This is a genomic window from Labrenzia sp. VG12, from assembly GCF_002237595.1.
Lineage (GTDB): Bacteria > Pseudomonadota > Alphaproteobacteria > Rhizobiales > Stappiaceae > Roseibium.
This window is the reverse complement of the sequence record NZ_CP022529.1, coordinates 5459782-5517012: the sequence shown is the minus strand read 5'-3', so window position 1 is coordinate 5517012 and position 57231 is coordinate 5459782. Positions and strand designations below refer to the sequence as shown.

Sequence of the window (57231 nt, the reverse complement as noted above, 5' to 3'; positions counted from 1 at the left end):
GGGTCTATGGCACGATCAGCACCACGACGCCCTATGACGGTCTTGACGAAAACGAAAAATCTTTGCTCCAGGACGCTGTCTCGGAGTTCTCTTCCCTGAAGAACATTCTCTGGAAGCTGCCGTATAACCTGGCCATCATGCCGGCAGAGGTGCTTGTGCTGTTTCTGGTTCTCGCCATGGGGGTTCTTGGCAGCACGATCTTCATCACCCAGCTCTATTTCCGCAGAGACAAGTACCAGGGGAAATACGACGAACACCTGAATGCGGCCTTCTTCTTTTCTCGCCCCTGGTTCGGTGCAATCACGGCCTTGTCCATCTATGTGCTGGCCAAGGCCGGGGTTCTTTTTCTGACCGATCCCTCCACCCAGTCCGGCAGCGCGACACTCAGTCCCTTCTTCATTTCGTTCATCGCCATCATTTCTGGGCTCTTTTCCGAACAGGCGATCCAGGCCATCAAGACGGCTGCCGACAACTGGTTCAAGAACCAGGACCCGGACGCTGACCGCTGGGGTGTCGGTTTGGCCACGGTCATTGGCGAAAAACAGCGCGATACGGCCCAGTTCGCCGAGGCAAGCGGTGTGCCCCTTTCAACCGTGGAAGGCTGGATCTCGGAGAACAAGCCGGTCCCGCCGAGGATGCAGGACATCTTGAGCGTCTGGCTCGAAACGCCCTCCCGAAAGCTGTTCACGGACATTCCTCCACCGGCAACTGCGAAAGACGACGCATGACCAAGCGTCAGAGGGCTTGTCCTGCCCGTCCCCGAATTCCATCACAAATAACTTAGATTTCAGCTGGTCTTGACCTTTGACCGTCTTGGCGGCAGGTTCCTCGCCAGCTTTGGCGGGGCTGCAGATTGCCGCGCTTCGGTTCCCCCACCCGGTGGACTGGCCACGAATGCCGTCCCGGTCGATACATGGCGCAAGGGTTTGCTGCATGAGCCTCTCTGACACTTCCAGGTTCCTGGTTGCCGATAGCCTGGACAGCTTTCCAGCGGCGCTGAGGGGCGGAATCGTGGCGATCGGGAATTTCGACGGTGTTCACCGGGGGCATCGGGCCGTGCTGGACGCCGCCATGGGTCTTGGCCACGGCACGCACCACCCTGTTTTCGCGATGAGTTTCGAGCCGCACCCGCGCACGGTGTTCAATCCGGCCAGGCCGGTGTTCCGCCTGACGCCGCCGGACCAGAAAATCGGCATGCTGCGGGTCTGCGGCCTTGATGGCGCCTTGATCCTGCCTTTCACCAAAGACTTTGCCGGCATGGAAGCCAATGCCTTCGTTCAGAACATCCTGATCGACACGCTCGGCATTTCCCATGCGGTCACCGGATACGACTTCCATTTCGGCAAGGCCCGTCAGGGCACGCCGGACTACTTGCGGGCCGCCGGCGCCAATCACGGCTTTGGTGTCACTATCGTCCAGCGCGAAGAAGATGAAGGGGCGGAAGTGATCTCGTCCTCGCGCATACGGGACTGCCTTGCAGAAGGCGACATAGCGCAAGCCAACGGACTGCTTGGCTATCGCTGGTTTTTTGACGCGGACGTCCGTCATGGCGACAAGCGCGGCCGGGACCTCGGCTATCCGACGGCCAATCTGTCGCTTTCCGAGGACTGCCCGCTGAAACAGGGCATATACGCGGTCAAGGTCAAGGTCGGTGAGACCTGGCACGACGGTGTTGCCAGCTACGGCCGACGGCCGACCTTCGACAATGGCGCGGCGACGTTTGAAGTTCATCTCTTCGACTTTGCCGGTGATCTTTATGGTCGGACGCTGCGTGTGCACCTGATTGCGTATCTGCGCGGCGAGGAAAAATTCGACAGCGTTGACGCGCTTGTCGCGCAAATGGACCAGGACAGCGCCGAGGCCCGTGCTGCGCTTGCGGCCCTGCAGCCGATCTCCGAGATCGACACGCAGCTGCTGGACCTTGCTCCGTGACCACGGCCGGCACGTCCAGGACCATCGAACAGAATTCGCTCCTGGCGATCCTGCTGATGAGCTCTGCGATGCTCATCGTTCCGGTGATGGACATCATCGCCAAATACCTGTCGGCCGATCTTCCACCGCTTGAAGTGACGTTCGGCCGGTTCTTCTTCCAGTTCCTGATCTGTCTGGTCCTGGCGCTTGTCACGGGACAGATCACCCGCCTGCGCGGAACGCAGCCGCTGATCAACTACATGCGCGGCATCCTGCTGGCCGCCGCATCGCTCTGTTTCTTCACGGCGGTGAAGTTCATGTCGGTCGCCACCGCAATCTCGATCTTTTTCATCGAGCCGATGGTACTGACCATTCTGGCAGCGTTGATCCTGAAGGAACAGGTCGGCATTCGCCGGATCGGTGCCATTCTGGTCGGGCTTCTGGGGGCGATCGTTATCCTGCGGCCCAGTCTTGCCGAAATCGGCCTGGTCAGCCTGCTGCCCGTGGCGACTGCGTTCCTGTTTTCCTTCTACCTGCTGCTCAACAGACTTTATCCGGTCACCGACGGCCTGCTGACCATCCAGTTCAGCGCCGGACTGTCCGGCTCGCTGATGTTGGGCGCAGCCTTGCTGATCGGCAATGTCACGGGTCTCGACGGCCTTGCCTTTGTCATGCCGGATGCCACGCAACTCGGCCTTCTGGCGCTTATCGGACTGATTTCCTTTGCCGCCCACGGCCTTGTTGTTGCGGCCTTTCAGCGAGGAACCGCTAGCCTGCTGGCCCCTCTGCAATATATCGAGATCGTCAGTGCAACCTTGTTCGGTTATCTGGTGTTTGCCGATTTTCCGGACGGCCCGACCTGGTTCGGCATCGCGCTCATCATTGGCAGCGGTCTTTATATCGCCCACCGGGAACGCAAGCTGAAAAAGACGGTTCAGACGGCGGTGGCGGAGGTCTGACCTTCTGCGGCCACCGGTTTCATCCGCCGCAGTCCCATCCAGACGATCAACAGCGGCAGGAGCGGTGCGATCGGCAGGCCGAGCCAGACCGCAAACGGGCTGGTGGAGGCAGACAGAACGATCACCAGAGCCAATGCTGCCTTTTCATACGGCAGGAAGCCGGATTTCAGTCCTTCTCTGATCAGGAACGCACAGGGCACCACAAGAAGCGTCAGGTCGTATGACAGCGCGAACGGGGTTACCAGCAAGGCGCCTCCGACCAGCACCGGCGCCCGCACCGCCATCCGGTCGGAACGGCGCCAGGCGACCCAGACACAGACAAGGGCGGCAAGGCCAACGAGCACCTGGAGTGCCATCGCTGCCATATGAGACAGTCCGACAAGGCGCAAGCCCCCATAGACGGAGATCATCTTGCCCCATTCGACGCCGCCCAGTTCCATCATGGCCGAGGCAACCGGCGCCTGAAGCCAGAAGGCCTGCCAGACACCCAGCCCCAGAACCGCCGCGCTCAGTCCGGCAAATACCAGGGTGGTCACGGAAGCGCTGAGGAAGGTGCGCCAGTTCCAGCTGGCGATCAGGGCAATGGGCGCCAGGATGCCGAGCTGGGGCTTGATGGTCAGCAGCCCGAGTGCAATGCCAGCCAGGATCATCTTCTGGCGTTCAACACCGACCAGGAAAAAGCCGTAAAGCGCTGCCGTCAGCGCCGCGTTCTGGCCGTGAAAGGCGTTGTTGGCGCAAGCCGGGATGAGAATGAGACAGGCGGCCAGCAGCCATTTGCCGGTAATCATCCTGCAGGAGAGGCACAACAAGCCGGTTGTCAGCGCAACAAAGCCTGCGAAGGCAGCCTTGTAGGGCAGCAGTGCGAAGGCGCTTTGCAGCATCTGGAAAGTCGGCGGATAGAAAAAGCCGAAGACCGTATCCGAGCCGGTATAGGCGTTTTGAAGCGCAGCGAAATCCTTGGGACTGTAGGCCAGTTCCGGCGTGCCGTTCAGCACCAGTCCTCCGGCAAGCCAGAAGCTCAGATAATCCATCAACAACGTGCCGTTCGGTGCCCCATAGGTGTTTGGAATCACCAGCATCCAGGCAAGCCCGGCGGCGAAACCAATGGCCGAACACAAACACGCAAACCCGATCCGGTCCCAGGTAAACCATTCACCGTCCCGTGCCGCCCGGTGCCAGAGCCCGGGTGCCTGATGATGCCCGGTGGCAAGTTTTGAGGAAGTGGCCATGATCGTTTGCGTGTCCCGAGATCTCTGTTCGCCTTCTGAATGCCGCACAGACATTCATATTCGGTTACTCCTCCGCATTTTTCTGGAAGGGAAGAACAGGCGGTCACCAGGTCCCTGGCGCGCAAACCCGGATCGATTGCGCAAGAGATCTTTATTCAGCGGCAAAGTGCTGCTATGTCCCTTGCCATGCAACATCGGGACCTCATAGTCGCCACCAAGCCGGCGACCGCGATATCGCGAATTACTAGCCCGGCCTTCGGCTGACGCGACCAGCGCGGCGCCAGGGACCGGGATCTTCCTGCTTTCCGATTGCAGCCTTCCCTGAGGCCGGCAATCCCTTCCCTTTGAATGACGGGCCAGACGCCCGAACGGATCGACCTGACGATGACCGATACAGATAAACGCGACTATTCCGAAACGCTCAACCTGCCGCAGACGGATTTCCCGATGCGTGCGGGCCTGCCCAAGAAGGAGCCGGAAATCCTGGCCCGCTGGGAGCAGCTCGAGGTTTACAAGAAACTGCGCGAGCAGGGCAAAACCCGCGACAAATATGTCCTGCATGACGGCCCTCCCTATGCCAACGGCAACATCCATATCGGCCATGCGCTCAACAAGACGCTGAAGGACATCGTCACCCGCTCCATGCAGATGCTGGGGTATGAGAGCAACTATGTTCCCGGCTGGGACTGTCATGGTCTGCCGATCGAGTGGAAGATCGAGGAACAGTACCGCGCCAAGGGCAAGAACAAGGACGAAGTGCCGATCAACGAATTCCGCAAGGAATGCCGCGACTTCGCCGAACACTGGATCGACGTCCAGCGCAAGGAGTTCAAGCGCCTCGGCATCGAAGGCGACTGGGACAACCCGTATCTGACCATGCGCTTTGAAAGCGAAGCCGTCATCGCCAACGAGCTGATGAAGTTTGCCATGTCCGGGCAGCTCTACCGCGGCTCCAAGCCGGTGATGTGGTCGGTGGTCGAAAAGACCGCGCTGGCGGAAGCCGAGATCGAGTATCACGACCACAAGTCCGACATGATCTGGGTGAAGTTTCCGATCGAGAGCGCCGGCGGCAGCGACGAGGCGGCGGTCGAGGAACTTCTTGATTCCGCTGTTGTCATCTGGACAACCACCCCCTGGACAATCCCGGGCAACCGTGCCGTCTGTTTCTCCTCGAAGATCGCCTACTCGATCTATGAGGTTACCCAGGATGGCCTGCCGGACGACAACTGGGTGCAGAAGGGCGACAAGCTGATCCTGGCGGACGCGCTGGCCGACGACGTTTTCAAGAATGCCCGCATCACCGACTTCAACCGCCTGCGCGGTGTGACAGCGGACGAACTGGGCACCATGACCCTGGCGCATCCGCTGGCCGAACTTGATCTCGGCGGCTATGAGTTCGACGTTCCGCTCCTGGATGGCGACCACGTGACCGACGATGCAGGTACCGGCTTCGTGCACACGGCGCCTGGCCACGGCGCGGACGACTTTGAGATCTGGATGGCCAAACGGACCGATCTGGAAGCGCGCGGCATCAGCACTGCGATCCCGTTCACGGTCGCCGATGACGGCTTTTACACCAAGGACGCACCGGGCTTTGACGGCTTCGAGGTGATCACCCACAAGGGGGAAAAGGGCAAGGCCAACAAGGCGGTCATCGAACGGCTGAAAGAAGCCGGCAACCTGATCGGCCTTGGCCGCCTGACCCACTCCTATCCGCATTCCTGGCGGTCCAAGAAACCGGTGATCTTCCGCAACACGCCCCAGTGGTTCGTCTATATGGACAAGACCCTTGGCGGCGAAGGCGACACCTTGCGCACCCGCGCGCTGACCGCCATCGACGAAACCCGCTTCGTGCCGGGCAGCGGTCAGAACCGGTTGCGTTCCATGATCGAGAACCGCCCGGACTGGGTCCTGTCGCGCCAGCGCGCCTGGGGCGTGCCGATCACCGTCTTCATCCACAAGGAAACCGCCGAGATCCTGAAGGACGAAGCGGTCAACAAGCGCATCTTTGAAGCCTTCTCTGCCGAAGGCGCGGATGCCTGGTTCGAGGGTGGTGCCAAGGAACGGTTCCTTGGCAACGACTACAAGGCCGATGAGTGGGACATGGTCATGGACATCCTCGATGTCTGGTTCGACAGTGGCTCAACCCACGCTTTCGTGATGGAAGAACGCGAAGACCTGGCGCCGAAACGCAAGGTCGATGGCGGCAATGACTATGTGCTTTACCTGGAAGGTTCAGACCAGCATCGCGGCTGGTTCCATTCCTCGCTTCTGGAAAGCTGCGGCACGCGCGGTCGCGCGCCATATGATGCCGTGCTGACCCATGGTTTCACCATGGCCGAGGACGGACGCAAGATGTCCAAGTCCCTCGGAAACCAGGTGTTCCCGCAGGATATCATCAAGCAGTATGGCGCCGATATCCTGCGTCTCTGGGTGGCCTCGACGGACTATTGGGAAGACCAGCGCCTCGGCCAGGAAATCATCAAGACCAATGTTGATGCCTACCGGAAACTGCGCAACACCTTGCGCTGGATGCTCGGCTCCCTGGCCCATGCCAAAGGCGAGGACGTCGCCTATTCCGACATGCCGGAGCTGGAGCGCCTGATGCTTCACCGCCTGGCGGAGCTCGATACGCTCGTGCGGGAAGCCTACTGGGAGTTCGACTACAAGAAGATCACCCACCAGCTGTTCACCTTCATGACGGTGGAGCTGTCGGCCTTCTATTTCGACATCCGCAAGGACGCGCTCTACTGCGATGCCGCCTCATCCACACGCCGCAAGGCGTCGCTCTACGTGATCGACAAACTGTTCAATTGTCTCGTCACCTGGATGGCGCCGATGCTGCCCTTCACCATGGATGAGACCTGGACCTCCCGCTATGGCGACGCGGCCTGCGTCCACCTGGAACAGTTCCCGGCGGTCCCGGCTGAGTGGCGCGACGATGCGCTTGCGGCCAAGTGGGCAAAGATCAAGACGGTCCGCCGTGTGATCACAGGTGCCCTTGAAATCGAACGTCGCGAAAAGCGCATCGGATCGTCCCTGGAAGCCCATCCGGTGGTTCATGTCACCGATCCGGACCTGATGGCCGCGCTTGAAGGCAAGGACATGGCAGACATCGCCATCACCAGCCAGTTGACGCTGTCCGCGGATCCGGCCCCGGCCGGCGCCTTCACGCTGGAAGACACCAAGGGCGTGGCCGTCGTTCCGGCTCTGGCGGAAGGAACCAAGTGCGCCCGCTCCTGGAAAATCCTTCCAGACGTGGGCTCCGATCCGGACTATCCGGACGTAACCCCGCGTGATGCGGCTGCCCTCCGGGAGTGGGATGCAGCCCACGCAGCGGCATAAGACAAGGTGTGGCCAGCAGAATGACCGATGCGGATCAAGCCGGGCCTGCCGGAGCGAAACAGCCCCTTCTTTGGGGCCGTTTCAGCGGCTTAGTTCTGATCATTGCCCTGATCGGCCTTGTTCTGGACCAGGGCACGAAACTCTGGCTGGTTCAGGGTTTTGACCTGCAACGCAACGGCCCGGTCGAACTGTTGCCTGTTCTCGATATCGTTCTTGTCTGGAACAGGGGCATTTCTTACGGACTTTTTCAGCAGAACAGCGATCTCGGTCGCTGGCTGCTGGCCGGACTGACGGTTGTCGTGACGATCGGCCTTTGGGTCTGGTCCAGCCGCTGCACGTCGCGACTGGTCGCGCTGTCGCTCGCCCTGGTTATCGGTGGCGCGCTCGGCAACGGGGTCGACAGGCTGTTTCACGGGGCCGTGGTGGACTTCGTCCATTTTCATGTCGGCACATTCTCGTGGTATGTCTTCAACCTAGCGGATGTGTGGATCGTTGCGGGCGTGATCGGTCTCCTGTATGACAGTTTCACAAATGGTCCTAATTCAGCCGCAAAATAGCGGTTTAATGCTGGACTGACGGATTGCGGGCAGCAGGTTGCCGGCAAAAACATGTATTTTCGGGGAGTCTGCTGTGGCGCGGACGATGTTTGGTTTTGTGAAAAACGGTTTGGTTCTGGTCCTTCTGGCCGGGCTGGCTGCCTGTCAGGCCGCCGACGGCACAAGCCAGGCGCCGGATGTGGCGCTTGTCGACAGCGTCATGAAGGGCCTTGGCGCCGTTGATCCGAACGAGAAGCCGATCGACTACAAGCCACGCGCCCCACTCGCCATGCCGGCAGAGCCGGGCAAGTTGCCGGAGCCGGAAACAAATGTTGCCGGCGTGAATTCCGAAAACTGGCCCAAGCAGCGCGAGAACCAGGATCTCACCGAAATCCAGCAGCTTTATGCCAGCTCGGGTAAGGCAGGCAGCATGAACGCCGAGCCGTTGACCCCTGAACAGATGCGCGGTTTCAAGATCACCGGCGTTACCGGCACCGGTCGAGATCTTGAGGCAGAACGTCGTCAAGACGAGATCGACGAAGGCAGCAGACTGACACGCGCCGAGCAGCAGGCCGAGTGGGAACGATTGCAGAAGCTGAAGAGCCAGCAGGCCGGTGTCACGCAAAGCGGCCTTGCCAAACGACGCTTCCTGACGGAACCACCCTCCGACTACAGCACACCCTCACCGGATGCTCCCATGCCCGAGGTGGTCCAGAAGAAGGACCGGAAGCCGAGCAACTATGATGAATATGATTCCAAGCCGCTCGATCCGCGTTGCCTGGAAGGCGAGAAGGAATTCTGCCGCTAACCGGCACACCCTCTCTGTCGCGCATAGATGACGAAAAAGTAACGAGACCTCCGGTCCTGATTCCCTATATGGAAGAAGGTCCGGAGGTTTTTTGTTTCGTGCATTGTAATAGCCGTCAGGCAGCAGCGGACAAACGGCCTTAACCTTTCCGGCCGGCCAGTTGGTCCGGACCCAGGCCAGCGAACCGGCCGTGACCGGTCCACAGAACTCGGGAGTTGCATGTGAACCCATCTTGCAAACGGCGATCACCATTTTCCGCGCGCTGTCTCAGGCGGACACTCGGTCCCATTCTGCTGCCGGTGCTTCTGCTCACTGGCCCTGCGACAAGCCTGCCCGCAGTTGCCACGGAAAACTTGGTCAAGGCCGCCAACATTCTGATCGCGCCAAATCTGGAAAGCTTCACTCTTGAAAACGGCCTGCAAGTGGTGGTCATACCCGACCGCCGGGCTCCCGTTGCAACCCACATGATCTGGTACAAGGTCGGCGCTGCGGACGAACCCGACGGGCAATCAGGTGTCGCACATTTCCTGGAACACCTGATGTTCAAGGGAACGACCAACAACCCGGATGGTGCCTTTTCCAGGATGGTTGCCGAGCGCGGCGGTCAGGAGAACGCGTTCACCAGTGCGGACTACACGGCCTATTTTCAGCGGGTCGCCAAGGAACATCTGCCGCTTATGATGGAACTTGAAGCCGACCGGATGGAGAACCTGATCCTCTCGGATGCGGTTGTCGATCCCGAACGCGACGTCGTCCTCGAAGAGCGCCGTTCACGCGTCGACAGCGAACCGGGTTCGCGCCTGCGGGAAGCGCTTAATGCGATCACCTTTGTCAATCACCCCTATGGCTCGCCCGTGATCGGATGGGAGAGCGAGATCAGGGCCCTCAACAAGGAAGCCGCCCTCGCCTTCTACGACCGGTTCTACACGCCAAACAACGCGGTCGTGGTTGTCGCCGGTGACGTCGACGTGGAAGACGTCCGCAAGATTGCCGAGAACACCTACGGCAAGGTCGCCCGTCGGGCAGAACCACCGCCCCGTGTCCGTCCGGCAGAGCCGCCTCTTTCCGGAGAGCGGCGGATTGCGGTCAGCGATCCGCGCGTTCGCCAGGAATCCCTGTCACAGACCTGGATCGTGCCCAGCCAGTCAACCGGCGATGGACGCCAGCCCGAGGCACTCGATGTCTTGGCCTATATCCTTGGCGAAGGTCCGTCGAGCCGGCTGCACAAGGCCCTGGTCCTGGACCAAGAAGCCGCCCTCGGCGCCGGAGCCTATTATCAGGGAGGAGCCCTCGATGACGGGCGCTTCGGCGTTTACGCCTCGCCGCGCCCCGGCTTTACCCTTGAGGACATGGAGCGCCTGATGGCAGCAGAAATTGCAAGGCTGCTGGAAACCGGCGTCACCGAGGCAGAAGTCGAACGCGCCAAGAACAGCATGATTGCAGGTGCGATCTACGCCCAGGACAGCCAGTCGCGTCTGGCGCGTCTCTTCGGCAGCGCACTGACAACCGGACTGACCATAGAAGAGGTACAGACCTGGCCGGCACAGGTCAGCGCGGTTACGCCGGAAGATGTGCTTGAAGCAGCCCGTACCTACCTGTCTGGTCTGCCGGTCAGCGGCGAATTGCGCATTGAGGCGCCTGATGTTCCGGACGCTGCCCAGACCGAGGCCCCGAAAGTGAAGGACAAGTCCTGATATGGCTCACCGCAAGTACTCGCACGACTGGTTCGCGTTTGCCTGTCTGACACTGATCGTCCTCCTTGTGGCGCCAGGACCGGCTCAGGCCGTTGAGATTCAGAAAGTCACCAGCCCGGGTGGGATCGAAGCCTGGCTGGTTGAAGATCATACCGTTCCGATCGTTGCCCTGAATTTCTCCTTTACCGGTGGGTCGGCGCAGGACCCGCATGGCAAGGAAGGGGTGACCCGACTGCTTGCTGCCACGCTTGACGAAGGTGCCGGCGAACTGGACAGCGAGGCCTTTCAGGGCCGAATGGAAGAGCTTGCGATCAGCATCGGGTTCAGCACCGGCAAGGACCGGTTCTACGGCAGCTTGCGCAGCCTTACGCCCAGTCTCGACGAAGGGGTCGACCTGCTTGCCTTGGCGGTCAACCGCCCCCGCTTTGATGAAACGCCGCTGGAACGCATGAAAACCCAGCTGGTGACCCGGGCAAAGCGGAATGAAAGCGATCCTGATGCGATTGCCGGCAGATCGCTCGCTAAGGCCATGTTCGGCGACCATCCCTATTCACGGCCAACCCTGGGCACCGTCGAAAGCCTTGAAACGCTCACCGCAGATGATCTGGCGGAACAGCACAAGCGGCTTCTGACCCGGAGCGGCCTGACCGTCGGTGTGGTCGGCGCGATAGACGCGGAAGCCCTGGCCAAGATTCTGGACAAGATGTTCCTGACACTGCCGGCAGAAGGTGATCTGGTTTCCGTTGCCGATCTCGACCCTGCCTACGGTGACCGGATCAGCGATGAACTTGCAGTCCCGCAATCGACGATCCTTGTCGGCCTGCCGGGGCTGAAACGAAACGACCCGGATTATCAGGCCGCATTCGTGATGAACCACATCCTGGGTGGCGGCACCTTCACGTCCTGGCTTTATCAGGAGGTCCGTGAAAAACGCGGCCTTTCCTACAGCACCGGAACATCACTTTCACCCTACGCCCATACCGGCCTGCTGATCGGCTCGGCAGCCACCAAGGCGGATCGGGCCAACGAGACGGTTTCCATCATCCTGGAACAGCTGCAAAGAATGGCTGAGCAAGGCCCGTCGGAAGAGGAGCTACGCGCTGCCAAGCAGTTTCTGACCGGCTCCTACGCGCTCAGGTTCGACAGTTCCGGGAAGATTGCCCGTCAGCTGGTCGGTCTGCAGAATGCCGACCTCGGGATCGACTATTTCGATCGTCGAAACAGCGAAATCGAGGCGGTCACGCTCGAAGACGTTCAACGCGTTGCCAAGCGTCTGCTTGAAGACAAAACCCCGACGATCGTTACCGTCGGACCAAAACAGGGCTGAGGTCCGGATCAGGCGGCGGCGGGTTATCCCGCCGCTGACCGCCTGGGCCCGGGAGCTGGTGCACCCTGGAGCACTTCGGCCCGAACCGGGCGCGGCGGCGAGAACAAAGTGCCCTGGGCCAGGGTCACGTCATAGTCGAGAAGTTCCAGCACCTGAGATTCGGTTTCGACATGATCGGTTATGAGCTGCATGCCGTAGCGCTGCAGGAGATCGCCGAAATCCGATGGGTGAATATGCCCGTGTTTGGCTTCGCGCCGGCCGATCAGGTAATCGGCATTGAGCTTGCCGAACTTGAAGCCGCGGCCAGCCAGTGAGTTGAAATCCATCTTCATGTCGGAAATCCGGTCGACGGAGAACCGGAACCCGAGGTCGTAGAGGGCGCTCAGGCTTTCCAGCTCCAGCGCACCCATTGCCGCGACATCGTCCTGCGCAAACTCGAATACCAGCACGTCGGCAAAATTCTGGTTGTCCTTGACGAACTCCAGGAAGCCCGGGAAGAAGGTCTCGTCAGCGAGCGATACGGTCGAGATGTTGCAGAACAGGATGGCATTGCGGTTGCGCGAGGTCAGCCGGCGCACGACCTGTATCGAACGGAACAGCAGCAGATTGTCGATGCGCGCGACCTGGCCGGACATAACGGCCTCCGGCAGGAAAGCGGCGGCATCGATCAGGTTGCCTTCGACATCGCGCAAACGGGTGAAGGCCTCATAATATTTCACCTGGCGCTGCGGCAGCGTCACGATCGGCTGCAGATGCAACTCAACCCGATTGGCATTCAGCGCCGAGGTTATCAGCTCGCGCATGGCCATGTTCGGCCTGTTGGCCTGCGGCGCAGGCGCCAGGGCCGGATCTTCGTGAGCAGGTGCTGCCAGCTCGCGCGCGACCTCCTGGTGCGAGGCCCGGTTGGCATAATCCTGGCGGGGAGCAGCGTTCAGATGCGCAGGTTCATCGCCTTCACGCGGCGCATGAACACCGTAGCGACGGTCAAGCTCGGCCATGTCACGGTGGGACTGCACCGGTGCTGACGGGTACATGTCCTGCTGCCCGCGCGGCGCTTCGGCAGGTGCATACTGTGCATGCTGCTCAGGTTGTTGCACGGGCGGCCAGTCCCGGGGAGCCCGGTACGCCTGCTCCTGCTCCGCCGGATAAGGAGGTTGCTGAGCGGGCTGCTGGTAACGCGGCAGGCTCGGCGCCCGCGGAGGTGGCGCGATTGCCTGCTGGTCTTCGACCTTGGTCTCGAGGTCCGACATGGCTTCCGCCATCTGCTTGACCAGCGTTCCCAGAACCTCAACTTCTGCAAACAGCGGATCGATCTCCGCACGGGTCCGGCGCGGCACCGCGTGTTCCATGCCGGTCAGGCGCCCTTCCAGATTGCCGACGTCTTCGTCCAGGTCCGTCATGCGTTCTTCAAGTCGCTCAACGGCTTCGTTGACTGCCCCCCGATCGCGCGCCCGTCCGATCAGGAGATGGAACAGGATCATGGTGCACATGAGCGCAAGCGACAGCGACACCGCTTCACCGAGCGGACGACCGAACTGGAACACAAGGACGGTTGCCGAAGACAGGGCAATCACGGCCATACAAACTGCTACGAAGATGGTCCCAGTACGACCCATGGCGTTTGAAAGTTCCGATCCGAATCAAAAGTTACTGCTTAATCATGCCTTAAGAACAAGGCGCAACCGAATCCGCAAACCGCTTTCGAACGTGGAATCCGTGACTTGTCCCCGATTATGGCTTTTCGCTGTGCAAATTGGAGCAGCGTGTCCCTTCCTCGACGAGCAGAATGTCGCAAACCGGATTTTTGTACAACAGCAAGATGCCCTGGCGTGAACCGGCAATTGTACTTTGCATTCCCCCAGGGCTTCCGCTAAGCTTACGTTAGGGAATTTGTGTCGTGGCGGCGTTAATTTACAAGTTTTCCAGGGGGCTGGTATGCAGGCAGCCGGACAGTCATCCCGTCGCATTTCGCGCGGATCCGAAGAGAACGCAAGAAGAAGTGAACCAGATCGAGATCACCGAGGACCCGGCCCCACCCAAGGCCGGGCCACGTTCCCGTCCGCGCAGCCGACGGAAGCAGTTTGCAACTCCCTCGACGAGCAGAGCATCACCGACGAACTTGTTCAGGCGGCCCTTGTGTCTGCGCTTCAAAGTCGCGAATTCCAGTCTGCCCCGCAACTGCGCGCCTTTCTCGGTTTCGTCGTACGCGCCACCCTCGACCGGGAACAGGAAAAGGTGAAGGGCTACACCATTGCCGTGGAAGCACTGGGGCGGCCGGAAGACTTCAATCCCGTCACCGATCCGATCGTCCGAGTGGAAGCAGCCCGTCTCAGGAGAAGACTGGAAAAATACTACGCCGGCTCGGGTGCGGATGACCCGGTCCGCATTCTCATTCCCAAGGGAAGCTATGCACCGGAATTCTCTTCGGTCGCGCAGCTGGAGAAAACGGGAAAACCTGGCGCGGGCGTCCTTGCGTTTCAGGAAACCGGAAAGGCGTATGACCCGGACGCAGGGCACCACATGGAAGACGCGCCCTCCGTTTCCGAAACCTTGCCTTTGGAAACTCTCGAAGCGGACGCAAATGCTGCGTCGACCTCCGGTCTGGCCGGCCGGCTCCCATCGCCGACCCGCGACGCGGAGAATGTCTCCATCGATGCTAAAGGGTCGCGACAACCTGCCTGGCTCAACAGGCACTCTGTTCCGCTTGCACTCACGCTGCTATTCGGCGGGACCTGTTTCATGGCCGGGTACCTTCTCGCGCTTCTTCTGGGGTCCTGAACGCAAGAGCTTTTCCGGCTAAATCGCGCTTATCCTCGTCTACTTGTGCAATTTGCACTGGCTGACAACGCTTTGTTTACCCTGTTCGGCGAATTATCAAACTGACGAATCTTTCGGTATTCGAAAGACCCAGATCGCAGAATGGGAGTTGCCCAGCAATGGGGAGTAACGAAGGCAAAGAGTTGCCTGCAATTGTACGCGTGTTGGACGCATCGGCTTCCGAAGCCGCCCGGACATCCGCGGTTTGTGCCAAACTGTCAGCCGCCTGCACGGATCCAATTCTCTATACGGACTCTTCTTCCTGCCTTCAGGATCTGGCCGACAAGTCAACCGACATTCTCATCATCGATCTGGAAACAATCGGCGGCGAAGAGGCCCTCGAGGCCTATGCAGTCCGTTGCCCGAAATCCGTCATCATCGCCGTCTCGGCAAAGGGCTCTGTCTCCCGCGCGGTCAGCGCCATGCGCTCCGGCGCACATGACTTTCTGACCAAACCGTTTTCCCTGGACGCGCTCGCATCCAAAATCATGTTCCAGCTGGAACAAAGACGTCCCTCGTCGAGCACTCCGCAACCGGCGGCCGTCACCGTGCCAGCTTCGAGTGCGCAAAGGCCCATTGAGGCAGCCGCACCGCAGCGACTTCACGCAGACGAGACACCCGAAAAAGAGAACCGGCTGATCGGGGTCTCCGTCCAAATGCGCGACGTCCATGATCAGATTGCGCGCATGGCTCCGTCCCAGGCGCCCGTCTTCATTACCGGCGAATCCGGGACTGGCAAGGAACTATGCGCCAACGCAGTTCACAGCCTGTCGGACCGGAGCGACAACCGTTTCGTCACGCTGAACTGTGCAGCGATACCGCGGGATCTCATCGAAAGCGAGATTTTCGGCTACGTGCGCGGCGCTTTCACCGGCGCGACCGACAACCGTGCCGGCGCGGCCGAGCAGGCCGATGGCGGCACGCTGTTTCTCGATGAAATCGGCGAAATGGACCTGTTGCTACAGAGCAAGCTGCTGCGTTTTCTGCAGACGGGCACGTTCCAGCGACTTGGCGACACAAGCAGCCGCAAGGTCGATGCGCGCATCATCTGCGCCACCAACCGGAACCCGGTCGCGGAAATCTCAGCCGGACGGTTCCGCGAAGATCTTTATTACCGCCTCCACGTACTGCCAATTCATCTGCCGCCTTTGCGTGAGCGCCGCGACGATATTCTTCCGCTCGCCGAAGCTTTCCTGCTGCGCTATTCCAGCGAAGAACGGCGCGGGTTCAAAGGCTTTGACGCGGATGCCGAGGCGCGGATTGTCGCCTATACCTGGCCCGGAAACGTGCGTCAGCTGGAGAACACGATCCGGCAGATCGTGGTCATGAATGACGGTGCCGCCGTCACTTATGACATGCTGCCGATGGTGATCCGGGACCAGAGCGCACGCCCGAATGCCATCATCGACCTTTCCCGGGAACGTACGCGCTCGGCGCCACCGAGCCGTCCCTTCGGTGCGATCGAGCCGCTCTGGGCCCAGGAACGACGGATTATCGAGGACGCGCTGGACGCTTTTGACGGCAACATCGCCATGGCGGCCGCCGCATTGGAGATCAGTCCTTCGACGATCTACCGCAAGCGTCAGGCCTGGTCCGAGCGGCTGATGCAAGGCGCGTAAGCTGCACTTGCGGCGTGTGAATAGACAGACCATTAACCCCAAACTGGTTTTCCCTTTTCCCGGATAAGCAAACGACACTTGTCTGCGCCGATGTTTACCGCATCGCACACATTGTCTTGTTTATTGGGAAAAGTCGGTCTATATCGGCAAAATCGCTGAAAACGACAAGATTTAAAGGCGTGCGGGGAAAAGAAAATGGTGGCTGTTAGACGTGCTTCGAAGCAGATCGTATCTGCTGTTCTGGTTGCAGGTGGATTGATCGCGGGTTCGGCTAGTGTGTTTGCCCAATCGGATGCTGATCAACCTTCCCAAGCCTTCCAGGAAGCCCTGGCTGCCTTTGATCAGGTCTGGGCGGCATCGGACCTGGCATTTACCGAAGTGACGTTCACGGATGGTGCCGCGACCGGCTATGGCCAGTATACCCCGCGTGAGAACACTGTCTTCAACGACCAGGAAGCGCTCACTGTCTATGCCGAACCGGTCGGCTACGCTTTCAGACAGGATGGAAGCTCCTATTCCTACGAACTCACCGCCAGTTTCAAGTTGCTGAACCTGTCTGGCCAGGTTCTGGCCGAGCAGGAAAACTTCGCGACATTTGCCGGATCCGGCAGAACCAAAAAACGCGAACTGTCCGCGGCACTGACTTTCCAGTTCAGCGGACTTCCCGTCGGTGACTACAAGCTTGAAACCCGGTTTGAAGATGAAATCGGTGACAGTCAGTCGAGCTTCACCTTGCCATTTTCGGTGACCGGCACCAACTGAGACAACGGCAACATGCCGCTGCGGCCCGCTTCTCTTGATCGGGCGGCCACCTGGCGCCTCCGCATAAAGGCGGAGCGGGATTAAATTCTCGTCACAAAGCATTGACAAGACGGGCTCGGCTCCATAAATCCAGAGCGCTGTTAGCACTCGCCTCAAGGGAGTGCTAATATGCTGCGGGAGGGCCATCCCTTTCGTACCCAATCAACCTCGTAATCATGTCTCGCGCGCTGCCCATTGCGTGGGGCGCGCTCATGAAGGGAAACAGTCTTATGGCATTTCGTCCACTGCACGACCGTGTCGTAGTTCGCCGCGTAGACTCTGAAGAGAAAACCGCTGGCGGCATCATCATTCCGGACACCGCTAAGGAAAAGCCGCAGGAAGGCGAGATCATCGCTGTCGGCACCGGTGCCCGCAAGGACAACGGCGAAATCGTTGCTCTCGATGTCAAGGCAGGCGACCGCGTCCTGTTCGGCAAATGGTCCGGCACCGAAGTCAAGATCGACGGTGAAGACCTCCTGATCATGAAGGAATCCGACATCATGGGCGTGATCGCTTAATCAGCGAACCGCTTCTGATCTCAACTCCATTCCAAATTTAGGTGAGACGATCTCATGTCTGCTAAAGAAGTAAAATTCTCCTCCGACGCCCGTGAGCGTATGCTCAAAGGTGTCGACACCCTGGCAAACGCCGTCAAAGTGACCCTCGGCCCGAAAGGCCGTAACGTTGTCCTCGACAAGGCCTTCGGCGCACCGCGCATCACCAAGGACGGTGTCTCCGTTGCCAAGGAAATCGAACTGGAAGACAAGTTCGAAAACATGGGCGCCCAGATGGTGCGCGAAGTGGCTTCCAAGACCAACGACATCGCTGGTGACGGCACCACCACCGCAACCGTTCTGGCCCAGGCCATCGTCAAGGAAGGCGCCAAGGCTGTTGCTGCCGGCATGAACCCGATGGACCTGAAGCGCGGCGTTGACCTCGCTGCTGCTGAAGCCGTCAAGGCCCTGACCGCTGCTTCCAAGACCATCACAACGTCTGAAGAAGTTGCCCAGGTCGGCACCATCTCCGCAAACGGCGACACGCAGGTTGGCCAGGACATTGCCGAAGCCATGCAGAAGGTCGGCAACGAAGGTGTCATCACCGTCGAGGAAGCCAAGTCCCTGGAAACCGAGCTGGAAGTCGTTGAAGGCATGCAGTTCGACCGCGGCTACCTGTCTCCGTACTTCGTCACCAACGCTGACAAGATGCTGGCTGACCTGGAAAAGCCGTACATCCTGCTGCACGAGAAGAAACTCTCCAACCTGCAGGCCATGCTGCCGATCCTGGAAGCTGTCGTTCAGTCTTCCCGTCCGCTGCTCATCATCGCTGAAGATGTTGAAGGCGAAGCTCTGGCAACCCTCGTTGTCAACAAGCTGCGTGGCGGCCTGAAAATCGCTGCTGTGAAGGCTCCGGGCTTCGGCGACCGCCGCAAGGCCATGCTGGAAGACATCGCCATTCTGACCGGCGGCACCGTCATTTCCGAAGACCTCGGCATCAAGCTCGAAAACGTGACCCTCGACATGCTCGGCACTGCCGAGAAAGTCGCGATCACCAAGGAAACCACCACCATCGTTGATGGCGCTGGCTCCAAGGAAGACATCGACGGCCGCGTTGGTCAGATCAAGGCCCAGATCGAAGAAACCACTTCCGATTACGACCGTGAGAAGCTCCAGGAGCGTCTCGCCAAGCTCGCAGGCGGCGTTGCCGTGATCCGCGTTGGCGGTGCGACCGAAATCGAAGTGAAAGAGAAAAAAGACCGCGTTGACGATGCTCTGAACGCAACCCGCGCTGCCGTTGAAGAAGGCATCGTCCCGGGTGGCGGCACCGCTCTGCTGCGTGCGAAGAAGGCTGTCGAGGCTCTGGCCAACGACAACGCCGACATCGCTGCCGGCATCAAGATCGTCCTGCGCGCTCTGGAAGCTCCGATCCGTCAGATCGCTGAAAACGCTGGTGTCGAAGGCTCCATCGTTGTTGGCAAGATCCAGGAAAACGGCGACGACACCTTCGGTTTCAACGCTCAGACCGAAGAATTCGTCAACATGATCGAAGCCGGCATCATCGACCCGACCAAGGTTGTGCGCACGGCTCTGCAGGACGCAGCTTCCGTTGCCGGCCTCTTGATCACCACCGAAGCCATGGTTGCCGAGCTGCCGAAGAAAGACGCTGCTCCGGCCATGCCGGGTGGCGACATGGGCGGCATGGGCGGCATGGGCTTCTAAGAAGCCTGACGCTTGTGAATTACGGAAAGGGCGGCTCTCGGGCCGCCCTTTTTGCGTGATGCGCCGCCCATGCATTTCAGATTTGCGCCACGAGGCAGTACCGTGGACGGCATCGGCTTCCACGAAGTCCGATCCCTTGGGACTTGCGGCAAGAGCAGTTTTCGAGCCGTTTGTCTTGATTTCCAGGAAAACCTGCTCGGGCATGAACCGCGCCTATTGCGCTGAAACCGACCGGAGCACCTGCTGGATATCTGCCTTGAGGTTCTCTGCCCTCAGGATCAGCGTTTCCAGTTTCTGCACCGTCTCCCTCGCACCGACTTCGCCGTACCAGAAGAAGTGATTGCCCGGAACGCGCGCGTTGAGCACACCGGAGGTCGCGGCGTTCATGCTGTCCATCAGCTTCTGCCACGCCAGCGGCCCGATTTCTTCGGACTTCGCGAGGACCGGCAGCACCAGGTTCCGGTAAAGATGCTGGACCTGATAAAGGCCCCAGTTTCCACGGTCGGTCAGGGCATGGTCGTTGTCCAATACCTTGTCTCCGGAAATCGTCACCACGAAGGGAAAGTCCGTGACCTTCAAGGCCCCGGTATCGGCCATGGCCCACTGAAGATCCTCAACGAATTTTCCGTCCTGATAGCGTGAAGCGATCATGATGGCGTTGAGCGCCACTGGAATATGGCCCAGAACATCGCTTTCAAATCGCGCCCAGGGCATGATTTCGTGACCGTTCAACTTGTCCTGCGCAACAACATATTTCCTGAAAAGGTCGTAGAACTGAGGCGCTGCCGACAGGCCGTTGTCAGCCCTAGAGATCGCACCGGGTGCAGCCAGGAGCAGAGGAACCGGCGGTGTCGACGCCAGAGACACATAGAGGCGCATATCAAGTCCAGCCGCCTGTGAAGCTTCATGGACCGATTGTGCGATCTGGCCACCCGCGCTCCATCCCAGCACGATCACTTCACCGGACAGGCCATGTTGATCAATGTAGTGTCTTGCCGTGGCGGCGACCTGTTTGCCCCAGTCCCGGATCGAATAGGCCGGATAGACTTTCGAGTAGACCTTGTTGTCCGTCGGATAGGAGGCACCGAGGAACGAATATCCTGCCTCTCCCAGCCAATGTGCCAGGAAATCAGCCTCGTTGCCTCCCGGATATCCATAGGCAACACGCGCCAGATGAAACCCGCCGGGCACGAAGATGACGAGCGGCTTCTTGGGATCTCCGGCCTTGAAATGAGTCAGCGTCTCAATGCCGTTGGTCAACAGCATTTCTTCGCCAGGATAAAGGCCGGAATTTGTGCCGGCTTTCTCGACCTTCCAGACTTCGCCGGCCTGTGCGGCAATCGCGGGAAGTGCCGCCAGCGCAATCAGGAAGAGCCCAAACATCCTAGTCATCGTTTCCTCCCGGTTCCGGTGATTGCGCCTGCCCTAAAGCCACCAGGGACGATCGCAGAAGATACTCAGAAAACCAAAACCAGCGGAGATAGACAACAAGCCTGCGGTCAAGGCCGGCCACCATTCCTGTCCACCGGCTCTCCCTTCCGAAGAACCTGCGTCGGGAGAAACCAACAGATCGAGTGGCAAGGGAGGAGCCTGCCAATCGGCAATCCAGAGACTTGTCTTCTCTGGGCCCTTTGCAGAATCTTCCATGCGCGGCACTTGTGCGGTCATCGGGTGAAGGTAACCTGATACGTTTTCATAGTAGAAATCCGCGCTGACATGCGGATAGGCATCTCTTTGGCCCGAGAAGAAAAGCGCAAATCCGCACAGCACAATCAAGCAGGCAAACACTCTGAACCCCACCAGCCCTGCCCTTTGAATGGACGGGAGCCGGATTGTCCGTCTGCGTTCAAACTCACACAACATTCGCCCTCGCCGCACTTTTGTCGCGCCCCACCCCTGACCAGTTTTCGAAACAATGAGCATCGCTGTCCACGGACAGGTAAGCTGCGCAGTCGTGGTTGCAACATGGCGGCAAACTTCCGTGCGGCGGGGAACGACGGACGGGGATCGCACGGCGCTGGCGGCTTCCGCAAACCGTAAGGACACACTCAACCGGTTCCGATAGATTGCTGGCGCACAAGCTTTTCACCCCAATGCAAGCCAGGCAAATCCAAGGCCCAGTGAGAGGCAAAGGGGGCGTAATAGCGCCTGTCCAGGGTCACAAACGGTTCTTCGGCTTCCATCTTCTGAAAATAGCCGGTGTAGCTGAGCATGCCCCGCGCCAGAAAAATGAAAGCCAGTCCGCCGAGCGCGATTGGAGACAGCACGCGCAACACCGAAGTTGACAGGGGAATCGGGATCGGAAACTCCAAAAGTCCTGTTAGATAGAGCGGGAGGACGCCCGCCAGAGCGATCAATGCCGACACGACTAGCGTCAACGCGGTGCCTGGCATCTTGCGCAGGTCTTTCACCCCAACCACTGTTTGCGCAAGCGTTGCTTCATCCCGCGCCGGCCATAGCCCTCCAAGGGCCCAATAGGCGTGAACAGCTGCCACACAGAACAGAACGGCAAACAGCGCCACGGCAATGACTTCCGACATGGGATCTACTCCTTGCAAAACATACGGCAGCGTATGGCGACATCGTTGCGCAGGTCAATACGCTACCGTATGGTTGCGGCATTATGCGCAAACCCAGATCCACATTGACATCGACAGACTGGATACAGGCAGCGTTCCGCGCCCTTGCCGCAGATGGTCCCAACGCCATTCGGGCTGAGGCAATTGCCAGAGATCTCAAGGTGAGCAAGGGCTCGTTCTACTGGCATTTCAAGGATGTAGCGGCCCTGAAACAGCAGATGCTGAGCCATTGGAAGGACAAGGCGACTGAGGCCATCATTTCCTATGTCGAGGCGGCAAGCGGACCGCCCCGGGAGAAGCTGAAACGCCTGATCGAGGTCTCCACCGGCACCGACACGTCTGCCTATGGCGGCGTCCAGGTCGAAGCCGCCATTCGCGACTGGGCCAGATATGACGACATCGCGCGCGCGGTGCTGAAATCGGTCGATCAGCGGCGGATCGCCTATGTTGAGGGCCTCTTTTCGGACTGCGGATATGAACCGCCCGATTGCCGGTCAAACGCGCTTGCCCTTTATGGCGGCCTGATCGGACTGGAAGCATTGAGTGTCCATTCACCGATAGACCGCCATGCCGAACTGGCCAAACTGTTAAAGGCACTGCTGGCGCCCGAGTGAACAACGGTTGAGGCCCTGGATCAGCGGTCCCACCGGCTTTGTTTCGCGAAGGGCCAGACAGCCATGCCCCCAGCCTTGCAGCCCTTGGCCGCTTGCGGTTTAGTTCCCCCATGGGATCGATCACCTCACTTTTTGTGCGCAAGGTTGTTGCAGCGGCCGGAGCGCATGTCGATGGCAAGGCCCTGCTTGCCTCTGTGGGCCTTGATGCAGAGGCTGGCGCCGACCCCAGGCAGATGGTTACCGATACCTCCTATTATGATCTGATCGAACGCATCGCCAGGGAGCAGGACATCACCGAGCTGCCGCTGGTGACGGGGGCTTCTATGCGCTGCGACGACTATGGCGCGCTTGGCCTCGCCTTCAAGGCAGCAACGACGCTCCATGGCTCCTTCTTGCGGGTGGAGCGCTATGCCCGTCTTTGGACCAGCGTCGTTGAGTATGAACTGAAACCCGAGGGCGATTTTGTCTGGTTTTTCCTGCACCGGACCGGCCCACGCCGGCTTGGGCTGCGGATTTCCAATGAAGCCACGATGGCAAGCGCGACTGCGATCGCCCGGGAGGTCTCTCCTGATGGTGTGTTTCACCCGCTCGAAGTCCACCTGCAACACGCAGCCCCGGCGTCGATCCTCGGTCATGAGCGCTATTTTGGCTGTCCGGTACGCTTTGGATCCGACAGGGACGCTCTTCTATTGTCAAAGAAAGCGCTGTCGCGCGACAACAGGCTGGGCGACGAAGGCATCACACGGTTTTTGCTGGACCATCTCGATCAGGAGCTGGCCTCCATCGCAGACACCAAATCCCTCGCGCGGCGCACACGGGATGTCATTGCGCGCGCGTTGAGTGAGGGCGTACCGAAAATGGAGGACGTAGCCCGGCGCCTCGGTGTCAGCGTGCGCTCGCTGCACCGGCACCTTGCCGAAGACGGCCTGAGCTTTCAGAGCCTTGCCGAAGAAACCCGCAAGGACCTGGCCGTGGCACTTTTGAAACAGGAACACTATTCGATTGCCGAAATCGCCTTCCTGACCGGCTTTTCGGAACAAAGCGCCTTCACCCGTGCCTTCAAGCGCTGGCTGGGTGAAACGCCAGCAAGTTTCCGCAAGACCGGCTGAGCAAATTGACGCTTGGCAGCCGCGGTCAAAAGCCTGGCAGTTACGGTCAATACGAAAACCGCCCTTGCCGCTATCCCTTGAGCATCACACAGCCAAGGGAGACAACAGATGTCCACTCAGCCCATTCTTGTTATCGGTTCCACCGGCAAAACCGGCTCGCGGGTCGCGGCCAGGCTTGAACAACGCGGCGAAGCCGTTCGGCATGGATCGCGCCGCGCACCGATCCCGTTCGATTGGGACACACCCGACACCTGGCAAGCGTCTCTTGAGGGTATCCGGTCCGCCTACATCACCTACTTTCCTGATCTCGCCTTTCCCGGTGCCGTCGACAAGGTCGAGGCCCTCAGCCAGGTTGCCAGGACGGCAGGCGTTGAGCGCCTCGTTCTGCTGTCAGGGCGCGGCGAACACCACGCAAGGCTCGGAGAGGAGGCTGTGCGGGCTTCCGGTGTCGATTTCACGCTGGTCCGGGCGTCCTGGTTTGCCCAGAATTTCAGCGAAGGCTATCTGCGCGATCCAGTGCTGAACGGGGTCCTGCCCATGCCCGGTGGCGACGTGGCCGAGCCGATCGTGGATGTCGATGACATTGCCGATGTTGCGGTCGCCGCCCTGACGGAAGACCGGCACTCTGGTGAGCTCTACGAAGTCACGGGCCCCCGTCTGCTGACCTTTGCCGAGATGGCCGCAATCCTGTCGGACGCCTCAGGCCGAGCTGTGCAGCATGTCCCCATTTCCTTCGAAGAATTTCACAAGGGCCTGGCGGACAGCGCCGGCGCGTTCATTGCCGATGTCTTTACCGGCATTGCCCGCGAAACGCTCGATGGCCGCAATGCCAGCCTCTGCGATGGTGTTGAGCGCGCCATCGGACGCCCACCGCGCGACTTCGCCGAATTTGCACGCAATGCCGCGCGCGCAGGCGCGTGGTCTGACGCCGCCTGACCTCCTTCCAAAGGCAAGAGATCATGTCCTACTGGCTCCTTCTTCTCGTCCAGTTCTCCATCGTCGCCTACGCACTCGTGGGCGGCGTCTTCCTGGCCTTTTCCGATTTTATCATGCGTTCGCTGGCCCTGACATCCGGGAAAGGCGGCATCGAGGCGATGCAATCCATCAACCGGCAGGTGTTCCGATGGGTATTCATGACGCTTTTCCTGGGCATGGCGCCCGTTTCGCTCGTCCTCGCCGGCATCGCCTGGGCCAACCTGAACACACCGGGTGCCAGTCTCCTGCTCGTTTCAGGTGTGCTTTATCTGGCCGGCTGCCTCACCGTGACGATCGTCTGCAACGTGCCCATGAATGAACGTCTTGCGGCACTCAAGGCCTCCGACAAAGACGCGTGCACCTACTGGACCGGCACCTATCTGCCACGCTGGACCTTCTGGAACACGGTGCGCACCTCCGCCTGCATTCTGGCAGCAGGCCTGCAGACAGCGGGCCTTGTCTCCCTGGTGACGGCTTGAGAGATCCCCGTCAACTTGGGCAGCGTGGTTACATCGACCAAATGTGACCGCCCTGCCCGCAGTTGCCGTGTTAGCGTTCACGTCAATCGGGGACCATGTCATGCGCGGCATCATCTTAGCCTTTGCTCTTCTCATCGCAGTTTCAGACGCGGCGGCGCAAGCCAACAAGGGCAGCCACCTGGCGGGCAGCACGTCGCCCTATCTTTTGCAACATCTCGACAATCCGGTGGACTGGTACCCCTGGGGACCGGAGGCCCTTGAGAGGGCTAAGGCGGAAAACCGGCTGATCCTGGTCTCGGTGGGCTATGCCTCCTGCCACTGGTGCCATGTCATGGAAGAAGAAAGTTTCATGAATGAGGAGATCGCCGGCCTGCTCAACCGCGACTTCATTTCCATCAAGATCGACCGGGAAAGCCGGCCTGATCTGGACGAGCAGTTCATGACGGTTACCCAGATGATCACCGGTGGCGGCGGCTGGCCCAACACCGTGTTCCTGACCCCGGACGGCGCTCCCTTTTTTGCAACAACCTATGTCCCCCCCGCTGAATTGAAGGACATGCTCGGCGCAGTTCAAGACGCATTTGTGGACGAACCGGACCAGGTTGCCCAGGAGGGCAGACGGATCTCCCAGGCGGTCTCCGGTTACCTGGTGCGCAAGGCCGCAGCCCGGGAAATCACCCCGGAACTCATCGCGGGGATTGCAAATGAGACCTATGCCAAGCTCGATCCGTTTCACGGCGGTTATGGCACCGCGCCAAAATTTCCGCGCGAGACGCTGTTTCATTTCCTGCTGGATCATGCGGAACGAACAGGCGACGCTGACGCCCTGACCGCGGTCACCAATCTGCTCGACGGCATGATCCGGGGCGGGATTCACGACCAGGTCGGCGGTGGCTTCCATCGCTACGCCATCGATCCGGAATGGGCCGTGCCGCATTTTGAAAAGATGCTTTACACGCAGGCTCTCACAGGCCGCCTGCTGGTCCGGGCCTGGCAGCTGACGGGTGAAGACCGGTATCGCCGCGCGGCAGAGCGGCTCTTTGACTATGTGCTGAGCGACCTTAGAGAGCCGGAGGGCGCATTCTATTCCGCCCAGGACGCCGACAGCAGGTCGGAAGATGGCATCAAGGCGGAAGGCTCCTATTACACCTGGACGCCGGACCAGATTGCTGCCCTTGGCGGTGACCAGAGTTTTGTCCGGGATCTTTACGGAATTTCCGAGGACGGCAATTTCGAAGGCAGCAACGTTCTGACACTCAACACGGCAACCGAGGAGATCGCAGCCGACTATGAACGCGACCCGCAGGCGTTCCGGCAGCGTCTCGACGGCATTCTTCAGCGCATGAAGGCGTTGCGCTCCGAACGACCTGCCCCGCAGACAGATCGCAAGATCGTGGTTTCCTGGAACGCGATGATGATCCAGACCCTGGCCGAAGCGGGAAACAGTCTGGAACGTCCTGACTATGCCGACGCGGCGACCACCGCGGCCACTTTCATCTCAAAAAACATGCTGGATGAGGATGGCCTGAAGCGCGTCCATTTCGAGGGCGAAACCGCCATCCCCGGGCAGCTGGCCGATTATGCCGGTCTCGGCCTTGCCTTTCTCACGCTCCACGATGTCAGCACTGATCCCAGCGAGCAAAAGGCGTGGCTGGAGGCGGCCCGTCGTATGGCCGATGAAGTTCAGAACCGGTTTGGAGCGGCGGCGGCGGGATACAACATGACCGAGGCGAGTGAAGGCGTGACCCGCATCGTGCCGCTGGACGACACGGAACTCCCCTCCGGCAACGCACTGGCCCTGACGCTGTTTGCCAGATTGTCTCAGCGCATGCGGGCGCCGGAACTGGAACTGAGCGCCTATGACCTTGCCTCCGCCCTTTCCGGTCACGCAGCCTCCTATTCGGATCTGCGCGGTTACCTCTTGACCGCTCTACAAGAACTGCAATGGGGCGGCACCGGAAGGACGAGGTTTGCCGGCGGCGGGCATGTCCGCGTCACATTGCTGGACCATCGCGAAAGCGGTGATATCCGCTTGTCCCTGTCGATCGCCGAGGGGTGGCACATCAATGCCCACAAACCCCTGTCCGACTTCGTGGTCCCGACCAGGCTTGTGCTGGAAGGACAGGACCTGCTTCCCGTCCGCTATCCCGCTCCGGTGGTCAAGACACTTGCCTTTAGCGGTACTGAACTCGCACTGTTGGAAGGCGCGTTCGACATCGCCGCAGAACAGCCCGACGCACCGGACCTGGAACGTCCTCTCAAGGCCACCCTGACACTGCAGGCCTGCAACAACGAGATATGCCTGGAGCCGGAAGAGCTGACTTTCGTCCTCTGGTAGCGATTGGTCAGTGCCATGGGCCGCGAACCGGTGAAACCTGATTTCATTTTCTTAACCATAATCAGGGACCCTTTCTCCTAACGGCACCCGACACCATTCCGGCAAGCAATCCCATGATGCCATCCTGGCTCAAACTGGCGTCTCCCCGAGAAATCTTCGGCATCGACCTGCGCACGCTCGCGCTGTTTCGGGTTCTCCTCGGCGTCTACATTCTGATCGACCTTGTCATGCGTTCGCGCGATCTGGTGAGCCATTACACGGACGCGGGCATCATGCCGCGTTCTGTGCAGATCGATCATCTCTATCTCACCACCTGGTCGCTGCATCTCGCCAACGGCGCTGCCTGGTTCCAGGTGCTCCTGTTTGTTGTCGCCGGTCTGGCGGCGCTCGGGCTCCTGTTTGGCTGGCGCACGCGGCTGATGACTGTGGTGTCCTGGCTCCTGATGCTGTCGCTGCAGAACCGCAATACCTTCATCCTGTCAGGTGAAGACAACCTTGCCCTGCTCATGCTGTTCTGGGCCATGTTCCTGCCGCTCGGTGCACGCTACTCGGTGGACGCCGCCCTGGACCGGACCGGGCGCTTTCTGGACAACGGCTACCTCACTCTGGCGACGGCTGCCCTGCTGCTGCAAGGCATGTCGATGTACTTCTTCAGCGCGCTCCTGAAGACCCATCCGATCTGGTATCAGGACGGCACGGCGGTCCATTACGCCCTGCAGCTCGACTATCTGGTGACACCATTCGCGCTCTGGTTCCGGCAATTCCAGGACCTCATGACCGGTCTGACCTATTACGTCTATGTGCTGGAACTGGTCGGCCCGATCCTGATCTTTTCGCCGGTCTTTCATCGCACGCTGCGCACGCTCCTCATGCTGGCCTTCATGTCGATGCATGCGGCCTTTGCAATCTTTCTGGAGATCGGCTTTTTCCCGTTCATTTCCATCATCATGAACCTGACCTTCATGCCCGGCTGGATGTGGGACAAACTTGCCTCCTGGCTGCCCATTCGCACCAGCAAACCTCTGACGATCTGGTTCGACGAGGGATGCGATTTCTGCGAGAAATGCTGCCACCTGCTGCGCGTCTTCCTGTTCCTTGGAGATACGCCTGTAAGACCCGCGCAATCCGAGCCGGCCATTGGCAAAATCCTGCAGGAACAGAATTCGTGGGTTGTTACGCTTGGCGACGCCCGCACCTGCAAGACCGCAGCCCTCGAGACCCTTTACGCGGCATCGCCGGTGTTCTTTCCGATTGCCTGGCTGCTTCGGCCCGCGCTGATCAGGACACTCGGTGACCGCTGCTATGACTGGATCGGCCGCAACCGGTCCGTGTTTTCGCGCGCCACGTCAAGTTGGTTCGGCTGGCGAGACACACAACCGCGCTACGGCGGACTGACACAGACACTGGCAGGTGTTTTTCTGGTTTTCATAACCTGGCAGAATGTGTCCACCCTGTCCTGGAGTGGTTTGTCTCCCCTGCCCGACAGTTTCAGGATGGTGCGCCAGGCGCTCGGTCTCTACCAGAACTGGACCATGTTTGCGCCCTATCCCGAAATGACAAGTCCCTGGCCCGTCATTGAGGGCGAACTGACGGATGGCACAATCGTCGACGTCTATTCGGGGACCAAAGGCCTTGCCGACTTCGACAAGCCGGAGGCCGTTTCGAAGGTTTATGCCAATTACCGCTGGCGCAAGTTCCTGTCCCAGCTGGAGGACCAGACTTACGAAAACACGCCACAAGTGCTTGCGCTGAACTATGGCCGCTACCTGTGCCGAAACTGGGAACGGCAGCACCCGGACGACCTGCCGCTGGCGACATTCGAGATCTATTTCCAGATCGAACGGTCGCAACCGCCGGGGCAGGTCCGAAGCGTCGAAACCCGTCAGGTCTGGAACCATGACTGTTTCGGCTGACGGGATCCGGGAGATGCGCTAGCCGCGCTTTGACACTGCATGTCAGTGATCCCGCGCAACGCGAAAGCCGATGTCGATATTTGAAAAATCCGGACGCCGACCGGAGCTTTGCCATGACCCGACCAAGGACCTGCTGACTCGATAGCTGCCTCCGCGCAATTCCGCCTTTTCGCAACCAGGTCCGATCGCCGGTTTATCGGCATCCGGTTTTTCCTCAGGTCCATGGACCCAACAGCTTTGCGTCCACTCCCAGACATTCCCGCTGGTGTCGTGGAGCCCAAAATCGTTCGCCTTGAATGAGCCAACAGGGGCAAGCCGCCAGAATCCGTCATCACATTTCCCGGTTATCCTGGCCAGCCTCGCCTTGCGTTTGTCATCTGCCTGAACCAGGTAGGTCAGGTCATCGTGATTGGCATATTGGCATCGGTCCTGCCAGGCGAAGGATTTCAGACGGCCTCCAAGGGCCGCATATTGCCACTCATTGCCCGTCGGCAGACGATAGGTCTTGCCCGTTTTAGCCGACAACCAGTTCACGTAGTCCTGCGCCTGAAGCCAGCTGACATTCGTAATCGGGTGCCGAGCTTCGGACGCGAGCTTGTTTGTTCGAAGCTCCGGACAGGCTTTTTCCGCAACACAAGCTGCCCAGTCCGCCACCGTGACTTCGAAGCGGCTGACGGAAAAAGCCCGCACCATGATCCGCGAAAGTTTCCCGGCCTTGCCATCTCCTTTTTTGCCTGTTGAGCGCTTGACCAGCGCTCCATCTGGCAACGCCACCATTTCCGGACAGGACGGACAATCAGAGAAGCGGGTCAGCGGAGGAACCTCCTTTTCTGAAGCCTTGACCGAGTGACCGGCCCCTGCCGCAAAACCGGCAATCAGGAAACAGAAAAGCCGCGGAACGACCGGGACACCGGTCAAGAGGCGAAATCGATGAGACATCAGAATTTTCCAGACAAAGAGGCAATCAGGCAAATGGATAGGGTGCGACCGAACGCTTCATGATCGGCTGTCCGGCGGCGGGTATTCGAATCGCGCGTGATGTTTACGCGTCCCGACGAAAAAAAGAAACCGCCTGAAAGAGGCGGTTTCATCTTCATCTCTCCGGCATTTGCATCAGTCGCGAGGCGGAATGTCGATCGCTTTCTGGCTGGCCGGCCGCGCCATGCAGCTCTCCACCCAGCGCACCACGTTGGAATAGCCGGCATAGCCCGTGACTTCACCCGCCTCGTAAAAACCGTTGATGTTGCGTGCCCATGGCCAGGTGGCGATATCGGCGATCGAGTAGTCCGCACCGAGAATGAAGTCCTTGCCGTCCAGCTGCCGGTCAAGCACGCCGAGCAGCCGTTTGACCTCGTCGCGGTACCGCTCGAAGGGGCGCCGGTCTTCATAGTCCTTCCCGGCAAACTTGTGAAAGAACCCGAGCTGACCGGTCATGGGACCAAGGCCGCCCATCTGCCACATCAGCCACTGGATCGCCTGGTACTTACCGTCCGGATCCGCCGGGATCAGATTGCCGGACTTGTCAGCCAGGTAAATCAGGATGGCCCCCGATTCCCAGAGCGGCAGCGGCGCACCGTCCGGACCGTTCGGATCGATGATGGCCGGGATCTTGTTGTTCGGGTTGAGCGACAGGAATTCCGGGCTCATCTGATCATTGGTGGCAAAATCGACCTTGTGCGCCTCATAGGGCAGGCCGGTTTCCTCCAGCATGGCCGACACCTTGATGCCGTTCGGGGTCGGCAGGGAATAGAGCTGGATGCGCTCCGGGTGCTGGGCGGGCCATTTTCGGGTGATGTCAAAGTCGTTCAGGCTGGTCATGAGCGGGTCTCCGGGGAAGGCAATTCAGGCAGGTCGGCGCGAGGACCGTGTTGCCGGTGACCATAAAGCGGCCCAACGCAGGAGGAAAAGCCGCCATTGCGCGGGTCACGAACAATTGTGCTTTGCCGGTGACCGGCCTATACCTGCGCCCGAACCCCAACAGCTGCCCTTTTCGTGGGGCCAGGAGACCGCATGGCAGACGATCACGACGCCCGTCTGGAGAAGCTCGAAACAGATCTTGCCCACGCCACCAACACGATCGAGGATCTCAACCAGGTGGTCATCGAGCAGGGCAAGCAGATCGACCGGATGACGCGTCTTCTGAGCAACATGACCGACCAGGTGGAAGAGCTGATGGACAATGTCCTGCCCGGACACCAGAACGAGAAGCCACCTCACTACTAGGGTCAGGGCCCCAGATCTCTCCGCAGTTTTACGGATTTGATCCATCTCCTTGCACCACACCTTCAAGGCGGTAGTCTTGCGCCCAACTTGATGAAGGTGCGTCATGCGTTTGATGAAATATCTGGGTCTGGTCCTGCTGCTGGCAGCGGCGATTGCCGGCTGGAACTGGTGGGGCGCGCGGCCGCCGAAGGTCGAAGTCGTGTCACCCTATGAGGGCAAGGCAGCCGAAGTTGTCTATGCGACGGCCGTGGTCGAACCCGTCCGGTGGGCCAAGGTGACCAGCATTATCCGCGAACGCATCATTTCCCTTTGCGGCTGCGAGGGCATGGTGGTTGCCAAGGGCGACGAGCTGGCCGAACTCGACAGCGGCGACGCAAGGGCGACGCTGGCGGAATTGGAAGCGCGCCAGGTCCTGGCCCGGTCGGACCGGGAACGGGCCCAGCAGCTCCTGGAACGGCGGGTGGTCAGCCAGCAGGTCTATGACAAGGCGCAGAGCGAACTCATCCGTGTCAACGCCATGATCGCCGCACAGTCGGAACGGCTCCGGGACTATCGCATCGTCGCCCCGATGGACGGCATGGTGCTGCGGCAGGACGGCTCTGTCGGCGAGGTTGCCGAACCCGGCGAGATCCTGTTCTGGATCGGACAGCCGACACCGCTTCAACTGGTCGCGGAAGTCAACGAGGAAGACATCCCGAAAGTCGATCAGGGCCAGGTGGCGCTGATCAAGGCGGACGCGTTTCCAGAAGGGGACCTCAAGGCGACCGTGTCACGGATCACGCCGAAAGGCGATCCGGTCCTGAAGAACTACCGGGTCTATCTCGACCTGCCGAAGGACACGCCGTTGCGGATCGGCATGACGGCCGAAATCAACATCGTCACCGAGGAAAAGGACGATGCGCTATTGCTGCCGGCGGCCGCCTTTGACGGCATTGCGGTGCAAGTGCTTGGCCCAGACAACCGCGTCAGCCGAATAACGCTCACCACCGGTATTCGCGGAACGCGCGCCGTCGAGGTCCTGGACGGGCTGGACCTGGACAGCCGAGTTGTCTTTCCCTTTGATGCAGCGCTCGAAGAGGGCCAGGCCGTGCAGCCAATGGCGGGGGACCGGTCCTGATGCTGCTTCTGCGGATCGCGGCGACCCATGTGCGCAACCGGATGCGTCAGACCGTGGTGTCGACGCTCGGCGTTGCCATGGGCGTCGGTTTCTCGGTGGCCATGGCCAGCCTGATGGAGGGCTCGCAGCGTGATTTCACCACCACCCTGATCGAGGCGATCCCCCATGTCGAGATCAAGGACGACCAGCGCGCGCCCCGCGAACAGCCGGCAAGTGAAGTCTATGACGCCGTTGCCTATCATGGTCTCCGGCCGAAGGAAGATCTGCGCGGCATCCGAAATCCGACCGAGGCACTTGCTTCCCTGCGCGACTGGGTGGACGGAACGATGGCGGAGCGGCTGAGCGGCCAGGCCGTCCTGCGCTACAGCGGACAGGATCTCGGTCTGACACTGATCGGCGTGGTGCCGCGCAAGGAACTTCTGGTCTCGCAAATCGGCGAGGACATGCGCCAGGGAGCGTTCACGGATCTGGCAACAACGTCCAACGGCCTCGTGATTGGTGCCAAGGCCTCAACACGGCTTGGCGCCGACCTCGGCGACACCGTCACGATGACGTCGGCCAACGGCATTGCCAAGCGCTTCAAGATTGTCGGCCTGTTCCACACCGGCGTCACCTCAAGCGATGAAGGCCTGGCTTACGCCCCCTTGAAGGCCGTCCAGATCCTTCTGGAAAAACCCGACATCATCAATTCCATCTCCATCCACCTCAACGACATCAAGACGGCCAGACAGGTTGCCGCCCGCGCGGAACGCCAGCTTGGCTACAAGGCCCTCTCCTGGGAAGAGGCCAATGAAGGTCTGCTGGAAGCCTTTTTCGTGCGCAATGTGATCATGTACACCGTGGTCGGCGCGATCCTGGTCGTTGCCGGGTTCGGCATCTACAACATCGTCTCCACGATTGTGCACGAGAAGGCCAAGGACATTGCGATCCTGAAGTCGCTCGGCTTTCCGGAACGCGACATCCAGCGGATCTTCGTGCTGGAGGGACTGGTCATTGGTGTTCTGGGAGCAATCGCCGGATCAATGCTTGGCTTCGGCCTGTCGAGCTATCTCGCTTCGATCAAATTTGAGGTCACCACCAATGTGGAGATGACCCGGCTGCCGATCCACTTCTCCGCGCTTCACTATGTGCTGGCCTGCCTGCTCGCCTTTCTCTCCTCGGCCATTGCCGGCCTGATCCCGGCCCGCAAAGCCGCGCGGCTCAATCCCGTCGATATCATCAGGGGGGCAACATGACAGCCGAACCCGCCCTCACGGCAGATGAAACACCGTTGCTGGAGACACGCGGGCTTACCCGCATCCTGCCCACCGTCGTACCGGTGACACTGGTCGAGGATGTCAGCTTCACGGTCGGCGAAGCCGAGTTCGTCGCCATTACCGGACCGTCCGGGTCCGGCAAGTCGTCGCTTCTCTATCTGCTGGGCCTGCTCGACCGGCCGACGCGCGGTTCTGTGCTGATCGGGGGCAAGGAGACCGCCGACCTCTCCTCCGCCGAAATGGCACATCTGCGTCTGGAGAAGCTGGGCTTCGTCTTTCAGTTTCACTTTCTGCTGCCCGAATTCACGGCGCTGGACAATGTGATGATCCCGATGCAGCGGCTCGGCAAGCTGTCCGCGAAGGCACAGCTGGACCATGCCACCGGGTTGCTCGCCGATCTCGGTCTGGAGGAGTTCCTGCACCGGCGGCCGGAACAGCTTTCGGGCGGCCAGAGGCAGCGGGTCGCCGTCGCCAGGGCGCTTGCCAATTCGCCGGACCTGATCCTGGCGGACGAGCCGACCGGCAGCCTGGATTCGGCAGCGACCGAACAGGTCTTTGAAAGCCTTCAGAAAATCGTCGACCGGGAAAGGACGACCGTGGTTGCCGTCACCCACGACATGGACCTGGCCGCACGCATGGAACGGCGCATCCACCTGGTGGACGGGCGGATCGATTATGACCGGCGGCAATGACTCAATGTGAATAGCTGTTATGCAGCGACGGTCTTGCCAAGAAGAGCTGACCATGGCATAAGCGCGCCATCATCAAGAGAAGGGCTGGCGCCCTCGCCAACCTGCCAGACCGGGCAAGGTGGTTTCCGCAACAGGGATGCGGTCGGGTTTTCCTCAAGGAACTCTCCGGCAATGAAGCGGTACTCTTTCATGCGCCAGTCCTCCTCGGGAAACCGATGGAGGATTAATTGTCTCAGGAACCTTTTGCCGGACGTGCGGCAGATCTGATCGAGAACAAAGTGTTGAGCCAGTCAAGCCTTGCCGACGACGACATCTGGCGAAGCGCAGCCGAAGACTGCGTGCTTGCCCGTATCCGGTCCCTGCGCATTCTGGGCGGCCTGCCGCGCCACAAGGCCCCGCTCAGCGACGCGGACCGGGTCGAGCGCCTGAAGGACCTGCTGCAGCTCTGGGCAAACGGCTGCACCTGCGCCGTCGACGAAGACCTCTTCGCCGATATCCTGAACCGGCAGCCGCCGGCACGGTTTTCCTAGGACAATCAAGAAAGGCCTCGCCAGAAGCCCCTTGTTCCGCCTCCTTCTGAGGAGCGCGCCTGCGCGCATCCCGAAGGACCGGTAGGCAACCCGGGAGCACGAAACCGATCCTACGAGACGGGCCTGACGGTCCGCCTCAGAATGAGGTTATTGGGTGTGACCAAGGGGGCAGGAAAGAGAATTGCCAAGACAATTCAACCCTGTTGCGGCACCGGCCGCGGCTTGCCGCTGTCATCGACGGCCACCATGGTGAAGATGGCTTCCGTCACCTTTTCCCGATGGCCGTAGCGATGTCGCAGGGCCCAGGCCTCGATCTTGATTTCCATCGAGGAATTTCCGACCCGGCCGACACTGGTATAAACGCACAGCACGTCGCCGACATGAACCGGCCGGATGAACTTCATCTTGTCGACCGCGATGGTCACCACGCGTCCCTCGGCCCGCTGGCCCGAGGCGATGCCACCGGCCAGGTCCATCTGCGACAACACCCAGCCGCCGAAGATATCGCCGGACGCATTTGTGTCGGCCGGCATGGCCATGGTGCGCAAGGTCAGTTCGCCATGCGGTTTTTCGTCTGTCACGCCTGAGCCCCTCCATTCCGTGTCAGGCTAGACTAACGAGCGAACGCACAAGCACAAGCCTTTCATCGATCAGAACAGCATCATCAAAATGGCCATGATCCACAAAGGCAAAGGTGCGGCAACCCAGATCAGCAGGATCGGCAATCCGCGGTGCAGTAGATTGGACTTGAACATTTTTGGTCTCCCGAACCGGATGTTGATCAGCTGATGGCCTGAATTTCGAAAACGGTCATGGCCGCGAGCGCAACCATTCCGGTGATGAAGGCCAGTTTTGCGCTGCCGATCAGGGTACGTCCGGCCACATCCAGCTTTGGCCGCGGCATGTTCCTGCTGTCCAGATACATGGACAGAAGCATCAGCGAAAAGACGATGAACCAGACAGCGACAAGGGCTTCTGCGACGAGAACAATGGTTACCAGCATGATCCGCTCCAATCGGAATGTTGGGATGTCAGTTCGACGGGTGGGGTGGCGCCGGGCGTGCCAAAGGTGGCCAGCCAGAGGCTCTGGGCGATGCGTTCGGCCACCGCGATGATTTCATCTGCCAGATCCGGCACGAACAGTTCCCGGATCACCGGCCGGAAGACTGACAGCCATTCGCCGTAGTCGGCACTGACAAGTTCTTTCTGTTTCAGATGCGCCGGTACCGGCTTGCCCTTGTAGGCGCCGTTTTTCAGAAGAACCGACTGCCAGAAGGTCTCCATCCTGGGCAGGTGTTCCTCCCACCGGCCCGCCAGCCGGCGTTCAAAAATTTCTCCAAGCCGCGGATGCTGACGGATACAGCCGTAAAAGGTGTGCACCATCACGTGGATGGCCTGCGCGTCGACCTGTTCGTAGCGCTGTAGACGGTCGCCGGTATCGGGCGCCGGCCTGCGCTGCAATTTGTATCTGTGGGCTGATGTTCTGCCGGCTTCCATCGCTGCCTCCAAACATTCATCTAAGATGCATCTTTTAAATGACATACATGCACGCTAAAATCAACATCTGAGATGAATGTTTTATGGGAAGCAGCCATGCGCCTCAGTCAGGCCAGCGATTTTGCCTTGAGAATCCTGATGGCAACGGGTCAGAGCAATGATCCGCAGACCGTCGACAAGCTGGCCACCCAGCTTGGCCTTGCAAAATCTCATGTGATGAAAATCGTCGCCCATCTGGCCAAGGGCGGTTACCTGGAAACGACCCGCGGACGTGGCGGCGGCATCCGGCTGGCGCTGGCGCCGGAAGCGATCCGGCTGGGTGACGTGGTCCGTTTGATCGAGCCGGATCTCGGCGTCGTGGCCTGCCTGAAGCCCGACAGCGATGCGGTCTGTGCTTTCCTGCCCCGCTGCGCCCTGAAAGGGGCCATGGCCCGCGCGGCCGAGGCGTTCCTCGACAGCCTCAACACCCAGACGCTGGCGTCAATCCTGGTGGGCACCCAGATGGCGGTGATGGTGGGCGACGCATAAAGCCGCTTCCCCCTGTGGTCAGCCCCGACTTGATCGGGCATGACCACTTACCGCGCAGAGAGGCCACGTGTCAGATGCGAGAGGCAGCCCCGGGCTACAGCGTCGAAGCCTGTTCCAGGAAGTCGATCTGTTCGATGCAGTAATAGCCGGAGATGCGGCTGATGGTGCCGGCGCGTTTCCAGTCATTGAGCACGCGGCTGACATTCTCGCGCGCCGCTCCGGCCATGTTGGCAATGTCGGCCTGGCTCAGCTTGTAGTGGATGAGCAGCCGGCCATCGTCGAGCGGTTTGCCGAAGGTTTCGGAAAGCTGCAACAGGGTCTGCGCCACCCGGCCCGGAAGCGGCAGGAACGAACGTGCGGCCAGAACATCATTGGCATGGCGCAGGCGCTTGCCGACAATCGACAGCATATGCCGGTAGACGGCCGGGTTGTCATCGGCAAAGCGCTGGAAGGCGGCCTTGTCGATAAAGGCGAGCTGAGCTTCCTTCAGCGCGCTGACCGTCGCCGACCGGGGACGCCCGTCCAGAAGGGCCAGTTCGCCGACAAGATCGCCGGGGCCGAGCACCGCCAGCAACTGCTCGTCGCCTTCCACGGACAGGAGCGCCACTTTCAGCGAGCCTTCCAGAACGGCATAACAGCCGTTTCCGGGGTCTCCATTTTCAAACAGGATCGTGCCCGCGGCGATTTTCATCGGCCGCGCCAGGCGGGACAAACCGACCGCCAGATCGGAATCCAGCCCCTCCAGCGAAAAGCTGTTTCTCAAAAAGTCCTTGATTTCCGCCACACCGACCCCCTGCCAAGTAATCTGCCCGTCGAAAAAAGGACCAAATGAAAATTTGTGATCCTCGTCACGTGCATCGGAGCAAAATAACCCTATATCAAAGGACATGGAAGCGGGGTTGCCCCTCCCCCCTTCCAGACCTCCACGAAAAACGGTCCTGTTCCCCGCAGGACCGTTTTTTCGTTTCAGGCCGTTGTCCGAGGCTTGCGCCCTCGAAACGGCCTAGTTCAGAAACACATCCTTCTTTTCCAGCGTATGGAAGAATCTGTCGCTGGCAAGCACTTCATACTGGCATTCGCGGATCGCCACCTTGCGGCGCGGCTCGTCGCGCCTGAGACGATCGTCCGAACGCCCGGGAATCGCGGCAACAAAGCTGAGATCGGCCATGCCGTCGAAATGATTGTGCAAAAGCCGCTGCAGCTCTTCCTCGTCTTCGGTTTCGGGAAGCGGATCGGCCTTGGGCAGCATCTTCAGGCCATAGGATCTGGCAAGACGCGCAAGACGGATGGGTTTCAGCCCGGAACGTGCCGGCGAGATCACCAGGGGCGGCGTTTCATAATCCGCATGCACGATCGCCTTGAACACCAGCCGCGCCAGCGACGTTCTGGCCAGCAGCCCTTCACGAACGGCGACGAAATCCGGAGGCCGCTTCATCAGCACGCTGTAACGGGCCAGCTGGGCCTGCGCTTCCTCCAGAAGCAATTCATCCGGCAACAGGCGCAAAAGCGCGCGGCGTTGAAGCTGTTCGCGCGTGAACATGCGGTCGCCGTAGATTTCCTGCATGCGCGCGCTGACCGGCGCGACCCGGTCGCCGCTGAACGCAAGTGTCACCCCGAACAGCGCCCGCTTGCCGACCTGCGCCACCGTTTCCTGAAGCGGCCGGAACTCGCGCGGCCAAAGATCCGTTGCCACCAAAGCGCCAAGCGCGCTCAAACGGCCCTGCTCGACGAGTTCGCGCAAGGCGCGGTCAACGCCAAAGGCGAGGCCGTAATCAAGAGCACCAAGTGTAATTCGCTTCATCTATTTCCGCAGGCGGACCGGACAAACTGACTAATCAGTCACATCCCTGCGGCATTCCTCAGGGCTTTGCAAGTCACTTCTGACAGGACCCTGAAATATCCTGACAGATCATCTTGGCAAGACAGGCTCCAATACCGGCCTGGTCCGGCCATCGATCTTGTAGATATTCAAGGTCTCCAAGGGGACACCTTTGACGCGCCGGGTCAGCTCTGTGAGTTTTTCAACCGTACTGAAAGTCTCCGCCAGATTGCGGGACTGGTCACGGCGCTCGATGGCCACGTAGAGCCCCGGCCGGTCGAACAAGTCCGGATCCGGCGCCTTTGCCATGATGTAGCGGATGCGCTCGGTGAGCTGGATGACCGGCACATCGTCTTTCAGGAGGAAATCCAGTTGACCGTTCAGGCCATAGCTGGTCGTTGCCACAAACCCGGCCCCTTCCTGCTTGGCAATCGAACGAAGCTCGGCACCGATTTCCGGCCAGCCGCGCAACTGGAACGTCGGATCCTTTCGGGCAAACTGACCCGTCACCGGCCAGACGGCATGCAGCTGAACCAGAACGGCAACGGCCAGTCCGAGTGCAACGCCGGTGCGCGCCACTCCCAGCCTGATCCCGCCTCTTCCGGGCAAGCCAGCAACAAAGACCGCCGCCATCATCGCAAAGGCCGGAAAAAGCGGCGCCGGCCAGTTGGCCTGCACACGTGCATGAAGCGAGTGATACAGAAGATAAAGGAGAAACGGCAGCACGGTCAGCAGCAGGAGAGAGGCAGCAGTTTCGCGGCTCTTGAGCCCTCCGGCAAGCTTGATCGCCCCGGGCACGGCCAACACTGCGATCAGCGGGTTCATCAGGCCAGCGACGGCGCCCAGGAACTCGAAGATGTATTTGGCCGTTAAACCGGACACACCGGCCCGGCCGAACTGCTTGTAAAAACTCGCCCACTCGTGGAGGTGATTCCAGTAAAGCACCGGCAGGAAGCAGAGCACGGCGATCAGGCCGCCGGCCCACAATTGCCAGCTTGTCCACCAGCGCCGCGCCTCGGGCACCCACAGGAGCCAGAGCACGATCCCGGCGCCGAGAAACAGGACGGAGTATTTTGACAGCAGGCCCAGCCCTGCCATCAGGCCAACCACCAGCCACCAGTTTGCGTTACGGGAACGGGACAGTTCGGCAAGCGCCCAGAGGCTCAGCCCCCAGAAGAGAACGGAGGGCGCATCCGGCGTTGCCAGGATGCCGCCGATACCCACCAGGAGGCTGGTGTTGAGAAAAAGAACCGCCCAGCCGGCCACACGGCGGTTGAACAGCAGGGATGCCGTGCGCCAGAGCGCCAGCGAGCCGACGACGCCGGACGCTACTACAAGCGCACGGACGGCCAGGATCGTGTCGCCGAACAGCGCCTGCCCCAGGGCGATCCACCAGCCGATCATCGGCGGGTGATCGTAGTAGCTCAGGGCCGGAAACAGACCCCAGATCCGGTAATAGGCCTCGTCTTCGACAAAATGGGCCTGGCTGGCGGCAAAAAGCTTCAAGGCCGTCAAGAGGGCGACCAGCAGGGCAAGGCCTGTTGGTCGCAGGAAAAACGGCAGCTCTTCTGTCTCGGGCCGTGTCGTCACGTCAGGACTTGCGCCAGGTGAGCGCCGAGCTTGCCGCATAGTTCCAGACCGCACCCATGATTGCCCCGGCCGTTCCGGCAAACCACCAGTAGGACGGGTCGGCATAGATCAGGTTGGCAACGCCGACATTGGCCAGAACGCCGACGGAACAGACCGCATAGAAAGTCAGCAGCCCTACCACGGCACGCATGCCGTGAAGACGGCGGTCGCGATAGGTCAGCTGGTTATTGAGGAAGAAGTTCGAGGTCATGGCGACAAAGGACGCCGCCGTCTGCCCCAGGTTGAATTCCAGACCACCAAGCAGGAACACGCGCAGGGCGATCAGGTGAACGATGAGACCGCTGGCGCCGACCAGTCCGAACATCAGGAAACGGACCGAAATGATGTCGCCGAAATATTTTGCCAGCAGCAGCCCGAAATAGTCGAAGGTCACCAACGTATCGAGCTTGCTTTCACCGTGCTGGCGCTCGCGGAATGTGAAGGGCAGTTCCTTGATCCGCAGGCTGCCCTTGGCACTGGAGACAAGATCCAGCAGGATCTTGAAGCCTTGGGGCGACAGTTTCGGAGCCAGCGCTTCAGCCTTTTCCCGGCGGATCATGAAGAACCCGCTCATCGGATCCTCCAGGGTCACATTCAGCAGTTTCTGCGCCAGGGAATTGGCAATGTTGGAGCCCCAGGCGCGGATGCTGGAAAGACCTTCCCCGACCGTACCGCCGTCAACCTTGCGGCTGGCAACCACCAGGTCGGCATCGCCACCTTGCAGTTCGGCCAGCATTTTCGGCAGCATGGTTTCGTCGTGCTGCAGGTCGGCGTCCATCACCGCCACATAGGGCGCGGAAGAGGCCAGAATGCCTTCGATGCAGGCGCCGGACAGGCCGCGCCGGCCGATGCGGCGGATCACCCGGACACGGGGATCGCTTGCCGCGATCGTGCGTGCAACTTCGGTGGTGCCGTCCGGAGAATTATCGTCAACGACAATGGCTTCCCAGGCAATACCGGCCAGGGTCTTGTCGAGCAGCTCGATCAGGATTGGAATGTTGGCAGCTTCATTGAAGCTGGGCAGGATGACGCTCAGCTCGGCGGATTGCCGTGCCATGCCCTTTTGAGCCCCTGCTCCATCTTCGCCGGCATTCCCGTCTGCCACGCGCACCACACTGTCCATTCTCGATCCGTTCTGCCCGTCTTTGCCGGCATTTTCCGAGCCGGCTCTGCCATTTGCCGCAAGTGGCGCGGACCATAGCCCCATAGAGATTAAATACAAGGAAAGACAGAAGGGAAATCCGCGTTGCGCACCGGCTGCAACTGCGTGTTCCATGACACGGTGTGTTCTGCCACCTTTGTTCCGGTCCTTTTACTCCGAACTGTGATGCAAACAAGGCATGGCTTGGTGGGAAGCAAAAGAAACGCATCCTATCTGTCTCGGGCCGCACCATCCTTGCCCTAGCGGCCTGTTTCGTCTAGGACATCGGCACCATCACCATGCTGGCGCCCAAGGTTTTTGGCGCGCCTAACCACGACCAAGAATTTCATGGCCAAAAAACCGAACAAATTGAAGGCCCGCCTGCCGCGTGGCTTCGCTGACCGCTCTGCCGAGGACATCCGCGCAACCGACGAGATGATCGGCAAGATCCGCAAGGTCTATGAGCAATACGGCTTCGATCCGGTCGAAACGCCGGCCTTTGAATATACGGATTGCCTCGGCAAGTTCCTGCCCGACACCGACCGGCCCAATGCCGGCGTCTTTTCCGTGCAGGACGAGGACGAGCAATGGATGAGTCTGCGCTATGACCTGACCGCGCCGCTCGCCCGTCATGTCTCGGAAAACATCAACGAGATCCAGCTGCCCTACCGGACCTACCGGGCCGGCTGGGTGTTCCGCAACGAAAAGCCCGGCCCCGGCCGGTTCCGCCAGTTCATGCAGTTCGATGCCGACACGGTCGGCGCGCCGGGTGTCCAGGCGGATGCGGAAATGTGCATGATGATGGCCGACACGATGGAAGCGCTCGGCATTCCGCGTGGCGACTATGTCATCCGCGTCAACAACCGCAAGGTTCTGGATGGTGTTCTGGAAGCCATCGGCCTTGGCGGCGAGGAGCATGACGAGCGCCGCATGACGGTTTTGCGCGCGATCGACAAGCTCGACAAGTTCGGCATTGACGGCGTCAAGCTGCTGCTTGGTGAGGGCCGCAAGGACGAAAGCGGAGACTTCACCAAGGGCGCCGGGCTCGATGCTACTGCAGTCGACCAGATCGTCGGCTTTGTCTCCGGCGCCGGCTCGCTCGAAAATGAAGGTGTCACCGAACTGAACACTATGGCAGGCATTTTTGCCGCCTGTGGTTACGGCGAAGACCGGATCAAGATCGACCCGTCCGTCGTGCGTGGTCTTGAATATTACACCGGCTGTGTTTTCGAGGCAGAACTGCTGTTCGACGTTACCAACGAAAAGGGCGAAGTCGTCCAGTTCGGGTCCGTCGGCGGCGGCGGACGTTACGACGGCCTGGTAAAACGCTTCACCGGCCGCGATGTGCCGGCCACCGGATTTTCGATGGGCGTTTCCCGCCTGATGACGGCGCTGAAGAACCTCGGAAAACTCGGCACCGCCGACGTTGTCGCGCCGGTACTGGTCACCGTGATGGACGGCGATGTTGCTGCGCTCGGCCGCTACCAGAAGATGGTTCAGGATCTCAGGGAAGCCGGCATTCGGGCCGAGATGTATCAGGGCAACTGGAAGAAATTCGGCAATCAGCTGAAATATGCGGACCGGCGCAATTGCCCGGTCGCGATCATTCAGGGCTCGGACGAGCGCGAGGCCGGCGAGATTCAAGTCAAGGACCTGATCGAGGGCAAGCGCCTGTCGGAAGAAATCACCGACAACATCACCTGGCGCGAGAGCCGTCCGGCACAGGTTACTGTCAAGGAAGCTGAGCTGATCGAAACCGTTCGCGCGATCCTTAACGGTCAGGCGGACGACCGCCAGCGGGCAAGCGAGGCCTGAAGTCAATGGGAACGGCGCAGATGAACGGATTGGACCCGGCCAAGATTGACACGGTGCTAGAGCTGTTCCGCGCGGCGGGCCACGCGCAAGTCAGCCCGCCGATCCTGCAGCCGGCCGACGTTTTTCTCGACCTGACCGGCGAGGACATCCGCCGCCGTCTGTTCCTGACCAGCGGGACGGATGGCGCCGACCTGTGTCTGCGTCCCGACTTCACCATCCCGGTCTGCCGCCATCACCTGGCCGACCCGGCCGCCAAACTGCCGGCCGCCTATTGTTACAACGGGCCGGTGTTCCGTCAGCGGAAAGATGGGCTTGGCGAAATCCCTCAGCTGGGGGCGGAAAGCCTCGGCCGTGCGGACACGGCCGAAGCCGACGCCGATCTTCTGGCTCTTTCCGTGAAGGCGCTCGAGACCTTCGGGCTTCAGGACAGCCTGATCCGGATCGGTGACGAGACCATCTTCGCGGCGATCCTGGAAGGGCTTGACCTGCCGACCGTCTGGCGCCGGCGCCTGCGTGACCTCTTTGGCGAGACAGACCGCCTGAATGCCGCCATCGGCCGCATGGCCGGCGGCGCGGCCACCGAAGACGACAGCCGCGACGTTCGTCTCGGTTTCCTGTCCGCCCTGGAGGGGGCCGACCCGGAAGCCGCTCACGCGGTGGTCGAGGACCTTCTGTCGATTGCCGGTATCTCGGCTGTTGGCGGGCGCACACCAAGCGAAATTGCCGACCGCTTCCTGGAGCAGGCTGCATTGGCCCGCGGAGCGCGCGGTCATGACAGGGCGGCCGAAACGCTGACTGCCTATCTCTCCCTGAAAGCCGATGGCGAAAGCGCCCCTAAGGCCCTGCGCGCCTTTGCGGCCGAATTCGGCCTTGGCCTCGATACGCCAATTGCCGCCTTCGAACAGCGTCTTGCCGCCATCGCGGCCAAGGGGATCCCCGTGTCCCGGCTGACCTTTGCCGCCGAGTTCGGCCGGCGCCTGGACTATTACTCCGGCTTCGTTTTCGAGATCCACGCTGCCGGACCGGATGTGGGCGGCCCCCTTGTGGGCGGCGGCCGCTATGACAAGCTGGTTACCCTGCTGGGCGCCGAAACGGATGTTCCGGCCATCGGCTTTTCCATGTGGCTGGACCGGATTGCAGCGAGTGTTGAAGCATGAGCAAACTGATTATCGCCATCCCGTCCAAGGGCCGCCTGCAGGAAAACACCCACGACTTCTTTGGCCGGGCCGGTCTGAAAGTCCTGCAGCCGGGTGGCGCACGCAATTACCGGGGCGCCATCAAGGGACTGCCCAATGTCGAGATCGCATTCCTGTCGGCCTCCGAAATCGCGCGGGCGCTGTCTGATGGCGACGTGCATTTTGGCATCACCGGTCTCGACCTGGTGCACGAGAACATCACCGATCCGGACAGCACGGTTCACATCGTCACGCCGCTCGGCTTCGGTCCGGCGGATGTCGTGGTCGCCGTGCCCAAGGCGTGGATCGACGTTGAAACCATGGCGGACCTGTCCGACGTCGCATCCGATTTCAGGAGCCGTCACGGCAGCCGCCTTCGGGTCGCGACCAAATATGTCAACCTGACCCGGTCCTATTTTGCCGGGCACGGCATTGCCGACTACCGGATCGTGGAAAGCGCCGGAGCGACCGAGGGCGCACCGGCTGCGGGCTCTGCCGAACTGATCGTCGACATCACCACCACCGGCTCGACGCTTCAGGCCAACAACCTGAAGATCCTCGCCGACGGTGTCATGCTGAAGAGCCAGGCCAATCTCGTCGCATCGCTCAACGCCGACTGGTCGGAAACCGCATTGACCGCCGCCCGCGCCATCCTGGACCGGATTGCCGCCGAAGAGGCCGCGCGTGACGTCAAGCTGGTCAAGGCCGTCGTCGACGACCGGACGCAGGCGCTGCGGGCTGTCAGCAAGGTCGGCGCTCTGCAGCGTTTTGCCGACAAGGATGATGCCCACCATGTCAGCGTCCTCTGCCCGAAGGACGCCGTCGCCGACTGTGCCCAACTGCTGATTGCCGAAGGGGCGGAAACGGTTACGGTCGAAACGCTGGACTACGTGTTCTCGAAGGAAAATCGCCTGTTCGCGCCGCTCCTATCGAAGGTGGGTGGGTAAGGGTTTCCTGTAAGAAGCGCACAGCCTTCCATCACCCCCTCGAATTTTCGCGTCTCATCATGGCCTATAGCTATTCGAGAAAAGTCTGAGCCGGCATTAGCTGCCTCTCGGTTCTGCCAATAACGCAAAAGTCGGCTTTGTTTGTTTCAAGCAATTCTCGAAATGCCTTAGCTCAACGCACACGAGGACATACGCACTCTCGAATTTGTCATCCCGGACGCAGCGCAGCGAAGATCCGGGACCCAGGACTCCCGGGCGTTTCTTGTTTGCAGATGATGAGGTTTCCTTGGTCCCCGCTTTCGCGGGGATGACATCTGAATTGTTGACACGCCACCTCATGGATCAACCTGCCCCTTTCCTTCTCGGGAAAGCAAGCGAGAGGGTCGCGAAGTGAATTCGCCTCACCTCAAACATGAACGGCGCCAGTAAGCAGGTCCCGAGCGAACGTAGCCTGGCTTTACCCCTTAACCGGCCGCTTGAACGCGTCCCTCGCCGCTTCGATATCGTCTCGGCAGCAGCAGCCTTCCAAGTGATCGTTGACCATGCCCATGGACTGCATGAAGGCATAGACGGTGGTCGGCCCAACGAAGCTCCAGCCGCGTTTTTTCAGGTCTTTCGACAAGGCGGTGCTTTCCGCCGTCTTGCCGAGTGTGCGGGCCGTGGCGAAGTCAATTTTCTCTGGCCGGTTTTCCGGTTTCGGCTCGTAGGACCAGAAATAGGCCGCAAGCGAGCCGAACTCGTCTCTCAGCTCCAGAGCTCGCCTGGCATTGTTGATGGTCGATTCGATCTTCTTGCGGTGCCGCACAATTCCTGCGTCCTGGAGACACCGCTCCACGTCAGCCTCCGTGAATTTGGCGACCTGTTCAAACTCGAAATTCGCAAATGCGGCCCGAAACCCCTCGCGTTTGCGCAGAATCGTCAGCCAGGACAATCCGGACTGGAAGCCCTCCAGGCAGATCTTTTCAAAGAGCCTCCGGTCCTCGTCGACGGGCCAGCCCCATTCCGTGTCGTGGTACTGCTGGTAGTCCTCCAGCCCACCATGCCACCAGCAGCGCTCCTTGCCATCGTTTCCACGCAGCAATCCGGTGTCCGGATCGCGTTCTGCCTTTGCTGCCGGTTTCTCGTCTGCCATGATCCGTCCCAATATTCACTTTTTGTTCTCGCGTTGGTAGCGAGTCCGGCCTTTCGAGGCAAGTGCAAATCTGTCTGCTGGTGCAAACAAAAAACCCGGCCAGATGGCCGGGTTTCAAAACGGGACTGTGGGGCCGTTATGCGAACAGGGCGTCGATATCGTCCTGGGTGGCCACGTCGACATCGCTTTCCAGCGCCGGGCCATTGAGTAGCGCCGCATCGCCTTCCTTCAAATCGCGCTCTTCCAGTTCGATATCCTTGAAGGTTTCAATGCCGCCCCAGATGTCCATCATCTGGATGATGCGGTCTTCAACAAAACGCAGAGTCGACACCACCTTGGTGATCCGCTGACCGGTCAGATCCTGGAAGTTACAGGCTTCGAAAATCTGAACGACCTTGTCCTGGATGTCATTGGCCAGTTCAGCATCGTCCTTGTCGATCCGGGCAGACAGCGTGTTGGCGGTTTCATCAATGAATTCGGCGGCTGCCAGGATGTTTTCCGTCGCGCCTTCCGTGCCGATGACCACAGCATCCAGCTCGTTGGTCACCCGAGTCATCTCTTCGCCCTTGGACCCTGTTGTCTGGTGCAGCGTCGCGATTTCCTTCTTGGTCTGGGCAATCGCTTCATACATTGCATCCAGCTCGACCTTGAGCTTGGCTGCCTCGGAGAGTTCTTTGCGGAACTCGCTCATGAACTTCTCGCTCATGGCTTCCGGATCAAGCGCCTGCTGTTGCTGGGCATCACCGCTTTTGATCATGGCTCTCAGGCTGGCGATCTCTGCCATGACTTCCTGGTGGCGGCGTTCCTCTCTAAAGGCGGGGTCTTCGCTCGCCCCGGCGTTCATTCGTATCAAGCTTTCCGCCCGAAAGGATCTCTTCACCGCGGCCATGCCTACTCCCGTCCCCAGCCCTGACAGGCTTTCTTAAATCGCAATATGTTCCAGCTATAACAGGGGAAGTTTAAAGAATTGTTTTTCCGATGCTTGATGCATCTGACAGGGCCATTTGCCCTTTGGTAACGGTTTCTTGGCTTTCCTCTTTCTGGCGTTTTGGCTATCTTCCGGTCCATGGATTGGCAATCCCGCCAGGCGCATGTCCGGGGCCACGATTTTCAGGCCCCTTCGGTTTCCAATGGTGTACTGACCTCTATGACACTGACGCGTTGTTTCCTGGCTTCCTTTCTCCTTTTCTTCGCTTCTTTCACGCTGCCCAATGCCGCGTCCGCGAACGATTCCTTCACCACGGAGGAATTGCTCGAAGGGTTCGAAAAGACGGTGTTCGGCCTGGAGTACCGCAGCTGGAGCTGGCGTCCCTACCTGGTGAAAAAATTCACTCAGCCGGTCCTGTTTTACGTCCATAACCTGTCGTCACGTGACCGTTCCAAAGTGGTCCGGAGATTCGTGCGCGAGATCGGCAATCGCATCGGCGGGCTCACCACCGGCATCACAAACGATCGCAACGCCGCCAATTTCGAGGTCTATGTCGTCGACCGCGCACAATATGAAGACGTCGTGCGGCGGGACATCTACAAGAACGACCGTGCCCGTGTCCCCGGACGATGTCTTGTCCGCGTCGTCTCCGGCCGCAAGGGCATCAAGCGGTCTGCGGCCGTGATCGTGTCCGATGAGGGCGAGTTCCTGTTCAAGCGTTGCCTGGTGGAGGAACTGCTGCAGGGCCTTGGCCCGATGAATGACGATGCCGCGCTCATCCATTCCGTCTTTAACGATTCCTCGCGCCACAGCCGTTTTACCGTGTTCGACCAGATCATTTTGAACATGCTCTACGACCCCCGGATCAAACCGGGCATGTCCATGAAACAGACCAAGGACATCCTGCCGCTTGTTGTGCGTGACGCTCGCCGGCGCGTGCGTTAACCAAGGAATCCCGGAAAGCGCAGCGGATTCAACCCGCACAAAATTCGTTAACCAAACGACGTCGATCCGGATACGTTTTTTATTAAGCCTGTTCTTCAACAAAGAACTAACCATAAGAAAAGATTACCTGAATTCTCCAGGCCGGATTCACGTTTGACTGAAGGTGGCCGCTTATCATCCTTGCCAATCCGTTAACCGGCAGCCGTGGACACGCTCCTGGCTGCTGAACGTGGTCGATGAAAAGTTTGTGAGTGCTGCCATGTTCTTTTTGCGTTCAATCCCATCAAAGGCGATTGCCTTGACCGGTGCTTTTATGATTGCCGCGAGCCTTTCGGGCATGCCCGAGGCATCTGCCCAGACCGCTCCGCCGCCCCTTGTCCTGAGCCCGAACCTGACCGAGCCCTGGATGCTGCAACTCCAACCGCGGGTGCAGCGCCGCTCGACCGCGACCCGCTATCAGTTCCGGCAGGTCCCGCAGCAGCAGCGCCAGGTGCGCCGGACCAGCTGGTGGGCACCGCGCCAGCAGCAGCCGGTCCGACAGCAGCAGCAGCGGGTTCGCCAGCCGCAAACCCGACAGATCGCACCGCAATTCCTGCCGACCGTGGTCGACTATGACGGCCCGCACAAGGCAGGTACGATCGTCATCGATACCAATGCCCGCTTCCTGTATCTGGTGCAGAATGACGGCACGGCCCGCCGCTACGGTGTCGGCGTCGGCAAACCCGGCTTTGAATGGGCCGGCACACACAAGATCACCCGCAAGGCAGAATGGCCCGACTGGCGCCCGCCGGCTGAAATGCGCAAACGCCGCCCTGACCTGCCGGTCTTCATGGCGGGCGGGCCGGACAATCCGCTCGGCGCCCGGGCGCTCTATCTCGGCTCGACTCTCTACCGCATTCACGGCTCCAACCAGCCCTGGACCATCGGCCATGCGGTCTCCTCCGGCTGCATCCGCATGCGCAACGAGGACGTCACCGACCTTTATGAACGGGTGAAGGTGGGCACGCGGGTCTATGTGATCTAGGCAAGGCCCGACAAACGGCTTGAAGACAAACGCGCGGCCTGCCGCGCGTTTCTCTTTTAAGCCCCTCACTTGCGCCCAACGCCAAATCTTTGCAGGCTTGGACAAGAAGCACGCCGACTCAACGGCGCGTGCGGTTGGTACCTCACCCCGGCGGGCGGCATGGCAGACCCTTCCAGTTCCTCAAGCGCTAGATCCGATGCGGCCTATTTTCTGAAAGCGGCCCTGGTCGGACTGCTGGTCGGCGCCCTGGCCACCGGGTTCCACACCGGCCTTGAATTCCTGTTTGCACAGTATTCGTCCCTTCGTACAGCGCTCGGCCCGGGCCTCCTGCCCTATGTGGTTTCCGTCGTGATGTCCGCGCTCTGTGTCACCGGTGCATTCCTGCTGGTGCAACGGGTCGCGCCGGAAGCGGCCGGCAGTGGCATTCAGGAAATCGAAGGCGCCATGGAGGACAAACGCCCGCTGCGCCCGGCCCTCGTTCTGATTGCCAAGTTCTTCGGCGGCCTGCTCGCTCTGGGATCGGGCCTCGTGCTCGGCCGCGAAGGCCCGACCATTCACATGGGCGCCATGACGGCGGAAGCGATCTCCCGCTCCCGTCCACTGACATCTGACGAGCACAAGGGCCTGCTGGCCGCCGGAGCCGCTGCCGGTTTGGCGGCTGCCTTCAATGCTCCCCTGGCCGCAATCCTGTTCATTGTCGAGGAAACGAGGCGGCAGTTTCCCTTTGGCTACCGCACCTACATGGCGGTGATCATTGCCTCGATCCTGAGCGCAGCCGTCACCGAACAGCTCACCGGCATCGGCCCGCCCTTGCTTGTGGAAGTCGATTATGTCCCGGTGTGGAGCTTCTCGCTTCTGGCCGTGCTCGGGATTCTGCTCGGTGGCCTCGGCGTGCTCTTCAACAAGGCGCTGATCACCGTCATGGATCTTTTCCTGAAGATCCCGCGCCGCCTTCGCTGGGTGCCGGCGCTCTCGGTCGGCGCGGTGACCGGGGTCCTGCTCAATGCCTTTCCCGACGCCACCGGCGGAGGTGAAGATCTGGTGCATGACCTGATCGTCAACCACTACGGCATCCTGGCTCTGCTTCTCTTGACCGTCCTGCGGTTCGGCGGGGTCCTGTTTTCCTACGCGTCCGGCGTGCCGGGCGGCATTTTTGCCCCCATGCTGTCCATTGCCACCTGCGCAGGCCTGGCGTTTGGAGTTGCCTCGGTCGAGTTTCTGCCGGTCGACGACGATTTCCGCGCGGCCTGCGCCGTCGCCGCCATGGGCGGCTTCTTCGCCGCCTCGGTCCGTGCACCACTGGTCGGTGTTGTGCTGGTGATGGAACTCACCGGTGCCTATGCGCTGATCATGCCGGTTCTGGTCACCTGCACCACGGCCTCTCTCGCCGCCCATCACCTGGGTGGCCGGCCGATCTACGAAGAACTTCTGGAACGGACGCTCAGACTGGCCGGCGAATTGCCGGACCAGACCCCGGACAAGACCCCTGTTCAACTGGGAACGCGAGAGAGCTGACGGATTTCAAGTGGACAGCGCCTATTCGGCAGCCTCCTGTCCCATGCGAACGGAGGTCACCGCTTCGGGTTCCGGTCCGCCATAAACCCAATCGAGCAGCTCGGCCGTGTGCAGGATCGGGATCCCGGTGCCGAGGCCGATCTGGGTCATGCAGCCGATATTGCCTGTGGCGATCAGATCCGGTTTCGTGCTCTCGATATTGGCAACCTTGCGGTCACGCAGGCGGCGGGCAATTTCCGGCTGGAGAATGTTGTAGGTGCCTGCCGAGCCGCAGCACAAATGGCCTTCCGGCACATCCTTCACCAGAAACCCTGCCGCCTTCAGAAGATCCTTGGGCTGGCGGGTGATCTTCTGGCCATGCTGCATCGAACACGCAGAGTGATAGGCCACAGTCAGGCCGGACTCGATTTCAGGTGTCCCGAGCTCAATGTCGGTCAGGAACTCCGTGATGTCCCTGGCAAGCGATGAGACCCTGGCCGCCTTTTCGGCATAGGCCGGGTCTTCCCGCAGCATGAAGCCGTAGTCCTTGATGGTCGTGCCGCAACCGGATGCCGTGATCAGGATGGCATCGAGGCCTTCGCCGTCGGCTTCCGCCATCCAGACATCGACGTTGCGACGGGCATTTTCCAGCGACGCCTCTTCCTTGCCCATGTGGTGCACGAGCGCGCCACAGCAGACTTCCCCCTTCGGCAGGACAATCTCGTAGCCCGCCCGCTTCAGCAGCCGGATCGTGGCATCGTTGATCCCCGGGTTGAGCACCGGCTGGGCGCAGCCGCTCAGGAGCGCCACACGTCCCTTGCGCGTTCCTGTCTCGGCCTGAAAGACGCCCGGTCCTTCCAGCTGCCCCCGCATTGGAGCGCGGGCAGGTGCAAGTTCCAGCATTGCCCCGATCTTCGCCAGTGGACCACCGAGGGCTTTCAGGGCACCGGCAAGAGGCCGGCCGAAAAACGCCCCGATCAGCGCCAGGCGAAAGCGTTTCGGATAGGGCAGGACGAAGGCAAGTACGCCCCGCATCAGCCGGTCTGACAGCGGGCGCTTGTAGGTCTTTTCGATATGAACACGGGCATGGTCGACCAGGTGCATGTAATGCACCCCGGAAGGACAGGTGGTCATGCAGGCCAGACAGGACAGGCAGCGGTCGATATGCTTGACGATCTTTTCGTCCGCCGGCCGGTCATTTTCCAGCATGTCCTTGATGAGATAGATACGGCCGCGAGGGCTGTCGAGCTCGTCACCGAGCAGGGTGAAAGTCGGACAGGTCGCCGTGCAGAATCCGCAATGCACGCATTTGCGCAGGATCTTTTCAGATTCTGCAACATGCGTGTCCTTCAACTGTTCTGCAGTGAAATTGGTCTGCATCGCTGCTTGCGCCCCCCTGCCCGGCGAACCGGGCCTTTCCCGCCAGATGTCGCTCGAATCGTACGGCCCCGCCCGGGGCCGCACAAGGCGACTTTCGGGCACAAGGGTTTTGCAGAAGCAGAAAAACTGACCGGCAAACCAGCTGAACGCGCCCTTTCCGTCTCCCGAAGTGCCAGACGCGCCTCAGGACACGGAAACTCCTGACCCTAGAACAGCCACGTCTCGGGGTTTGGCACGGCTTCGTTGCGCCCGGCCAGTTGCATGCCCTTGATACAGCGCACGATCATCCAGACCAATACCAGCAGAATAAGCAGGAACCCGATCAGGATAACGGTCAAAAGCGCACTGATGATCCCGAACAGAAGGCCAATCCAGAAGGTGCGGATCTGGTAGGTGTAATGGCTGTCGACCCAGGAAGAACTCTGCCCCCGGTTCAGATAGGCAAAGATGACGCCGACAATCGCCGTGAACGGCACAATGATATTGGCAAGATAGAGAATGTAGATGAGGGTGGCGTTCTTGCCGCCGGGTTCAAAATAGCCTGCAACATCGGATTTTTGTTCCATCACTGAACTCCGCTAAAAACAATGGCTCAAGGCCCCTACCCACTCCCAGACTACATCCCGGTGACCATACGTCCAGGGTTTAACACCCCTTTCGGGTCAAATTGCTCCTTCAGCCGACGCGACAGAGCCGCCAGGGGCGCCGGTTGCGGCTGGAACACATCCAGATTGGACCGGGTTGAGGCATCCGCACGGACCAGCGTGGCATGCCCGCCGCCGACAGCGTCCAGGGCCATGCGGATCTTGGCCTGATGGGTGTCACCATCCGTGCAGGTCAGCCAGACCAGGCCGCCGCTCCAGTCGTAAACCGCATCCAGCTCAATCGCCGCCTTCAGTCTCGCCACCAGCTGCGGACCAGCCGTCGGAGCGACGGAAATGCGCCAGACCGGCGTTGACCGCTTTGCAAAAAACGCCAGGTCGCGCACGTCTTTCCAGAGCTTGTCCGTCTCTTCCCGGTCCAGGCTCTCATGCGCGCCGTATCCGCCCAACAGGTCCTTCAGGGTCTTCAGCCTGTAGTCGACCGAGGACTGGAAACCTTCAAGGCGCAATAAAGTTCTGCTGCTGTCGCCCTCCACCCAGGACGGCAGGTGAGCCGCACCGGAGACCTCCGCCGACGAGCCCATGGCTTCACACAACGCCTTGACGCCGTCCAGATCGTCCAGTCCCGTCAGAACGAAGGTGACCGCGGTTTCCGGCTTCGGATTGACCTTGAGCGTGACACTGGTGGCAACCGCAAGGGTGCCGTAGGAGCCACACAATGTCCGTGGCAGATCATACCCGGTCACATTCTTGACCACCTTGCCGCCGGAGCGGAAGATTTCACCACGTCCCGAGACCGCTTCCATGCCCAGGACATGGTCGCGGGCTGCGCCGGCCTTTATCCGCCTTGGGCCGGACAGGTTTGCGGCCAGCACCCCGCCGATCGTCCCCCGACTGGCGGGCTTGCCGAAAAGCGGACCGTAATCCATCGGCTCGAAGGACAGCTCCTGGGCGTTGTCGTCGACCAGTTTTTCCACCTCCGCAATCGGTGTGCCGGCCTTGACCGTCAACACCAGCTCAGCCGGCTCATAGCTTTCAACGCCGCTGAGCCCGGACAGGTCCAGCACATGGGCAGACTGGACCGGCCGCCCGAGGTCCCGCTTGGAGCCCTGTCCGACGATTTCCAGCGGCTGATCTTCTGCCGCGGCCCAGCGGACAGCATCCTCGACATCTTGTGCGCTTTGCGGTTTCAGGGTCGCTTCCATGCCGCCTCCTCAGAACCGCGGAATATCAGGAAAGGGCAGCTGGCCCTTGTGCACATGCATCTTGCCGAGTTCGGCGCAACGATGCAGCACGGGAAAGACCTTGCCCGGGTTGAGCAGGTGCTTTTCATCGAACGCGCACTTGACCCGTTGCTGCTGCTTGAGATCGGCCTCTGAGAACATGTCCGTCATCAGGTCGCGCTTCTCGATGCCGACGCCGTGTTCGCCGGTCAAAACGCCGCCAACCTCGACGCAGAGCCGCAGAATATCAGCGCCGAAGGCCTCGGCCGCATCCAGTTCTCCCGGCTTATTCGCATCATAAAGGATCAGCGGATGCAGGTTGCCGTCACCTGCGTGAAAGACGTTGGCAACACCAAGGCCGTGCTTGTCTGCCAGTTCGCGCATGCGGGCCAGAACCTTCGGCAGCTCCCGGCGCGGTATGGTTCCGTCCATGCACAGATAGTCCGGAGAGATGCGGCCAACCGCGGGAAACGCTGCCTTGCGCCCCGCCCAGAAGGTCATGCGCTCCTCTTCGTTTTCCGAGACCCGCAGATGGCTGGCGGCATTGGCCCTGGCAATCTCCTCGACCCGCCCGATCAGATAGTCGACCTCGCCTTCCGGACCGTCCAGCTCCACGATCAACAAGGCTTCAACGTCTCTTGGATAGCCGGCATTGACGAAGTCTTCGGCTGCGTGAATGGCGGGTTTGTCCATCATTTCCATACCGCCCGGGATGATACCGGCGGCAATTATGTCGGCGACACAGCGTCCACCGTCCTCGCTGGTCGGGAAGCCGATCAGGAGCGCGCGCGCCGTTTCCGGTTTCTGCAATATGCGTACGGTGACTTCCGTCACCACCCCCAGCAGGCCTTCAGATCCGGTCATCACCGCCAGCAGGTCATACCCCTCGCTGTCGAGATGCTTGCCACCCAGGCGGATCACTTCGCCATTGATCAGCACCATTTCCAGGCCGAGCACATTGTTGGTGGTCAGACCGTATTTCAGGCAATGCACCCCGCCGGAGTTTTCGGCGATATTGCCACCGATGGAACAGGCAATCTGGGACGAGGGGTCGGGCGCATAATAGAAGCCCTCGTGCTCAACCGCCCGCGTGATGCCAAGGTTGGTGACGCCCGGCTGCACCACGACGGCCCGATTGGCGTAGTCGATGTCCAGAACGGAATTGAACTTCATCATCGACAGCAGAACGCCGTCTTCCAGCGGCAGGGCGCCGCCGGACAGGGAGGTGCCGGCTCCGCGCGGCACGACCTTGACATCATTGTCATAGCAGTATTTGAGCACCTTGGAGACCTGCTCGACCGTCTCTGGCAGTACGACAATCAGCGGCAGCTGACGGTAGGCTGTCAGTGCATCCGTTTCATAGGCGCGCATTTCCCGTTCGTCGTGGATCACCCCTTCACCCGGAACGATCGCCTGCAGGGCGTTCAGGATCTCCTTGCGGCGGGCGATCACGGCCTGATCGGGAGCGGGCATCGCAATGGCTGTCACAAGGAGGACTCCTTCTACGAATTGTTACGTTGATCCAACAGACAGGTCCGACCGTAACATGTCTTGGCAGATCACAGGACCTGACCAAGTGTGGCAAGTCCTGCGCCGAAGGGAAACGTTCGAACAAGAATAGATATCTTTCTGAGAGATTGAAAATGAGCAATCTGACGGACATGGAGATTTTCGCGAGAGTGGTCAGCGCCGGCAGCATGTCCGCTGCCGGACGCGAAATGAGCCTGTCTCCAGCCGTGGTGTCAAAGCGCATTCGACGGCTCGAGGAAAAACTCGGAACGCGCCTTCTGCAAAGGACCACGCGCCAGATTGCCATGACGGAAGCCGGACAGGGCTTCTTCGAGCGCGTGGTAGCGATCCTGGCCTCCGTCGAAGAAGCCGAATCCTTCGTCACGCGAGGATCGGCCAAGGCACGGGGCAATCTGAAAGTTGCCGTTCCGACTTCATTCGGACGGCTGCATATCGCACCTCACCTCGGCACCTTCCTGACCAAAAATCCGGATCTGTCTATCAATCTCGATCTGTCCGATGACTTCGTCGATATCGTTGGAGACGGCTACGACCTGGCAATCCGTATCGCGGAACTGTCCGATTCAAGCCTGGTCGCGCGGCGACTTGCCCCCGTTCACCGGATCCTGTGCGCCAGCCCGGACTATGTCGCAAAACATGGCGAACCGAACAGCATCGAAGACCTCACGGCCAACCATGTCACGCTTGCGGCGACCAATCAGGATCCCTGGCGGCTGCTGGGACCAAGCGGGATCGAAACCGTGCGGACCCAGGCCCCCGTCAAGACAAACTCCAACGAAGTCGTGCGCGAGTGTCTTCTGTCTGGTGTGGGCATTGCCCTGAGGTCGACCTGGGATGTCGGACCCGAATTGCGTGAAGGCAAGCTCCAGATTCTCCTGCCGCAATACAGGGCTTCCAAGGATGTGGGCCTTTATGCCGTCTATCCCAGCCGGCAATTTCTACCCGCAAAGGTGCGGGTGTTCATTGACTTCCTGGCAGGCCTTTACGGGTCCTCCCCCTATTGGGACTCAGGGCTAGAAAGCTGGCTCAATCCGCCCAGGCAGGCCAGGGCTGTCTGAACTCCCGCAGAATTGACCGAGCCCGGTCGGTAGTATCCCGAGTGCGACGGTGCGTCGCTTGCATCTGGGCGGGACATCCTGTTCTGTTGGGTCGGGTTTCAATACACCCAGCATGAGGGAGAGACACATGCAGCGACTGCTGATGATCGCCGGAACCGCGCTTCTGGCCCTGACTGCCCAGGCCCACGCCGAGGGCGACCCGGAAAAGGGTGCCAAAGTCTTCAAGAAATGCGCCGCCTGCCACGCAGTCGGTGAAAAGGCCAAGAACAAGGTCGGT

The 57231-nt window shown here is 60.4% G+C and carries 53 protein-coding genes and 1 riboswitch (2 of these 54 cut by a window edge); of the genes, 33 read left to right on the top strand and 20 right to left on the bottom strand.

The features are described from left to right. The 3 genes from CHH27_RS25430 to CHH27_RS25420 all read left to right on the top strand — a co-directional run. Positions 1–728 carry the 3' portion of a hypothetical protein gene (locus CHH27_RS25430; protein ID WP_094074090.1) on the top strand. The gene continues 667 nt to the left of window position 1, outside the view, so the window shows 728 of its 1395 coding nt (coding positions 668–1395); its start codon lies off the left edge, out of view; its stop codon occupies positions 726–728. 205 nt (positions 729–933) lie between these two features. Further along, entirely contained in the window at positions 934–1932 is a 999-nt protein-coding gene (locus CHH27_RS25425; protein WP_094074089.1) for a bifunctional riboflavin kinase/FAD synthetase, read from the top strand. After that, positions 1929–2870 (top strand): DMT family transporter, encoded by a 942-nt coding sequence (locus CHH27_RS25420; protein ID WP_208988370.1) that lies wholly within the window; start codon positions 1929–1931, stop codon positions 2868–2870. The genes CHH27_RS25425 and CHH27_RS25420 overlap by 4 nt, the downstream gene beginning before the upstream one ends. On the opposite strand, the gene CHH27_RS25415 is transcribed toward CHH27_RS25420, so the two are convergent. Continuing rightward, a complete protein-coding gene (locus CHH27_RS25415; RefSeq protein WP_157739106.1) occupies positions 2846–4099 on the bottom strand; it encodes a glycosyltransferase family 87 protein in 1254 nt (417 codons plus the stop codon). The genes CHH27_RS25420 and CHH27_RS25415 overlap by 25 nt on opposite strands. A 384-nt stretch (positions 4100–4483) precedes the next feature. Between CHH27_RS25415 and ileS the strand changes: the two genes are divergently transcribed. The 5 genes from ileS to CHH27_RS25390 all read left to right on the top strand — a co-directional run bounded on the left by ileS (position 4484) and on the right by CHH27_RS25390 (position 11809). Then, positions 4484–7444 (top strand): isoleucine--tRNA ligase, encoded by a 2961-nt coding sequence (gene ileS, locus CHH27_RS25410; protein ID WP_094075002.1) that lies wholly within the window; start codon positions 4484–4486, stop codon positions 7442–7444. Positions 7445–7464: 20 nt separating this feature from the next. Then, a complete protein-coding gene (gene lspA / locus CHH27_RS25405; RefSeq protein ID WP_094074087.1) occupies positions 7465–8001 on the top strand; it encodes a signal peptidase II in 537 nt (178 codons plus the stop codon). Positions 8002–8074: 73 nt separating this feature from the next. After that, positions 8075–8788 carry a hypothetical protein gene (locus tag CHH27_RS25400; RefSeq protein WP_157739105.1) on the top strand — a complete coding sequence of 238 codons (714 nt, stop codon included), beginning with the start codon at positions 8075–8077 and terminating at the stop codon, positions 8786–8788. 353 nt (positions 8789–9141) lie between these two features. Beyond that, on the top strand, positions 9142–10482 hold the full coding sequence (locus CHH27_RS25395; RefSeq protein WP_247646160.1) for a pitrilysin family protein: 1341 nt from the start codon (positions 9142–9144) through the stop codon (positions 10480–10482). Between the two features lies 1 nt (position 10483). After that, positions 10484–11809, top strand: a complete 1326-nt coding sequence (locus CHH27_RS25390) for a pitrilysin family protein (RefSeq protein WP_094074084.1) — start codon at positions 10484–10486, stop codon at positions 11807–11809. Between the two features lie 23 nt (positions 11810–11832). Here the strand turns inward: CHH27_RS25390 and CHH27_RS25385 are convergent, their stop codons facing one another. Continuing rightward, complete coding sequence (locus CHH27_RS25385; RefSeq protein ID WP_094074083.1) at positions 11833–13389, bottom strand: EAL domain-containing protein; 1557 nt, start codon at positions 13387–13389, stop codon at positions 11833–11835. A 556-nt stretch (positions 13390–13945) separates the two neighbouring features. On the opposite strand from CHH27_RS25385, the gene CHH27_RS25380 reads away from it, so the two are divergent. The 5 genes from CHH27_RS25380 (at position 13946) to groL (ending at position 19262) form a co-directional block, all read left to right on the top strand. Then, entirely contained in the window at positions 13946–14587 is a 642-nt protein-coding gene (locus tag CHH27_RS25380) for a hypothetical protein (RefSeq protein ID WP_157739104.1), read from the top strand. A gap of 158 nt (positions 14588–14745) precedes the next feature. Continuing rightward, on the top strand, positions 14746–16245 hold the full coding sequence (locus CHH27_RS25375; protein WP_094074081.1) for a sigma-54 dependent transcriptional regulator: 1500 nt from the start codon (positions 14746–14748) through the stop codon (positions 16243–16245). Positions 16246–16440: 195 nt separating this feature from the next. Next, on the top strand, positions 16441–17007 hold the full coding sequence (locus CHH27_RS25370) for a hypothetical protein (protein WP_157739103.1): 567 nt from the start codon (positions 16441–16443) through the stop codon (positions 17005–17007). 269 nt (positions 17008–17276) lie between these two features. Continuing rightward, positions 17277–17564, top strand: coding sequence for a co-chaperone GroES (gene groES / locus CHH27_RS25365; RefSeq protein WP_094074079.1), 288 nt, complete (start codon positions 17277–17279; stop codon positions 17562–17564). Positions 17565–17618: 54 nt separating this feature from the next. Then, positions 17619–19262, top strand: a complete 1644-nt coding sequence (groL, locus tag CHH27_RS25360) for a chaperonin GroEL (protein ID WP_094074078.1) — start codon at positions 17619–17621, stop codon at positions 19260–19262. Between the two features lie 213 nt (positions 19263–19475). On the opposite strand, the gene CHH27_RS25355 is transcribed toward groL, so the two are convergent. From CHH27_RS25355 to CHH27_RS25345, 3 genes are all read right to left on the bottom strand, one after another. Next, positions 19476–20654 (bottom strand): alpha/beta hydrolase, encoded by a 1179-nt coding sequence (locus tag CHH27_RS25355; protein WP_094074077.1) that lies wholly within the window; start codon positions 20652–20654, stop codon positions 19476–19478. Positions 20655–20687: 33 nt separating this feature from the next. Further along, entirely contained in the window at positions 20688–21050 is a 363-nt protein-coding gene (locus CHH27_RS25350; RefSeq protein ID WP_157739102.1) for a hypothetical protein, read from the bottom strand. Positions 21051–21310: 260 nt separating this feature from the next. Then, the gene (locus CHH27_RS25345; protein ID WP_094074075.1) at positions 21311–21802 is read right to left on the bottom strand and encodes a DUF3995 domain-containing protein; all 492 of its coding nucleotides are present in this window, start codon (positions 21800–21802) and stop codon (positions 21311–21313) included. Positions 21803–21885: 83 nt separating this feature from the next. Here CHH27_RS25345 and CHH27_RS25340 point away from each other — a divergent pair, with 83 nt between their 5' ends. The 6 genes from CHH27_RS25340 to CHH27_RS25315 all read left to right on the top strand — a co-directional run bounded on the left by CHH27_RS25340 (position 21886) and on the right by CHH27_RS25315 (position 29269). Then, on the top strand, positions 21886–22455 hold the full coding sequence (locus tag CHH27_RS25340) for a TetR/AcrR family transcriptional regulator (protein WP_094074074.1): 570 nt from the start codon (positions 21886–21888) through the stop codon (positions 22453–22455). A gap of 110 nt (positions 22456–22565) precedes the next feature. Next, a complete protein-coding gene (locus tag CHH27_RS25335) occupies positions 22566–23564 on the top strand; it encodes an AraC family transcriptional regulator (RefSeq protein WP_094074073.1) in 999 nt (332 codons plus the stop codon). A gap of 108 nt (positions 23565–23672) precedes the next feature. After that, complete coding sequence (locus CHH27_RS25330; RefSeq protein WP_094074072.1) at positions 23673–24500, top strand: NmrA family NAD(P)-binding protein; 828 nt, start codon at positions 23673–23675, stop codon at positions 24498–24500. A 23-nt stretch (positions 24501–24523) separates the two neighbouring features. Continuing rightward, positions 24524–25018, top strand: a complete 495-nt coding sequence (locus CHH27_RS25325; protein WP_094074071.1) for a DUF1772 domain-containing protein — start codon at positions 24524–24526, stop codon at positions 25016–25018. A gap of 100 nt (positions 25019–25118) precedes the next feature. Further along, positions 25119–27356, top strand: a complete 2238-nt coding sequence (locus CHH27_RS25320; protein WP_094074070.1) for a DUF255 domain-containing protein — start codon at positions 25119–25121, stop codon at positions 27354–27356. A gap of 113 nt (positions 27357–27469) precedes the next feature. Next, positions 27470–29269, top strand: coding sequence for an HTTM domain-containing protein (locus CHH27_RS25315; RefSeq protein ID WP_094074069.1), 1800 nt, complete (start codon positions 27470–27472; stop codon positions 29267–29269). 42 nt (positions 29270–29311) lie between these two features. Here CHH27_RS25315 and CHH27_RS25310 read toward each other — a convergent pair whose 3' ends face one another. Further along, positions 29312–30208: an SUMF1/EgtB/PvdO family nonheme iron enzyme gene (locus CHH27_RS25310; RefSeq protein ID WP_094074068.1), complete on the bottom strand. Its 897-nt coding sequence runs from the start codon at positions 30206–30208 to the stop codon at positions 29312–29314. Between the two features lie 174 nt (positions 30209–30382). Then, positions 30383–31087 carry a glutathione S-transferase C-terminal domain-containing protein gene (locus CHH27_RS25305; RefSeq protein ID WP_094074067.1) on the bottom strand — a complete coding sequence of 235 codons (705 nt, stop codon included), beginning with the start codon at positions 31085–31087 and terminating at the stop codon, positions 30383–30385. Between the two features lie 192 nt (positions 31088–31279). Here CHH27_RS25305 and CHH27_RS25300 point away from each other — a divergent pair, with 192 nt between their 5' ends. From CHH27_RS25300 to CHH27_RS25280, 5 genes are all read left to right on the top strand, one after another. Continuing rightward, a complete protein-coding gene (locus CHH27_RS25300; RefSeq protein ID WP_094074066.1) occupies positions 31280–31492 on the top strand; it encodes a SlyX family protein in 213 nt (70 codons plus the stop codon). Positions 31493–31595: 103 nt separating this feature from the next. Further along, a complete protein-coding gene (locus CHH27_RS25295) occupies positions 31596–32609 on the top strand; it encodes an efflux RND transporter periplasmic adaptor subunit (RefSeq protein ID WP_094074065.1) in 1014 nt (337 codons plus the stop codon). Then, positions 32606–33844 carry an ABC transporter permease gene (locus CHH27_RS25290; RefSeq protein ID WP_208989023.1) on the top strand — a complete coding sequence of 413 codons (1239 nt, stop codon included), beginning with the start codon at positions 32606–32608 and terminating at the stop codon, positions 33842–33844. The genes CHH27_RS25295 and CHH27_RS25290 overlap by 4 nt, the downstream gene beginning before the upstream one ends. Further along, complete coding sequence (locus CHH27_RS25285; protein ID WP_094074063.1) at positions 33841–34557, top strand: ABC transporter ATP-binding protein; 717 nt, start codon at positions 33841–33843, stop codon at positions 34555–34557. The genes CHH27_RS25290 and CHH27_RS25285 overlap by 4 nt, the downstream gene beginning before the upstream one ends. Before the next feature lie 64 nt (positions 34558–34621). Then, positions 34622–34743: riboswitch (SAM-I-IV-variant riboswitch) on the top strand. A gap of 41 nt (positions 34744–34784) precedes the next feature. Then, the gene (locus CHH27_RS25280; RefSeq protein WP_094074062.1) at positions 34785–35087 is read left to right on the top strand and encodes a hypothetical protein; all 303 of its coding nucleotides are present in this window, start codon (positions 34785–34787) and stop codon (positions 35085–35087) included. Positions 35088–35281: 194 nt separating this feature from the next. Here CHH27_RS25280 and CHH27_RS25275 read toward each other — a convergent pair whose 3' ends face one another. The 3 genes from CHH27_RS25275 to CHH27_RS25265 all read right to left on the bottom strand — a co-directional run bounded on the left by CHH27_RS25275 (position 35282) and on the right by CHH27_RS25265 (position 36584). Beyond that, the gene (locus CHH27_RS25275) at positions 35282–35626 is read right to left on the bottom strand and encodes an acyl-CoA thioesterase (protein ID WP_094075001.1); all 345 of its coding nucleotides are present in this window, start codon (positions 35624–35626) and stop codon (positions 35282–35284) included. 242 nt (positions 35627–35868) lie between these two features. Beyond that, the gene (locus CHH27_RS25270; RefSeq protein WP_094074061.1) at positions 35869–36090 is read right to left on the bottom strand and encodes a hypothetical protein; all 222 of its coding nucleotides are present in this window, start codon (positions 36088–36090) and stop codon (positions 35869–35871) included. After that, on the bottom strand, positions 36081–36584 hold the full coding sequence (locus tag CHH27_RS25265) for a group III truncated hemoglobin (RefSeq protein ID WP_208988369.1): 504 nt from the start codon (positions 36582–36584) through the stop codon (positions 36081–36083). The genes CHH27_RS25270 and CHH27_RS25265 overlap by 10 nt, the downstream gene beginning before the upstream one ends. A 96-nt stretch (positions 36585–36680) precedes the next feature. Here CHH27_RS25265 and CHH27_RS25260 point away from each other — a divergent pair, with 96 nt between their 5' ends. Continuing rightward, positions 36681–37112 (top strand): Rrf2 family transcriptional regulator, encoded by a 432-nt coding sequence (locus CHH27_RS25260; RefSeq protein ID WP_094075000.1) that lies wholly within the window; start codon positions 36681–36683, stop codon positions 37110–37112. A 94-nt stretch (positions 37113–37206) separates the two neighbouring features. Here the strand turns inward: CHH27_RS25260 and CHH27_RS25255 are convergent, their stop codons facing one another. The 4 genes from CHH27_RS25255 to CHH27_RS25240 form a co-directional block, all read right to left on the bottom strand. Continuing rightward, positions 37207–37896 (bottom strand): Crp/Fnr family transcriptional regulator, encoded by a 690-nt coding sequence (locus CHH27_RS25255; protein WP_094074059.1) that lies wholly within the window; start codon positions 37894–37896, stop codon positions 37207–37209. Between the two features lie 219 nt (positions 37897–38115). Then, entirely contained in the window at positions 38116–38913 is a 798-nt protein-coding gene (locus CHH27_RS25250; RefSeq protein ID WP_094074058.1) for a ChbG/HpnK family deacetylase, read from the bottom strand. Positions 38914–39021: 108 nt separating this feature from the next. Beyond that, on the bottom strand, positions 39022–40521 hold the full coding sequence (locus tag CHH27_RS25245) for a glycosyltransferase family 39 protein (protein WP_208988367.1): 1500 nt from the start codon (positions 40519–40521) through the stop codon (positions 39022–39024). 1 nt (position 40522) lies between these two features. After that, on the bottom strand, positions 40523–41617 hold the full coding sequence (locus tag CHH27_RS25240; protein WP_094074999.1) for a glycosyltransferase family 2 protein: 1095 nt from the start codon (positions 41615–41617) through the stop codon (positions 40523–40525). A 432-nt stretch (positions 41618–42049) separates the two neighbouring features. Between CHH27_RS25240 and hisS the strand changes: the two genes are divergently transcribed. From hisS to hisG, 3 genes are read left to right on the top strand one after another with little or no spacing between them, the layout of a single operon-like run. Beyond that, a complete protein-coding gene (gene hisS / locus CHH27_RS25235) occupies positions 42050–43516 on the top strand; it encodes a histidine--tRNA ligase (RefSeq protein ID WP_094074056.1) in 1467 nt (488 codons plus the stop codon). Between the two features lie 20 nt (positions 43517–43536). Continuing rightward, positions 43537–44673, top strand: a complete 1137-nt coding sequence (locus CHH27_RS25230; protein WP_208988366.1) for an ATP phosphoribosyltransferase regulatory subunit — start codon at positions 43537–43539, stop codon at positions 44671–44673. Then, positions 44670–45638 (top strand): ATP phosphoribosyltransferase, encoded by a 969-nt coding sequence (hisG, locus tag CHH27_RS25225; RefSeq protein ID WP_094074054.1) that lies wholly within the window; start codon positions 44670–44672, stop codon positions 45636–45638. The genes CHH27_RS25230 and hisG overlap by 4 nt, the downstream gene beginning before the upstream one ends. Before the next feature lie 457 nt (positions 45639–46095). Here the strand turns inward: hisG and CHH27_RS25220 are convergent, their stop codons facing one another. Both CHH27_RS25220 and CHH27_RS25215 read right to left on the bottom strand, forming a co-directional pair. Beyond that, positions 46096–46770 (bottom strand): DNA-3-methyladenine glycosylase I, encoded by a 675-nt coding sequence (locus tag CHH27_RS25220; protein WP_094074053.1) that lies wholly within the window; start codon positions 46768–46770, stop codon positions 46096–46098. A 136-nt stretch (positions 46771–46906) separates the two neighbouring features. Further along, the gene (locus CHH27_RS25215; RefSeq protein ID WP_094074052.1) at positions 46907–47659 is read right to left on the bottom strand and encodes a protein phosphatase CheZ; all 753 of its coding nucleotides are present in this window, start codon (positions 47657–47659) and stop codon (positions 46907–46909) included. A gap of 258 nt (positions 47660–47917) precedes the next feature. On the opposite strand from CHH27_RS25215, the gene CHH27_RS25210 reads away from it, so the two are divergent. From CHH27_RS25210 to clcA, 3 genes are all read left to right on the top strand, one after another. Then, positions 47918–48643: a DUF2927 domain-containing protein gene (locus CHH27_RS25210; protein WP_094074051.1), complete on the top strand. Its 726-nt coding sequence runs from the start codon at positions 47918–47920 to the stop codon at positions 48641–48643. 313 nt (positions 48644–48956) lie between these two features. Continuing rightward, complete coding sequence (locus CHH27_RS25205; protein ID WP_208989022.1) at positions 48957–49667, top strand: L,D-transpeptidase; 711 nt, start codon at positions 48957–48959, stop codon at positions 49665–49667. 159 nt (positions 49668–49826) lie between these two features. Then, a complete protein-coding gene (clcA, locus tag CHH27_RS25200; protein ID WP_094074050.1) occupies positions 49827–51182 on the top strand; it encodes a H(+)/Cl(-) exchange transporter ClcA in 1356 nt (451 codons plus the stop codon). Positions 51183–51203: 21 nt separating this feature from the next. Here the strand turns inward: clcA and glcF are convergent, their stop codons facing one another. The 4 genes from glcF to CHH27_RS25180 form a co-directional block, all read right to left on the bottom strand. Next, positions 51204–52541, bottom strand: a complete 1338-nt coding sequence (gene glcF, locus CHH27_RS25195) for a glycolate oxidase subunit GlcF (protein WP_094074049.1) — start codon at positions 52539–52541, stop codon at positions 51204–51206. A gap of 206 nt (positions 52542–52747) precedes the next feature. Further along, entirely contained in the window at positions 52748–53107 is a 360-nt protein-coding gene (locus CHH27_RS25190; RefSeq protein WP_094074048.1) for a DUF4870 domain-containing protein, read from the bottom strand. Positions 53108–53157: 50 nt separating this feature from the next. Then, complete coding sequence (gene glcE, locus CHH27_RS25185; RefSeq protein WP_094074047.1) at positions 53158–54348, bottom strand: glycolate oxidase subunit GlcE; 1191 nt, start codon at positions 54346–54348, stop codon at positions 53158–53160. 9 nt (positions 54349–54357) lie between these two features. After that, complete coding sequence (locus tag CHH27_RS25180) at positions 54358–55839, bottom strand: FAD-linked oxidase C-terminal domain-containing protein (RefSeq protein WP_198338500.1); 1482 nt, start codon at positions 55837–55839, stop codon at positions 54358–54360. A gap of 170 nt (positions 55840–56009) precedes the next feature. Between CHH27_RS25180 and CHH27_RS25175 the strand changes: the two genes are divergently transcribed. After that, positions 56010–56954, top strand: coding sequence for a LysR family transcriptional regulator (locus tag CHH27_RS25175; RefSeq protein WP_094074045.1), 945 nt, complete (start codon positions 56010–56012; stop codon positions 56952–56954). A 127-nt stretch (positions 56955–57081) separates the two neighbouring features. Continuing rightward, a protein-coding gene (locus tag CHH27_RS25170) for a cytochrome c family protein (protein ID WP_094074044.1) crosses the window boundary here: on the top strand, positions 57082–57231 show its 5' portion. 246 nt of this gene lie beyond the right edge of the window; the window shows 150 of its 396 coding nt (coding positions 1–150); it begins with the start codon at positions 57082–57084; the stop codon falls past the right edge of the window.

Excerpts from the sequence above, each read along its gene's own strand:
- CHH27_RS25355 (WP_094074077.1), bottom strand. The coding sequence starts at position 20,654 with ATGACTAGGATGTTTGGGCTCTTCCTGATTGCGCTGGCGGCACTTCCC.
- CHH27_RS25305 (WP_094074067.1), bottom strand. The coding sequence starts at position 31,087 with ATGACCAGCCTGAACGACTTTGACATCACCCGAAAATGGCCCGCCCAG.
- glcE (WP_094074047.1), bottom strand. The coding sequence starts at position 54,348 with ATGGAAGCGACCCTGAAACCGCAAAGCGCACAAGATGTCGAGGATGCT.
- CHH27_RS25240 (WP_094074999.1), bottom strand. The coding sequence starts at position 41,617 with ATGGCACGGCAATCCGCCGAGCTGAGCGTCATCCTGCCCAGCTTCAAT.
- ileS (WP_094075002.1), top strand. The coding sequence starts at position 4,484 with ATGACCGATACAGATAAACGCGACTATTCCGAAACGCTCAACCTGCCG.
- CHH27_RS25340 (WP_094074074.1), top strand. The coding sequence starts at position 21,886 with ATGCGCAAACCCAGATCCACATTGACATCGACAGACTGGATACAGGCA.
- CHH27_RS25345 (WP_094074075.1), bottom strand. The coding sequence starts at position 21,802 with ATGTCGGAAGTCATTGCCGTGGCGCTGTTTGCCGTTCTGTTCTGTGTG.
- CHH27_RS25310 (WP_094074068.1), bottom strand. The coding sequence starts at position 30,208 with ATGTCTCATCGATTTCGCCTCTTGACCGGTGTCCCGGTCGTTCCGCGG.
- CHH27_RS25375 (WP_094074081.1), top strand. The coding sequence starts at position 14,746 with ATGGGGAGTAACGAAGGCAAAGAGTTGCCTGCAATTGTACGCGTGTTG.
- CHH27_RS25385 (WP_094074083.1), bottom strand. The coding sequence starts at position 13,389 with ATGGCCGTGATTGCCCTGTCTTCGGCAACCGTCCTTGTGTTCCAGTTC.
- CHH27_RS25315 (WP_094074069.1), top strand. The coding sequence starts at position 27,470 with ATGATGCCATCCTGGCTCAAACTGGCGTCTCCCCGAGAAATCTTCGGC.
- CHH27_RS25215 (WP_094074052.1), bottom strand. The coding sequence starts at position 47,659 with ATGGCCGCGGTGAAGAGATCCTTTCGGGCGGAAAGCTTGATACGAATG.
- groL (WP_094074078.1), top strand. The coding sequence starts at position 17,619 with ATGTCTGCTAAAGAAGTAAAATTCTCCTCCGACGCCCGTGAGCGTATG.
- CHH27_RS25230 (WP_208988366.1), top strand. The coding sequence starts at position 43,537 with ATGAACGGATTGGACCCGGCCAAGATTGACACGGTGCTAGAGCTGTTC.
- CHH27_RS25320 (WP_094074070.1), top strand. The coding sequence starts at position 25,119 with ATGCGCGGCATCATCTTAGCCTTTGCTCTTCTCATCGCAGTTTCAGAC.
- CHH27_RS25415 (WP_157739106.1), bottom strand. The coding sequence starts at position 4,099 with ATGGCCACTTCCTCAAAACTTGCCACCGGGCATCATCAGGCACCCGGG.
- CHH27_RS25275 (WP_094075001.1), bottom strand. The coding sequence starts at position 35,626 with ATGGCCATGCCGGCCGACACAAATGCGTCCGGCGATATCTTCGGCGGC.
- CHH27_RS25285 (WP_094074063.1), top strand. The coding sequence starts at position 33,841 with ATGACAGCCGAACCCGCCCTCACGGCAGATGAAACACCGTTGCTGGAG.
- clcA (WP_094074050.1), top strand. The coding sequence starts at position 49,827 with ATGGCAGACCCTTCCAGTTCCTCAAGCGCTAGATCCGATGCGGCCTAT.
- CHH27_RS25325 (WP_094074071.1), top strand. The coding sequence starts at position 24,524 with ATGTCCTACTGGCTCCTTCTTCTCGTCCAGTTCTCCATCGTCGCCTAC.
- CHH27_RS25425 (WP_094074089.1), top strand. The coding sequence starts at position 934 with ATGAGCCTCTCTGACACTTCCAGGTTCCTGGTTGCCGATAGCCTGGAC.
- glcF (WP_094074049.1), bottom strand. The coding sequence starts at position 52,541 with ATGCAGACCAATTTCACTGCAGAACAGTTGAAGGACACGCATGTTGCA.
- hisS (WP_094074056.1), top strand. The coding sequence starts at position 42,050 with ATGGCCAAAAAACCGAACAAATTGAAGGCCCGCCTGCCGCGTGGCTTC.
- CHH27_RS25210 (WP_094074051.1), top strand. The coding sequence starts at position 47,918 with ATGACACTGACGCGTTGTTTCCTGGCTTCCTTTCTCCTTTTCTTCGCT.
- groES (WP_094074079.1), top strand. The coding sequence starts at position 17,277 with ATGGCATTTCGTCCACTGCACGACCGTGTCGTAGTTCGCCGCGTAGAC.
- CHH27_RS25180 (WP_198338500.1), bottom strand. The coding sequence starts at position 55,839 with ATGCCCGCTCCCGATCAGGCCGTGATCGCCCGCCGCAAGGAGATCCTG.
- CHH27_RS25295 (WP_094074065.1), top strand. The coding sequence starts at position 31,596 with ATGCGTTTGATGAAATATCTGGGTCTGGTCCTGCTGCTGGCAGCGGCG.
- CHH27_RS25370 (WP_157739103.1), top strand. The coding sequence starts at position 16,441 with ATGGTGGCTGTTAGACGTGCTTCGAAGCAGATCGTATCTGCTGTTCTG.
- CHH27_RS25190 (WP_094074048.1), bottom strand. The coding sequence starts at position 53,107 with ATGGAACAAAAATCCGATGTTGCAGGCTATTTTGAACCCGGCGGCAAG.
- CHH27_RS25175 (WP_094074045.1), top strand. The coding sequence starts at position 56,010 with ATGAGCAATCTGACGGACATGGAGATTTTCGCGAGAGTGGTCAGCGCC.
- CHH27_RS25250 (WP_094074058.1), bottom strand. The coding sequence starts at position 38,913 with ATGAAGCGAATTACACTTGGTGCTCTTGATTACGGCCTCGCCTTTGGC.
- lspA (WP_094074087.1), top strand. The coding sequence starts at position 7,465 with ATGACCGATGCGGATCAAGCCGGGCCTGCCGGAGCGAAACAGCCCCTT.
- CHH27_RS25330 (WP_094074072.1), top strand. The coding sequence starts at position 23,673 with ATGTCCACTCAGCCCATTCTTGTTATCGGTTCCACCGGCAAAACCGGC.
- CHH27_RS25220 (WP_094074053.1), bottom strand. The coding sequence starts at position 46,770 with ATGGCAGACGAGAAACCGGCAGCAAAGGCAGAACGCGATCCGGACACC.
- CHH27_RS25270 (WP_094074061.1), bottom strand. The coding sequence starts at position 36,090 with ATGCTGGTAACCATTGTTCTCGTCGCAGAAGCCCTTGTCGCTGTCTGG.
- CHH27_RS25205 (WP_208989022.1), top strand. The coding sequence starts at position 48,957 with ATGATTGCCGCGAGCCTTTCGGGCATGCCCGAGGCATCTGCCCAGACC.
- CHH27_RS25260 (WP_094075000.1), top strand. The coding sequence starts at position 36,681 with ATGCGCCTCAGTCAGGCCAGCGATTTTGCCTTGAGAATCCTGATGGCA.
- CHH27_RS25300 (WP_094074066.1), top strand. The coding sequence starts at position 31,280 with ATGGCAGACGATCACGACGCCCGTCTGGAGAAGCTCGAAACAGATCTT.
- CHH27_RS25265 (WP_208988369.1), bottom strand. The coding sequence starts at position 36,584 with ATGGAAGCCGGCAGAACATCAGCCCACAGATACAAATTGCAGCGCAGG.
- CHH27_RS25335 (WP_094074073.1), top strand. The coding sequence starts at position 22,566 with ATGGGATCGATCACCTCACTTTTTGTGCGCAAGGTTGTTGCAGCGGCC.
- hisG (WP_094074054.1), top strand. The coding sequence starts at position 44,670 with ATGAGCAAACTGATTATCGCCATCCCGTCCAAGGGCCGCCTGCAGGAA.
- CHH27_RS25390 (WP_094074084.1), top strand. The coding sequence starts at position 10,484 with ATGGCTCACCGCAAGTACTCGCACGACTGGTTCGCGTTTGCCTGTCTG.